The organism is Thermopolyspora flexuosa (genome assembly GCF_006716785.1).
GTDB lineage: Bacteria > Actinomycetota > Actinomycetes > Streptosporangiales > Streptosporangiaceae > Thermopolyspora > Thermopolyspora flexuosa.
Map to the genome: position 1 here is coordinate 3,215,686 of NZ_VFPQ01000001.1, position 57,671 is coordinate 3,273,356.

Annotated in this window: 47 protein-coding genes and 1 riboswitch (2 of these 48 only partly in view); of the genes, 9 read left to right on the plus strand and 38 right to left on the minus strand. The window is 74.3% G+C overall.

Annotated elements, in window-relative coordinates; all coding sequences use genetic code 11:
• From murG to mraZ, 10 genes are all read right to left on the minus strand, one after another.
• A protein-coding gene (gene murG / locus FHX40_RS13575; RefSeq protein WP_142259951.1) for an undecaprenyldiphospho-muramoylpentapeptide beta-N-acetylglucosaminyltransferase crosses the window boundary here: on the minus strand, window positions 1-248 show its start. The gene continues 838 nt to the left of window position 1, outside the view; 248 of the gene's 1,086 nt are visible here — the first part of the coding sequence; its start codon is at window positions 246-248; its stop codon lies beyond the left edge, outside the window.
• On the minus strand, window positions 245-1,621 hold the full coding sequence (ftsW, locus tag FHX40_RS13580) for a putative lipid II flippase FtsW (RefSeq protein WP_142259952.1): 1,377 nt from the start codon (window positions 1,619-1,621) through the stop codon (window positions 245-247). The genes murG and ftsW overlap by 4 nt, the downstream gene beginning before the upstream one ends.
• A complete protein-coding gene (gene murD / locus FHX40_RS13585) occupies window positions 1,618-3,084 on the minus strand; it encodes a UDP-N-acetylmuramoyl-L-alanine--D-glutamate ligase (RefSeq protein ID WP_142259953.1) in 1,467 nt (488 codons plus the stop codon). Before murD ends, ftsW begins: the two co-directional genes overlap by 4 nt.
• A gap of 186 nt (window positions 3,085-3,270) precedes the next feature.
• Window positions 3,271-4,329, minus strand: a complete 1,059-nt coding sequence (gene mraY / locus FHX40_RS13590; protein ID WP_142259954.1) for a phospho-N-acetylmuramoyl-pentapeptide-transferase — start codon at window positions 4,327-4,329, stop codon at window positions 3,271-3,273.
• Complete coding sequence (locus tag FHX40_RS13595; protein ID WP_142259955.1) at window positions 4,326-5,792, minus strand: UDP-N-acetylmuramoyl-tripeptide--D-alanyl-D-alanine ligase; 1,467 nt, start codon at window positions 5,790-5,792, stop codon at window positions 4,326-4,328. Before FHX40_RS13595 ends, mraY begins: the two co-directional genes overlap by 4 nt.
• A 35-nt stretch (window positions 5,793-5,827) precedes the next feature.
• The gene (locus FHX40_RS13600) at window positions 5,828-7,381 is read right to left on the minus strand and encodes a UDP-N-acetylmuramoyl-L-alanyl-D-glutamate--2,6-diaminopimelate ligase (protein ID WP_142261769.1); all 1,554 of its coding nucleotides are present in this window, start codon (window positions 7,379-7,381) and stop codon (window positions 5,828-5,830) included.
• 47 nt (window positions 7,382-7,428) lie between these two features.
• Entirely contained in the window at window positions 7,429-9,159 is a 1,731-nt protein-coding gene (locus FHX40_RS13605) for a peptidoglycan D,D-transpeptidase FtsI family protein (RefSeq protein WP_483409805.1), read from the minus strand.
• A 453-nt stretch (window positions 9,160-9,612) separates the two neighbouring features.
• Entirely contained in the window at window positions 9,613-10,230 is a 618-nt protein-coding gene (ftsL, locus tag FHX40_RS13610) for a cell division protein FtsL (protein ID WP_142259957.1), read from the minus strand.
• A complete protein-coding gene (rsmH, locus tag FHX40_RS13615) occupies window positions 10,227-11,192 on the minus strand; it encodes a 16S rRNA (cytosine(1402)-N(4))-methyltransferase RsmH (protein ID WP_142259958.1) in 966 nt (321 codons plus the stop codon). Before rsmH ends, ftsL begins: the two co-directional genes overlap by 4 nt.
• A gap of 329 nt (window positions 11,193-11,521) precedes the next feature.
• Window positions 11,522-11,953, minus strand: a complete 432-nt coding sequence (gene mraZ / locus FHX40_RS13620) for a division/cell wall cluster transcriptional repressor MraZ (protein ID WP_142259959.1) — start codon at window positions 11,951-11,953, stop codon at window positions 11,522-11,524.
• A gap of 633 nt (window positions 11,954-12,586) precedes the next feature.
• Here mraZ and FHX40_RS13625 point away from each other — a divergent pair.
• Genes FHX40_RS13625 through FHX40_RS13635 form a run of 3 tightly spaced genes read left to right on the plus strand, consistent with a single transcriptional unit; the run spans window position 12,587 to window position 17,351 of the window.
• Complete coding sequence (locus tag FHX40_RS13625; RefSeq protein WP_142259960.1) at window positions 12,587-13,573, plus strand: AAA family ATPase; 987 nt, start codon at window positions 12,587-12,589, stop codon at window positions 13,571-13,573.
• Entirely contained in the window at window positions 13,570-14,838 is a 1,269-nt protein-coding gene (locus FHX40_RS13630; RefSeq protein ID WP_142259961.1) for a DUF58 domain-containing protein, read from the plus strand. The genes FHX40_RS13625 and FHX40_RS13630 overlap by 4 nt, the downstream gene beginning before the upstream one ends.
• Window positions 14,835-17,351: a transglutaminase TgpA family protein gene (locus FHX40_RS13635; RefSeq protein ID WP_142259962.1), complete on the plus strand. Its 2,517-nt coding sequence runs from the start codon at window positions 14,835-14,837 to the stop codon at window positions 17,349-17,351. Before FHX40_RS13630 ends, FHX40_RS13635 begins: the two co-directional genes overlap by 4 nt.
• A gap of 342 nt (window positions 17,352-17,693) precedes the next feature.
• Here the strand turns inward: FHX40_RS13635 and FHX40_RS13640 are convergent, their stop codons facing one another.
• The 9 genes from FHX40_RS13640 to FHX40_RS13680 form a co-directional block, all read right to left on the minus strand.
• A complete protein-coding gene (locus FHX40_RS13640; RefSeq protein WP_142259963.1) occupies window positions 17,694-18,089 on the minus strand; it encodes a DUF3040 domain-containing protein in 396 nt (131 codons plus the stop codon).
• 250 nt (window positions 18,090-18,339) lie between these two features.
• Complete coding sequence (locus FHX40_RS13645) at window positions 18,340-19,593, minus strand: DNA polymerase IV (protein WP_142261770.1); 1,254 nt, start codon at window positions 19,591-19,593, stop codon at window positions 18,340-18,342.
• Window positions 19,594-19,661: 68 nt separating this feature from the next.
• Window positions 19,662-20,432 (minus strand): methyltransferase domain-containing protein, encoded by a 771-nt coding sequence (locus FHX40_RS13650; RefSeq protein ID WP_142259964.1) that lies wholly within the window; start codon window positions 20,430-20,432, stop codon window positions 19,662-19,664.
• Window positions 20,433-20,516: 84 nt separating this feature from the next.
• The gene (gene nusB, locus FHX40_RS13655) at window positions 20,517-20,927 is read right to left on the minus strand and encodes a transcription antitermination factor NusB (RefSeq protein WP_142259965.1); all 411 of its coding nucleotides are present in this window, start codon (window positions 20,925-20,927) and stop codon (window positions 20,517-20,519) included.
• A 2-nt stretch (window positions 20,928-20,929) separates the two neighbouring features.
• On the minus strand, window positions 20,930-21,490 hold the full coding sequence (efp, locus tag FHX40_RS13660) for an elongation factor P (protein WP_142259966.1): 561 nt from the start codon (window positions 21,488-21,490) through the stop codon (window positions 20,930-20,932).
• Between the two features lie 37 nt (window positions 21,491-21,527).
• Window positions 21,528-22,691: a M24 family metallopeptidase gene (locus FHX40_RS13665; protein ID WP_142259967.1), complete on the minus strand. Its 1,164-nt coding sequence runs from the start codon at window positions 22,689-22,691 to the stop codon at window positions 21,528-21,530.
• Window positions 22,692-22,915: 224 nt separating this feature from the next.
• Window positions 22,916-25,147: a catalase/peroxidase HPI gene (gene katG, locus FHX40_RS13670; RefSeq protein ID WP_142259968.1), complete on the minus strand. Its 2,232-nt coding sequence runs from the start codon at window positions 25,145-25,147 to the stop codon at window positions 22,916-22,918.
• A 31-nt stretch (window positions 25,148-25,178) separates the two neighbouring features.
• On the minus strand, window positions 25,179-25,628 hold the full coding sequence (locus FHX40_RS13675) for a Fur family transcriptional regulator (protein ID WP_142259969.1): 450 nt from the start codon (window positions 25,626-25,628) through the stop codon (window positions 25,179-25,181).
• 66 nt (window positions 25,629-25,694) lie between these two features.
• Window positions 25,695-27,257, minus strand: a complete 1,563-nt coding sequence (locus FHX40_RS13680; RefSeq protein ID WP_229788298.1) for an MDR family MFS transporter — start codon at window positions 27,255-27,257, stop codon at window positions 25,695-25,697.
• Between the two features lie 145 nt (window positions 27,258-27,402).
• Between FHX40_RS13680 and FHX40_RS13685 the strand changes: the two genes are divergently transcribed.
• Entirely contained in the window at window positions 27,403-27,990 is a 588-nt protein-coding gene (locus FHX40_RS13685; RefSeq protein WP_142259970.1) for a TetR/AcrR family transcriptional regulator, read from the plus strand.
• Window positions 27,991-28,030: 40 nt separating this feature from the next.
• Here FHX40_RS13685 and FHX40_RS13690 read toward each other — a convergent pair whose 3' ends face one another.
• The 9 genes from FHX40_RS13690 to FHX40_RS13730 form a co-directional block, all read right to left on the minus strand.
• Window positions 28,031-29,071, minus strand: a complete 1,041-nt coding sequence (locus tag FHX40_RS13690; protein ID WP_142259971.1) for an LLM class F420-dependent oxidoreductase — start codon at window positions 29,069-29,071, stop codon at window positions 28,031-28,033.
• Window positions 29,072-29,169: 98 nt separating this feature from the next.
• Entirely contained in the window at window positions 29,170-29,745 is a 576-nt protein-coding gene (locus FHX40_RS13695) for a nucleotidyltransferase family protein (RefSeq protein ID WP_142261772.1), read from the minus strand.
• Between the two features lie 31 nt (window positions 29,746-29,776).
• Window positions 29,777-30,904: an XdhC family protein gene (locus tag FHX40_RS13700; protein WP_142259972.1), complete on the minus strand. Its 1,128-nt coding sequence runs from the start codon at window positions 30,902-30,904 to the stop codon at window positions 29,777-29,779.
• A gap of 145 nt (window positions 30,905-31,049) precedes the next feature.
• Window positions 31,050-32,333 (minus strand): vWA domain-containing protein, encoded by a 1,284-nt coding sequence (locus FHX40_RS13705; protein ID WP_142259973.1) that lies wholly within the window; start codon window positions 32,331-32,333, stop codon window positions 31,050-31,052.
• Window positions 32,317-33,159 (minus strand): AAA family ATPase, encoded by an 843-nt coding sequence (locus FHX40_RS13710; protein ID WP_425329287.1) that lies wholly within the window; start codon window positions 33,157-33,159, stop codon window positions 32,317-32,319. The genes FHX40_RS13705 and FHX40_RS13710 overlap by 17 nt, the downstream gene beginning before the upstream one ends.
• Before the next feature lie 73 nt (window positions 33,160-33,232).
• Window positions 33,233-33,697, minus strand: coding sequence for a PH domain-containing protein (locus FHX40_RS13715; protein WP_142259975.1), 465 nt, complete (start codon window positions 33,695-33,697; stop codon window positions 33,233-33,235).
• On the minus strand, window positions 33,694-34,164 hold the full coding sequence (gene ribH / locus FHX40_RS13720; protein ID WP_142259976.1) for a 6,7-dimethyl-8-ribityllumazine synthase: 471 nt from the start codon (window positions 34,162-34,164) through the stop codon (window positions 33,694-33,696). The genes FHX40_RS13715 and ribH overlap by 4 nt, the downstream gene beginning before the upstream one ends.
• Window positions 34,161-35,456, minus strand: coding sequence for a bifunctional 3,4-dihydroxy-2-butanone-4-phosphate synthase/GTP cyclohydrolase II (locus FHX40_RS13725; protein ID WP_142259977.1), 1,296 nt, complete (start codon window positions 35,454-35,456; stop codon window positions 34,161-34,163). The genes ribH and FHX40_RS13725 overlap by 4 nt, the downstream gene beginning before the upstream one ends.
• A complete protein-coding gene (locus FHX40_RS13730; RefSeq protein ID WP_142259978.1) occupies window positions 35,453-36,073 on the minus strand; it encodes a riboflavin synthase in 621 nt (206 codons plus the stop codon). The genes FHX40_RS13725 and FHX40_RS13730 overlap by 4 nt, the downstream gene beginning before the upstream one ends.
• A gap of 186 nt (window positions 36,074-36,259) precedes the next feature.
• Window positions 36,260-36,390, minus strand: a riboswitch (FMN riboswitch).
• Window positions 36,391-36,830: 440 nt separating this feature from the next.
• Here FHX40_RS13730 and FHX40_RS13735 point away from each other — a divergent pair.
• The 5 genes from FHX40_RS13735 to FHX40_RS13755 all read left to right on the plus strand — a co-directional run bounded on the left by FHX40_RS13735 (window position 36,831) and on the right by FHX40_RS13755 (window position 42,903).
• A complete protein-coding gene (locus FHX40_RS13735; protein ID WP_142259979.1) occupies window positions 36,831-37,862 on the plus strand; it encodes an ABC transporter permease in 1,032 nt (343 codons plus the stop codon).
• 49 nt (window positions 37,863-37,911) lie between these two features.
• Window positions 37,912-39,702 carry an ABC transporter substrate-binding protein gene (locus FHX40_RS13740; RefSeq protein ID WP_142259980.1) on the plus strand — a complete coding sequence of 597 codons (1,791 nt, stop codon included), beginning with the start codon at window positions 37,912-37,914 and terminating at the stop codon, window positions 39,700-39,702.
• A gap of 78 nt (window positions 39,703-39,780) precedes the next feature.
• A complete protein-coding gene (locus FHX40_RS13745) occupies window positions 39,781-40,761 on the plus strand; it encodes an ABC transporter permease (RefSeq protein ID WP_142259981.1) in 981 nt (326 codons plus the stop codon).
• A gap of 22 nt (window positions 40,762-40,783) precedes the next feature.
• Complete coding sequence (locus tag FHX40_RS13750) at window positions 40,784-41,854, plus strand: ABC transporter ATP-binding protein (RefSeq protein WP_142259982.1); 1,071 nt, start codon at window positions 40,784-40,786, stop codon at window positions 41,852-41,854.
• Entirely contained in the window at window positions 41,851-42,903 is a 1,053-nt protein-coding gene (locus tag FHX40_RS13755; RefSeq protein ID WP_142259983.1) for an ABC transporter ATP-binding protein, read from the plus strand. The genes FHX40_RS13750 and FHX40_RS13755 overlap by 4 nt, the downstream gene beginning before the upstream one ends.
• A gap of 20 nt (window positions 42,904-42,923) precedes the next feature.
• Here FHX40_RS13755 and rpe read toward each other — a convergent pair whose 3' ends face one another.
• From rpe to FHX40_RS13805, 10 genes are all read right to left on the minus strand, one after another.
• Entirely contained in the window at window positions 42,924-43,598 is a 675-nt protein-coding gene (gene rpe, locus FHX40_RS13760; RefSeq protein WP_142259984.1) for a ribulose-phosphate 3-epimerase, read from the minus strand.
• Window positions 43,599-43,664: 66 nt separating this feature from the next.
• Window positions 43,665-45,065: an RsmB/NOP family class I SAM-dependent RNA methyltransferase gene (locus FHX40_RS13765; RefSeq protein WP_142259985.1), complete on the minus strand. Its 1,401-nt coding sequence runs from the start codon at window positions 45,063-45,065 to the stop codon at window positions 43,665-43,667.
• 16 nt (window positions 45,066-45,081) lie between these two features.
• Window positions 45,082-46,011, minus strand: coding sequence for a methionyl-tRNA formyltransferase (gene fmt / locus FHX40_RS13770; RefSeq protein WP_142259986.1), 930 nt, complete (start codon window positions 46,009-46,011; stop codon window positions 45,082-45,084).
• A 133-nt stretch (window positions 46,012-46,144) separates the two neighbouring features.
• The gene (gene def, locus FHX40_RS13775) at window positions 46,145-46,693 is read right to left on the minus strand and encodes a peptide deformylase (RefSeq protein WP_142259987.1); all 549 of its coding nucleotides are present in this window, start codon (window positions 46,691-46,693) and stop codon (window positions 46,145-46,147) included.
• 89 nt (window positions 46,694-46,782) lie between these two features.
• Complete coding sequence (locus FHX40_RS25100) at window positions 46,783-48,153, minus strand: hypothetical protein (protein WP_170198831.1); 1,371 nt, start codon at window positions 48,151-48,153, stop codon at window positions 46,783-46,785.
• Window positions 48,154-48,192: 39 nt separating this feature from the next.
• On the minus strand, window positions 48,193-49,278 hold the full coding sequence (locus tag FHX40_RS13785) for a hypothetical protein (protein ID WP_229788300.1): 1,086 nt from the start codon (window positions 49,276-49,278) through the stop codon (window positions 48,193-48,195).
• An 82-nt stretch (window positions 49,279-49,360) separates the two neighbouring features.
• A complete protein-coding gene (locus FHX40_RS13790) occupies window positions 49,361-51,472 on the minus strand; it encodes a primosomal protein N' (protein WP_142259988.1) in 2,112 nt (703 codons plus the stop codon).
• Window positions 51,473-51,825: 353 nt separating this feature from the next.
• A complete protein-coding gene (locus FHX40_RS13795; protein ID WP_142259989.1) occupies window positions 51,826-53,307 on the minus strand; it encodes an NADH-quinone oxidoreductase subunit NuoF family protein in 1,482 nt (493 codons plus the stop codon).
• Between the two features lie 433 nt (window positions 53,308-53,740).
• The gene (locus FHX40_RS13800) at window positions 53,741-55,228 is read right to left on the minus strand and encodes a helix-turn-helix transcriptional regulator (protein ID WP_142259990.1); all 1,488 of its coding nucleotides are present in this window, start codon (window positions 55,226-55,228) and stop codon (window positions 53,741-53,743) included.
• Window positions 55,229-55,402: 174 nt separating this feature from the next.
• Window positions 55,403-57,671 carry the 3' portion of an ATP-binding protein gene (locus FHX40_RS13805; RefSeq protein ID WP_142259991.1) on the minus strand. The gene runs 59 nt beyond the window's last position, so 2,269 of the gene's 2,328 nt are visible here — the last part of the coding sequence; the start codon falls outside the window, past its right edge; it ends in the stop codon at window positions 55,403-55,405.

The following is a 57,671-nucleotide window of genomic DNA, read 5'->3' on the forward strand; positions in this document are numbered from 1 at the left end:
GCGCCGACCGCCCCGGCGAGCCGGCCGGGCACGGTGAGCAGCTGGGGCGTGAGCGAGCGCGGCAACGGCACGGCGGGCACCAGCCGCAGCTCGTAGCCCCGCTCGGGCACCAGCCGTGTCTCCAGGCCCCGCTCGGTGCCCAGGCAGGTGATGCCGATGTCCGGATCAATCCGGCGCAGGGCGTCGGCGAGCGCAAGCGCCGGTTCGATATGGCCGGCCGTCCCGCCGCCGGCGAGGACCACCCTCATGTCGGTCCCTTCACTCCACGTGCTCGTCTTTCCGGATCGCGTCCGCGCGGGCGACGCGCTCTGGCCACCGCGCCGCTCAGGCCAAGCCAGCTTAGAGCCCTTGCCATCGGGCCGGGCCCGCGGGCGGCGAGGGCCTGCGCCGCGCCCGGCTCCGTTTTCGCGAACGACAACAACATGCCAAGCGCGGCGAGCGTCGGCAACAACGCGGATCCGCCATAGGACACCAAAGGCAGCGGAATCCCCGTGATCGGCAGCAAACCGATCACCGCGCCGATGTTGACGATCGCCTGCCCCACGATCCAGGCCACGGCGGCCGCGGAGGCCAGGCGGACGAACGGGTCACCCGCCCGGACCGCGATGCGCAGCCCGGCGTACCCCAGCAGGCCGAACAGGGCGACCACGACGAGGGTGCCCATGAGCCCGAGCTCCTCGCCGATGATGGAGAAGATGAAGTCGCTCTCGGCGTGCGGCACCCAGGCCCACTTCTGCCGGCTGCTGCCCAGGCCGAGGCCGAACCACCCGCCGGAGCCCATCGCGATGCGGCCCTGCATCGCCTGGTAGCCCGAGCCCTGGGCGTTCTGCTCCGGGTCGAGGAAGCCGAAGATGCGCTCCAGCCGGTACGGCTCGACCGCGATCATTATGCCGGTGGCGAGCGCGGCCACGCCCATCACCCCCGCGAACAGCCGTACCGGGACCCCGACCACCCACAGCAGGGCGAGGAAGATCAGCAGCAGCACGATCGTGGTGCCGAGGTCGCTGCCGAGCATGACGAGCAGCGCGAGGATCACGGTGCCGGGCAGCAGCGGGATGAGCAGGTTGCGCCACTCGATCATCCCGCGCCGCGCCTTGCGGGCGAGCAGGTCGGCCCCCCACAGCACCAGGCCGAGCTTGGCGGGCTCGGAGGGCTGCAGGTAGAACGGGCCGATGTCGATCCACCGCTGCGCGCCGAGCTGGGAGGTGCCGACGAACAGCACCATGAGCAGGCCCAGGATCGACAGCATCATCAGCGGGTAGCCGGCGAGCCGGAAGAACCGGGGCGGCAGCCGGGAGCACACCCACATGATCGGCACGCCGATCGCGGCCGAGATCGACTGCTTGAGGAACCAGTAGAACGGGGTCCCGGTCTCCTGGATCGCCTCGATGCTCGACGCCGACAGCACCATGAGCAGCCCGAGCGCGAGCAGCAGCATGCTGCACCCGAGCACCAGGTAGTACGACGTGAGCGGCCGGTTGAGCAGCTCGCGCAGCCCGGAGGCCGCCTGGCGGGTACGCGCACGGCCGCCCGCCGGCCCCGCGGGCGCGGGGTCGGCCACCGGTCGCCTCCGGGTCGCCTGCGCGGCGCCCCGGGCGCGCGGGGGCGGCTCCTCGGTCACCCGGCCCTGCCCCCTCCGGTGGTCTCGTGAGCGCCGTCGCCGGCCTCCTCGCCCGGTGCGTCCTCCCGGTACCCGGGCAGCCGCCGCACCGCCCGCGCGAACGCCTCGCCGCGCTCGATGTAGCTGGAGAACATGTCGAACGACGCCCCGGCGGGGGCGAGCAGCACGGTGTCGCCGGGCGCGGCGAGCCGGGCGGCCTCCGCCACGACACGGTCCATGACGTCAGTGTGGTCCGCGGAGACCTCGACCACGGGGACTTTCGGGGCGTGTCGCGCCAATGCGTCACGGATCACGGCCCGGTCGGCGCCGATCAGCACCGCGCCGCGCAGCCGCGGGGCGGCCCGCCGTACCAGGTCGTCGACGTCGGCGCCCTTGAGCAGGCCCCCGGCGATCCACACGATCGACGGGTACGCGGCGAGCGAGGCGGCCGCCGCGTGCGCCTGGGTGGCCTTGGAGTCGTCGACGTAGTCGACCCCGTCCACCGTGGCCACGTGCATGATCCGGTGCGGGTCGGGCTTGAAGTCGCGCAGCCCCTGCCGCACCGCCTCGGGCGGCACGCCGTACGCCCGGGCGAGCGCGGCCGCGGCGAGCGCGTTCGCCACGTTGTGCGGGGCGAACGGGCGCACGTCGGCGAGCTCGGCGAGCTCGGCGGCGTTGCGCACCGGGTCGTCGGTGAACGCCCGGTCGACGAGCAGGTCCTCCACCACGCCGAGCTGGCCGGGGCGGGGCACGTCGAGGGTGAAGCCGACCACGCGCCGGTCGGCCCGGTCCCGGTACGGCGCGGCGAGCCGGGTCGGCCACTCGTCGTCGGCGTTGTGCACGATCACCGGCGCCCGCTCGTACAGCGTGCCCTTGACCCGGACGTACTCCTCGAGCGAGCCGTGCCAGTCGAGGTGGTCGGGGGCGACGTTGAGGATCGCGGCGGCCCGCGGGGCGAGGCTGCGCGACCAGTGCAGCTGGAAGCTCGACAGCTCCACGGCGAGCACGTCGTACGGCCCGCGCACCGCCTCGACGATCGGGGCGCCGACGTTGCCCACCGCGATGGTCTTGCGCCCGGCCGCGGCGAGCATGGCGGCGAGCATGCGCACCGTCGTGGTCTTGCCGTCGGTGCCGGTCACCGCGAGCCAGGGCGCGGCGGCGGGGGGCCGCATCCGCCAGGCGAGCTCGACCTCGCCGATCACCTCGACGCCCGCGGCCGCGGCGGCGGTGAGGAACGGGTGGTCCGGCCGCCAGCCCGGTGAGGTGACCACGAGGCCGGTGCCCTCCGGCGGCCCGGACGGCTCGCCGAAGACGACCTCGATCCCGGCCGCGGCGAGCTCGGCGGCGAGCGCGCGCTGCCGCTCGCCGTCCCGCGCCTCCACGACCACCACGCGGTCGCCCTCGGCGGCGAGCGCGCGGGCGGCGGCGGCGCCCGACACCCCCAGCCCGGCGACGCACACCGTCCGCGCCGACTCACGTCCCACGTCTACGCCCCCCTGTCCGTTTCGCTGTGCGGATCCGTCCGCCGCAGCGCGTCCCACGTGCGGCCCTCCGGTCCGCACGGTGTACCACTGCGGCCCTCCGGTCCGCACGGTGTACCACTGCGGCCCTCCGGCCGCACGGTGTACCACTGCGGCCCTCCGGCCGAACGGTACCGCCCGCGCGCCCGATCACGCGTTCGGCATCCACTCGACGTAGAAGATGCCGAGGCCGAGGGCGACGCAGAGCGCGGAGATCAGCCAGAACCGGACCACGATCGTGGTCTCCGCCCAGCCCGACAGCTCGAAGTGGTGCTGCAGCGGCGCCATGCGGAACACCCGCCTGCCGGTCATCTTGAAGAACCCGACCTGGATGATCACCGAGAGGGTGATGAGCACGCACAGGCCGGCGAGGATGACGAGCAGCAGCTGGGTGCGGGTGGTCACCGCGAGCCCGGCGAGCACGCCGCCGAGCGCGAGCGAGCCGGTGTCACCCATGAAGATCTTCGCCGGCGGCGCGTTCCACCACAGGAAGCCGAGGAGCGCGCCGAGCACCGCCGCCGCGACGACGGCGAGGTCGAGCGGGTCGCGCACCCAGTAGCAGCCCTTGCCGAGCATGCTGGTGCAGCTGTTGCGCAGCTGCCAGTTGCCGATGATCACGTACGCCACGAGCACCAGGCAGGTGGCGCCCGAGGCGAGCCCGTCGAGGCCGTCGGTGAGGTTCACCGCGTTGGAGAAGCCCACGATCAGGAAGAGCACCCAGATCGTGAAGAACACGATCCCGATCGAGGGGCCGAAGTCGCGGAGGAACGACAGCCGCGGCACCGCGGGCGTCACGCCGTACCCGTTGGGGAAGCGGACCACGAGCACGGCGAAGATCGCGCCGACGATGAGCTGGCCGAGCGCCTTGGCGCCGCTGCGCAGGCCGAGGCTGCGCTGCTTGTAGATCTTGATGAAGTCGTCGACGAAGCCGACGACCGCGAGCCCGGCCATGAGCAGCAGCACGAGCACCGCGGACGCCGTCGGCGGCGTCCAGGTCGCGAGGTGGGCGGCGGCGAAGCCGAGGATCGCGGCGAGCACGAACACGGTGCCGCCCATCGTGGGGGTGCCGCGCTTGTCGTGGTGGCCGCTCGGCCCCTCCTCGCGGATGTTCTGGCCGATGCCGCGGCGGGAGAAGATGCGGATCGCGAGCGGCGTGCCGATGATCGACAGGATGAGCGCGACCGCGCCGGCGATGAGGATGTCCCTCAACGCGGGTCACCCCCACCCGGCCCTTCGGCATGGCCCTGGGCGAACCTCTCGGCGAGCACCAGCGCCTCGGCGACCCGCTCCAGACCTGCCGCGCGCGGCCCCTTGACGAGCACCACGTCGCCGGGCGCGAGCCGCCGCAGCACCTCCCGCGCCGCGGCGCCGGCGTCCGGTACGTGGAGCACCTCCCGGGTGGTGCCCGGTGGCCCGGCGTCGGGGGGCGCGACCACGGCGGTGCGGATGCCGCCCGCGCCGGAGAGCACCGGCTCGGCGTTCTCCCCCACCACGGCGAGCAGCTCCAGCCCGGCCTCGTTCGCGATGCGGCCGATCTCCTCGTTGAGCCGCGGCCCGTCGTCGCCGAGCTCGCGCAGCGCGGCGATCACGGCGAACCGGCGCCGGTGGCGCCCGATCACCGACAGCGTCTCGAAGGCGGCCCGCATCGAGTCCGGGTTGGCGTTGTACGCGTCGTTGATGATCGTGACCCCGTCGGCGCGGTCCTGCACCTCCATGCGCCAGCGGCTGCTCGGCTCGGCCGCGGACAGCTCCTCGGCGATCGTCGCCACCGGCAGCCCGAGCTCGTAGGCGACCGCGGCGGCGGCGAGCGCGTTGCTCACGGTGTGCCGGCCGTACAGGCGCAGCCGTACCGGGGCGGCGCCCGACGGGGTGCGCAGCGTGAAGGCGGCGCGGCCGCGCTCGTCGAGCGTCTCGTCCTCGGCGCGGATGTCGGCGGACGCCGAGCGGCCGAACCACAGCACCCGGGCCCGGGTACGGCCCGCCATCTCGCGCACCCGCGGGTCGTCGGCGTTGAGCACGGCGACGCCGTCCTCGCCGAGCGCCTCGACGAGCTCGCCCTTGGCCCGGGCGATCGCGTCCTTGCCGCCGAACACGCCGAGGTGGGCGGTGCCGACGTTGAGCACCACGCCGATGTGCGGCGGCGCGATCCGCGCCAGGTGGGCGATGTGGCCCACCTCGCGGGCGCTCAGCTCCAGCACGAGGAAGCGGGTGCTTGCGTCGGCCCGCAGCACGGTGAGCGGGTGGCCGATCTCGTTGTTGTACGAGCCCACCGGGGCGACCGTCGGGCCGATGCGGGCGGTGAGCCGGGCGAGCAGGTCCTTGGTGGTGGTCTTGCCCGCCGACCCGGTGACGCCGATCACGGTCGTCTCCTTCAGCTCGGCCACCACCGCCGCGGCGAGGGCGCCGAGCGCGGCGACCGGGTCACCGACGATCACGGCGGGCGCCTCGACCGGGCGGGCCGCGAGCACCGCGACGGCGCCCGCCTCGCAGGCCTGGGCGGCGAAGTCGTGCCCGTCCACCCTCTGGCCCTTGAGCGCCACGAACAACGACCCCGGCTCCGCCTCCCGTGAGTCGATCACCACGGGGCCGCGCACCTCGGCGTGGGGGTCGGCGATGCCCGTGAGCGCGCCGCCGGTGATCTCGGCGATCCGCCCCAACGGCAAGGGGATCATGAGTCTTCCCTACTCTCCATATGTCTGCTCCGGGCTCATCCGGCCGGAAGTGGCTCCGGACCGCGCCCCGTCCCGGCTTGGCGGCGCCGGGCGATCGCGGCGGCGACGGCCTCGCGATCGTCGAAGGGCAGGATCTCGCCGCCGACGTACTGGCCCTGCTCGTGGCCCTTGCCCGCCACCACGACCACGTCGCCGGGGCGGGCGCGTGCGATCGCCAGTTCGATGGCCTGCGCGCGGTCCGGCTCTATGATCACATGTGCGCGTTCCTGCCGGGGCACGCGCACGGCCCCGTCGAGCATCTCCGCGAGGATGCGCAGGGGGTCCTCGCTGCGCGGATTGTCGCTGGTGAAGATCGCGACATCGGCGAGCCGGGCGGCCGCCTCGCCCATCATCGGGCGTTTCGCCCGGTCGCGGTCGCCGCCGCAGCCGAGCACGACGGTGAGCCGGTTCGCGGTGACCTCGCGCAGCGAGCGGAGCACCGACTCCACCGCGGCGGGCTTGTGCGAGTAGTCGACGATCGCCTGGAAGTCGCCGTCGGTGGGGACGCGCTCCATGCGGCCGGGCACGCCGCGCAGCGTGGCCACGCCGTGCACCGCGGTCTGCAGCGGCAGCCCCGCCTCCACCAGCGCGACGATCGCCCCAAGGGCGTTGGCGACGTTGAACGGGCCGGGCAGCGCGACGGTCGCGTCCGCCTCCACCCCGCCCGGGCCGACCACCCGGAACGTGCTGCCGTCCGCGCCGAGCCGTACGTCGGCGGCGCGCCAGTCGGCCTCGGCCGCGCCCTGCGCGGAGAACGTGGTGAGCGGGATCTTGGCGATGCCGGTGAGCTCCCGGCCCCGGTCGTCGTCGACGTTGACCACCCCGACCCGGCTCATCTCGGGGGTGAACAGCCGGGCCTTGGTGGCGAAGTACTCGTCCATGTCGCGGTGGAAGTCGAGGTGGTCCTGCGACAGGTTGGTGAACAGCGCCACATCGTAGACCACCCCGCCGACCCGGCCGAGCGCGAGCGCGTGGCTGGAGACCTCCATCGCGGCGGCGGTGACGCCGCGCTCGCGCATGAGCGCGAACAGGCCGTGCAGGTCGCTCGCCTCGGGCGTGGTGAGCGAGGCCGCGAACCGCTCCTCGCCGACCCGGATCTCCACCCCGCCGACCAGGCCGGTGCGGTGCCCGGCGGCGCGCAGCGCGGCCTCCAGCAGGTAGGTGGTGGTGGTCTTGCCCGCGGTGCCGGTCACGCCGATCAGCAGCAGCGACCCGGCCGGGTCGCCGTACACCCACGCCGCGACCCGGCCGAGCACGGCCCGCGGGTCCGGCACCACGAGCACCGGCACGCCGGTGCGCGCGGCGGCCTCGCGGCCGTCCGGGTCGGTGAGGATGGCGACGGCGCCCGCGGCCACCGCCTGGCCGGAGAACCAGGCGCCGTGCGCGCTGCGGCCGGGCAGGCCGACGTACAGGTCGCCGGGCCGTACCCGGCGCGAGTCGATGCAGACGCCGGTCACGGCGGCGAGCGGCGCCCGGTCCGAGCCGGCGGGCGCACCGAGCAGGTTCGCCAGGCCCGACAGCGGCCGGGGCGGGTTCGTCGCGGGTCGCATCATGGTCGACGGGGGACGCACGGGCGAGAGCGTACCGCTCCGCGTCGTCATTCGGCGTGAAGGCGCATCGGAGGCGGCGTGGTTCCGGTCGGCGGGATCTTCTGGGTCTTCAGCGCGAACGTCATGACATTCTTGAACACCGGGGCGGCGATCTGGCCCCCGTGGTAGTTGTCCCGGTCCTTGGGGTCCTGTATGACGGCGAGCACCACCAGGCGCGGCGCGTCCGCGGGCGCGAACCCGACGAAGGTGGCCGTGTAGCCGCAGTAGCCCCGGCAGCTCTCGTCGTACCGCTGCGCGGTGCCGGTCTTGCCCGCCACGCGGTAGCCGTCGATGTGGGCGAGCTTACCGGTTCCGCCCTCGCCCACGGCGGCCTCGAGCATGAGCGCGAGGTCCTTGGCGGTGCGCTCGCTGATCACCCGGGTGCGCCTGCCGGGCGCGGCGGGCGTGAAGTCCTTGCCCTTGCCGGTGCCCGCGACGATCCGCGGGGTGACCCGCACGCCGCCGTTGGCGATCGTCTGGTACACGCTCGCCATCTGCAGCGCGGTCACCGCCAGGCCCTGGCCGAACGCGACCGTGCAGCGCTGGCTGCCCGACCAGGTGTCCCACTTCGGCAGCAGCCCGGCCTCCTCGCCGGGGAAGCCGCCGCCGGTCCTGGCGCCGAACCCGAACGCGCGCAGCGCGTCGTACAGGGCGCGGTCGCCGATCCGGTTCGCGACCATGATCGTGCCCACGTTGCTCGACCGGGCGAGCACCCCGGTGAAGGTGTACGGCCGGACCGGGTGGTGCTCGGCGTCCTCGATGACGCGGTCGGCGCAGCGGATGCGGTCGGCGACCCGCAGGACGGTCTCCGGGCGCACCGCCCCCGCCTCGAGCGCGGCCGCGGCGGTGATCACCTTGCCGGTGCTGCCCGGCTCGAACACCTCGCTCACCGCCCGGTTGACGTGGTTGCGGACGGGCTCGTCCCGCCAGCGGCTCAGGTTGAGCTCCGGGGCGTTCGCCATGGCGAGCACGTCGCCGGTGCGCACGTCCATCACGATCACGCTGCCGCTGCGGGCGCCGGTCGCGGCCACCTGGTCGGCGATCGCCTTCTGCGCCGCCCACTGGATGTCGTGGTCGATGGTGAGGCGGACGTCGCGCCCGTCCACCGGCGGCTGCTGCGAGCTGCGGGTGGTGGGGATGCGCAGGCCGTTCGCGCCGACCTCGACGCTCTGCCGGCCGTCCCGGCCGCGGAGCACCTCGTCGTAGGCGGCCTCGATGCCGGACAGGCCCTTGCCGTCGTCGCCGACGAAGCCCATGAGGCTGCCGGCGAGGTCGTCGCCCGGGTAGAGGCGGCTGTAGCGGGGCTTGGCGCCCACGCCCGCGAAGCCGCGGCCGAGGATGCGCTTGGCCACGTCGGGGGCGGCGTCGCGGGCGACGACGAGGTAGCGCCTGTCGGTCTGGGCGAGCTTGTCGTCGATCTCCTTGCGGGGTTTGCCGAGCTCCTTGGCGAGGGTCTCGGCGACCTCGGCGCGGCGGGCCGGGTCGACGGCGGCCGGGTCGACGTAGATCTCGCGGGCCTCGGTGGTCATGGCGAGCGGGCGCCCCTTGACGTCGGTGATCGTGCCGCGGCGGGCGGGCAGCCGCTCCGGCTGCACCCGCTGCTGGGCGGCCTTCGCCTCGTAGACCTTGGAGTCGAGGCCCTGGAGCTGGACGAGCCGCCCGGCGAACAGCGACAGCACGACCGCCATGCCGACCAGCCCGATGTTGATCCGGCGGGCGGGGTTGCCGAGCCGCACGATCGCCGGCGGGCGCGGCGGCGGGCCCTGCGGCGGCCGGGGCGCGCCGGGCCCTCCGTTCCCCCGGGGACGGCGCGGAGCGCCCGCGTCACGGGCGCCGTCACGCGGGTCGCGCCCGGGCCGCGGGGCACGCCGGGTCCGGTCGGCGCGCGGCGCGCCGGAGGCACCGTCGGGCCCGCCCGCGCGCGGCTCGCGCTGGGCCGCACCCCGGGTTCGGTCGCGGGGCACACGGGGCACGCCACGGCGCGCGCGGTCGTCGCCGCGCGGGCGGGCGGCGCCGTCCGGCCCGGCCGTACCGTCCGGGCGTCCCGGGACGCCGTCGGGGCGGCGCGGCCGCCGTACCGGGCCGTGCGGGTCACGCCGGCCCGCCCCGGGGCCGCCCGGGCCCCGGCGCCCGCCGGTGCCACGGCCGGGTCCCGCGCCACGGCCGTCGCCGTCTCTCACCGGGCAGGCCTCCTAGCGGGACGGCGCCGGGGTGATGAACTCGGGCGCCGAGTCGTCCGGGTACACCCCGTACCTGCGCGCCTCCCGGTCGAGGTTGGCCGCGCTCTCCAGCCGGGCGTTGGCGTTCCGCGTGCGCTCCTGCTGTTCCGCGATCCGGCGGTTCTCCTCGCGCAGCTCGCTCGCCCGGAACGACTCCTGCGCGAGCACGATGTTGAGCAGCAGCAGGCTGATCAGGCCGCCGCAGAGCAGGCCGACCAGCAGCAGCACGAACGGCGCGCGCGGCGGGCGGGTGCGGCCGACGGAGCGGGGCCGGTCGGGGCGTGCGGCCGCCGCGGGCGCGGCCGTGCCGCGACCGGGGCGCGGCGCCGGTGCGCGCCGCGGGCGGGCCTGGTCCGGGCGCGGCCGCGCCGGGGCCTCCCGTACGGCGCGCTCCCCCGCCCGGGTACGCGCCCGTGCGGCCGCGGCCGTGCTCCGTGCCGCCGCCTGGCGGGCACGCCGCGCCGCCGGGGCGCCGGTCGCCGTGGCGCGCCGGTCCCGGCGGGCCGCCTCGCCCGCGACCTGCGCGCCGCGCTCGAGCAGGGGCGTCCGCCGGGTGGCGGTGCCGCGCCTGACCTCGCTGTCCGTCTTCATCCTTGGCGGATCCTTTCTGCCGCCCGCAACCGGGCCGAGGCGGACCGCGGGTTGCGGGTCACCTCTTCGTCGGTGGGAAGCTCGGCCCCCCTGGTCAGGAGGCGGAACGTCGGCTGGTGTGCCGGCAGGGGGACCGGCAACCCTTCGGGGCTGGTGTCCTTGGTCCGTGCCGCGAGGATCCGCTTCACGAGCCGGTCCTCGAGTGAGTGGTAGGCGAGCACGACCACGCGCCCGCCCACGGCGAGCGCGTCGAGTGCGGCGGGGAGCGCGCGCTCCAGCGCGGCGAGCTCCCCGTTCACCTCGATGCGCAACGCCTGGAACGTCCTCTTGGCCGGATTGCCACCGGTTCGCCGGGTCGCCGCGGGGATCGCCTCGCGGACGATCTCGGCGAGACGCGACGTGGAGGTGATGGGACGCCGGGCGCGTTCCCGGGCGATCGCCTGGGCGATGCGCGCGGCGAACCGCTCCTCGCCGTAGTCGCGCAGCACCCGGGTGAGCTCGGCGACGGGGTAGGTGTTGACGACGTGCTCGGCGGTGAGCTCCTGCTCGGGATCCATGCGCATGTCGAGCGGGGCGTCGTAGGAGTAGGCGAAGCCGCGTTCGGGCTCGTCGAGCTGCGGGCTGGACACGCCGAGGTCGAACAGCGCCCCGTGGATCCGCTCGTGGCCGCTGCGGCGGAGCACGTCGGGAAGCTCGTCGGAGACCGCCCGCACGATCGTGACGCGATCCTCGTACGGGGCGAGGCGCGATGTGGCGCGGGCGATGGCGTCCGGATCGCGGTCGATGCCGATGAGGTGGAGCCGGGGGTGGGCGGCGAGCAGCGCCGCGGCGTGCCCGCCGAGGCCGAGGTTGGCGTCGACGATCACGGCGTCCGGCGCGGAGGCCACGGGCGCGAGCAGCTCGAGCACACGATCGAGCATGACCGGGACGTGCCCGCTCTGCTCGATGTGTCCGGAACGCATGCCGTAGCCCCCCTTTTCGCGTATCCGTGACTCGGTCCCCCCGTCGGCCCCCACCTGAAAACGTCGTTCAGCCAGCGCCGGGCGGGCCACACCCAAGCGGCCGCCGCAAGGCGGCCGGCGGCGGCGTCTCCCTCGCCAGGCGCGGCTTGCGCGCCCCGAATCGTCCGGCCAGGTCCCCATCCGCGTCCTCGCGCTCACGTCCGCCACCTGACACCGGGGAAGGTGCATCAGCTGACGGATCCGTCCCGTCGCTCCGGCGCGAGCCCGGAGGCCGAAGGAGCGGGTGGAGACCTCGCCGAACGACGTTTTCACCGACGGGTGACCGTGATCTACAGGACTCCGGGCAGCACCTCCTCCGACAGCTCGGCGAACGCCTGCTCCTGGTCGGCCAGGTACCTCTCCCAGGCCTGGGCGTCCCAGATCTCGAGCCGGGTGTTGGCGCCGATCACCGCGCAGTCCCGGCGCAGCCCGGCGTACTCGCGCAGATGCTGCGGGATCGTGATCCGCCCCTGCTTGTCGGGCACCTCGTCCGAGGCTCCGGCGAAGAACACGCGGCTGTAGTCGCGGACGGCCTTGGCGGTCACGGGCGCGGTGCGCAAAGCCTCGGTGATGCGCTGGAACTCCTCTATGGGAAACACATAGAGGCAACGCTCCTGGCCCTTGGTGATCACCAGACCCTCCGCCAGCTCCTCACGGTACTTCGCCGGCAGGAACAGCCGTCCCTTGTCGTCCAGACGCGGATGGTGAGTGCCGAGAAACATCGGCGCCACCTCCCGTGTCCGGTGGAGTACTCAGCGCTGCGGCACCGGCCCTCCACTGCGCACCACCTTACTCCACATCTCCCCACCGTCAACCGTTTCACACGCCTCACTCGCGCATTTTCCGCGACGTTTTCCCAGGTCAGCGGGGGTGGTGCGGAGTGGGGCGGGGCGCGGTGCCCGCCGCGCGCACGGCGTGTCGCACCGGCACGGCGAAAGCCGGCGTGCCGCCCGACTTGACAGTGCGCCCCGACAGGCCGCGGACGCTCCCCCGCGGCGGCGCCGGCCCGGCGTCGGCGACGGCGCGGGCCGCGCGTGAGCCGATCGCCGCCCGCCGGACGCCCGGCACGGCGCGCGCGGCCCGGCCCCACGGCGGCCGCGAACGTTTCTGCGGCTCCGGTCGTCTGACGAGGGCGACGGAAAACGGCCCCGCCAGGACGTACGGCACCGCCCGTGTGGCGCGCGAGAACCGGGGACCGTTCGCCTCACCTTCATCCGCAAACCACAGCAATGTGGATGAAGGTTCCATAAAGTCGTCTCGGGACCCGCCGAGACGTAGGGTCGGTACATGTAGATGGAAAAGGGTTCGCAAGGCGCCGTACCACACCGTCTTGCGGGATCTCACGGGGAGGCCCGGTGGCGATTACTCACGATGTCGGCGACCGGCTGGAGGAGCTCGCCTCCACCGCGAACCGGATCCGCGAGGCGATCGAGTCGGTGATCGAGGGCAAGGGCGCCGCCGTCCGGCTCACCCTCACCGTGCTGCTCGCCGAAGGCCACCTGCTCATCGAGGACGTGCCCGGCGTCGGCAAGACGATGCTCGCCAAGGCGCTCGCCCGCTCCATCGACTGCTCGGTGCGGCGGGTGCAGTTCACCCCGGACCTGCTGCCCAGCGACATCACCGGGGTGAGCGCCTACAACCAGCAGACCCGGGAGTTCGAGTTCAAGCCGGGCCCGGTGTTCGCGAACATCGTGGTCGGCGACGAGATCAACCGCGCCTCCCCCAAGACGCAGTCCGCGCTGCTGGAGTGCATGGAGGAGCGGCAGGTGACCGTGGACGGCCGCACCTACCACCTCGAGCCGCCGTTCATGGTGATCGCCACCCAGAACCCGATCGAGATGGAGGGCACCTACCCGCTCCCCGAGGCCCAGCGGGACCGGTTCACCGCGCGCATCGCCATGGGCTACCCGGAGCCCGCCGCCGAGCTGGAGATGCTCGACGTGCACGGCGGCACCTCGCCGCTGGACAAGCTGCAGCCGGTCGCCACCACCACCGAGGTGCGCGAGCTGATCGAGACCGTGCGCGCGGTCTACGTCGCCCCCGCGATCAAGCGGTACGCGATCGACCTGGTCACCGCCACCCGCACCACGCCGGAGCTGCGCCTGGGCGCCTCGCCCCGGGCCACCCTGCAGCTGGTGCGGGCCGCGCGGGCGCACGCCGCGCTGTCCGGGCGCGACTACGTCATCCCCGACGACCTGCAGGAGCTCGCCGTGCCCGTGCTCGCCCACCGGCTGCTGCCCAGCGTCGAGGCGCAGGGCCAGCGGCGGATGCCCGAACAGGTCCTCGCCGACCTGGTGCGCACGGTCCCGGTGCCGGAGATGCATCCGGGATCGCGGCGGTGACCACCGGGCTCCGCGCGCTGACGCCGCGGGGCAGGTCGTTCCTCGCCTCCGGCGTGGCCGCGCTGCTGTGCGCCTTCCTCTTCGGCGAGCACGACCTGCTGCGCGTGGCCGTGCTCATCATCGCGCTGCCGCTGCTCGCCGCCCTGGTGGTGGCGCGCACCCGGTACCGGCTGGGCTGCGCCCGGCGGCTGTCCCCCACCCGGGTCGCGGTGGGCAACGACGCCACGGTGACGCTGCGGCTGGAGAACGTCACCCGGCTGCCGACCGGGCTGCTGCTCATCGAGGACACCCTGCAGTACGCGCTCGGCGCGCGCCCCCGGTTCGTGCTCGACCGGGTGGAGCCGCGCGGCGTGCGCGAGATCGACTACAAGGTGCGCTCGGACCTGCGCGGCCGGTTCGCCATCGGCCCGCTGTCGGTCCGCATCACCGACCCGTTCGGGCTGGTCGAGCTCACCCGGTCGTTCACCATCACCGACACGCTCGTGGTCACCCCCGAGGTGACGGCCCTGCCGCGGGTGCCGCTGTCCGGCGAGTGGGCCGGCGGCGGCGAGAGCCGTACCCGCAGCGTGGCGGTGGCCGGGGATGACGACGTGGCGCCGCGCGAGTACCGGCACGGCGACGACCTGCGCCGGGTGCACTGGCGCTCCACCGCCCGGTACGGCGAGCTCATGGTGCGCCGCGAGGAGCAGCAGTGGCAGAGCCGCGGCGCGCTGCTGCTCGACACCCGCAGGTACGCCCACCGCGGCGAGGGACCCCGCTCCTCGTTCGAGACGGCGGTGTCGGCCGCGGCGTCGATCGGCGTGCACCTCGCCCGCGAGGGGCTCGGGCTGCGCCTCGTCACCGACCTCGGCCCGCAGCACCTCGCCGCCGACGGCGCCGGCCACGGGCTGCTCGACGCGCTCGCGGTGGTGCGGGAGAGCCCGGCGCGGTCGCTGGAGCTGGGCGTCGCGGCGCTGCGGCAGGGCGGCGGCGACGGGCTGATCGTGGCGGTGCTCGGCGCGCTCGACGAGACCGACGCCCGGGCCCTCGCCCGGCTGCGGCACGGCGGCATGACCGGCGTGGCCGTACTGCTCGACGTCGCCACCTGGCGGCCGGGCGGCCGCCCCGAGGACGAGGAGGCGGTCCGGGCGGCGGGCACGGTGCTCGCGTCGGCGGGCTGGCGGGTGGTCCGCCTGCCCGCGGGCGTGCCGCTCGCCGCGGTGTGGCCGCAGGCCGGCCGGTCCACCGTGCAGGCGCCGAGCCCGATCAGCGGAGGTGCGGCATGAGGCTTCCCCTCGCGTCCGGCCTCGCCACCGGCGCGGTCGCGCTCACCCTCTACCCGCTGTTCCAGGGCGGGGCGTGGTTCTGGTCCGGGCTGGCGGTGCTGATCGCGGTGACCGGCGTGGGCGTGCTCGCCTCCCGGTTCACCCTCGACCGGCGGCTCGTGCCGGTGCTGCAGCTCGTCGTGCTCGGGCTCATGCTCACCTGGATCTTCGCCGGGGACCACGCCTGGGGCGGGGTGGTGCCCACCCGCGACTCGGCGTACGCGCTGTGGCTGCTGCTCGTCGCCGGATTCGAGGACATCCAGCGGTACGCCGCGCCGGTTCCCCCCGCGGCCGGGATCACCCTGCTCACCGCGGGCGGCGTCGGGCTGATCGCGATCCTCGTCGACGTGTTCGCGGTACGGCTGCGCCGCGCGGCCCTCGCCGGGCTGCCGCTGCTCGCGCTGTTCAGCGTGCCCGCCGCGGTGATCAGCGACCCGATCGCGTGGCCGGTGGTGGTGATCGCCGCGCTCGGCTACATCGGCCTGCTGCTGTCGGACGGCCGGGAGCGCATCGGGCAGTGGGGGCGCGCGGTGCTGCTGCGCCGCGCGCACCGGCCGGCCGCCTCCGCCCCGCCCGGGGCGTACGCGGCGAACAGCGCGCCGTTCCGGCTGTCCGGCAAGCGCATCGGGTTCGCCGCGATCGCGCTCGCGATCCTGGTGCCCGCGCTCGTGCCGACGCTCGAGCCCGACCCGCTGTTCGGGTTCGGGGCCGGGGGCGGGCCCGGCGGGCGCGGCAACACGATCACCATCCCGAACCCGGTCGCGGGCATGCGCGGCCAGCTCACCCAGGACGAGAACGCCACCGTCCTCACCTACACCACCTCCGACGGCCGGCCCCGCTACCTGCGGCTGTGGTCGCTCGACCAGTTCGACGGCGAGGAGTGGGGCATGTCGAGCCCGCGCGGGCGGCCCGAGGACCGCGTCTCGGAGGGCCCGCTGCCCCGGCCGCCCGGCCTCGGCTCGACGGTGCGGACCGAGCGGGTGGAGACGCGGGTCACGATGAGCGAGGACATCTCGCGGCTGCACTTCCTGCCGCTGCCGTACCCGCCGACCCTGGTCGAGGTGGAGGGCGACTGGCGGGCCGACCAGACCACGCTCATGGTGTTCTCCACCCGTCAGGAGGCGCGCGGCCTCACCTACCGGGTGATCAGCGACGAGCCCCGGCCGACCCCCGAGCTGCTGGAGCGGGCCGGGCCGGCGCCCGCCGACGTCGTCGACCGGTACCTGCGGCTGCCCGCCGACCTGCCGCCCGAGATCGTCCGGCTGGCGCGCCGGGTGACCCAGGACGCGCCCACGCCGTACGCGAAGGCGGTCCGGCTGCAGGAGTGGTTCACCAAGGACGGCGACTTCACCTACAGCCTCGCCACCCGGGGGCAGAGCAACTCCGCGCTGGTCGACTTCCTCATCCGCAACCGGACCGGGTACTGCGAGCAGTTCGCCGCGGCGATGGCGGTGATGGCCCGGGTGCTCGACATCCCCTCGCGGGTCGCGATCGGCTACACCGGCGGCACCCGGGTGGGCCAGGGCTGGCAGGTCGGCACGCACGACGCGCACGCCTGGCCGGAGCTGTACTTCGAGGGGGTCGGCTGGCTGCGCTTCGAGCCCACCCCGGCGGGCGCGTTCGGCCAGGGCACCGCCGTGGCGCCCGACTACTCCGAGCCGTCCACGCCGGTCGGCGACGGTGAGCGGGACACCACCCCGTCCGACGAGCCGGCCGCCACGCCGGAGGAGAGCGAGCAGAGCGGCGAGTCCGGCCAGACGCAGCGCAACCCGCGCGAGCTCGACCAGGGGTTCGGCGCGCTGCCCGTCGAGGTGGACGAGGGCATGCCGCTCGCCGCGAGGATCGGCATCGGCGCGGCGGCGCTGCTGCTCGTCGCGCTGCTCCCGGCGGCCTGGCGCGTGCTCGTCCGGCTGCGCCGCCGCCGCGTCTGGACCACGCCGCCGGCCGTGGCGGGCGGCGGGACGGCCGACGCTGCCGGCGGCCGGGTGACGCACGCGGGGACCGGGTGGCGTGCGGGCGGCGGCGCCCGCCGGGCGGCGGTGCACGCCGCGTGGGCCGAGCTGTGTGACGTGCTGTACGACCTCGGCCTGGCGCGGCAGGCGAGCGAGAGCCCGCGGGCGCTCGCCCGGCGGCTCACCGAGCAGTACGACCTCGACGCGGAGGCGGCCGCCGCGGTGCACCGGATCGCGTACGCCGAGGAGCGGCTGCGCTACGCGCGCGACCCGGGCCGCGAAACCCCGCACCGGGACGACATCCGCCGGGTACGGCGCGCCCTCGCCGCCACGGTGTCGCGACGGCGGCGGCTGCGCGCGGTGCTCGCCCCGCCCTCGACGCTGCGGCGGCTGCGCGGCCTCGGCGAGGGCATCCTCGACGCGTTCGATCTGCTGGAGAACATCCGGCCGCGCCGCCGCGTCCCCGAATCGCGGGAGACGGCCGGCCGCTCCGGCCGGGTCCTCACCCGGACGGGCCGCTGACGGGCGTGCCCGGGGCGCGCCCTGCGGCGGCGCGTCCCGCGGGCGATCAGGACGCGGACGGCCGGGCGAGACGGATGCGGGCACGGCGAGGCCCGTCCGGTGGATGAGCGATCACCGGCCGGGGGTTCCTCCGGTCCGGCCGGTCCCGTGTCATGCCCGATCCGTGCCGTGCCGCGGGCAGGGTACGGTCACGCTCCCGCCGGCACCCTGCCCATGACGGGGCGGCGGACCGGTCCAACGGTCCGCCGCGACGCGAACGGTTCGGTCCGAGCGCACACTACGCGGGTCCGGGGGCCGGCCAAGGCCCGCGGGCCGCCGCCCGGTGGCCGTCTTGCGGGGCGCTCAGCGCTCCTCGTGACGGCGGCGCCAGCGCTCCTCCATGCGCTCCATGAAACCGGGGCGGCCGGCACGACGGCCCGGCCGGCCCGCCGGCCCGGCCGGGTCGGCGGCGAATCCGTTCATGCGCTTCCAACTGGACAGGCCCCACAGCGACGTGGCGAGCATGACCACGAAGCCGCCCACCCCCAGCGCGACACCGAGCGGGGTGAGCGGTGTCACCACGCCCACCATCAACAGCACGACACCGAGCACGAACCCGATCGAGGCCTTGATCAGACGGCGCTTGTAGTGGTTGCGCGGATCAGTGGTGCGAACGGCGTTGGCCCATTTCGGGTCCTCGGCGTAGAGGGCCTGCTCGATCTGGTCGAGCAAGCGCTGCTCGTGCTCAGAGAGCGGCACGGCGCCTCCCAAGGACGGCCCCAGTACGGGGAAGACGGCAACGGACGACACGGGGTGTCCGAACCTCGCGGTCGGTTATCCCCAGAATACGAGGCTGCAGACGCAGGCGAAAGAAAACGTCCAACCCAGACCAAACCGGTGGTGACGACACGAACCCATTCCACCAAACGGGCCCGGGTGCCCCGGCCGCGGGACCCGGTTCGCATGTCACCCCCTCCCGGCGCCTGCGCGACGTCATACCTCCATTCCATCAAACGATGCGACGATCCTGCTCGTTCACCTCCGCGTCGGCCTCGTCCGGAATCGGTCGCAGCAGCGAGGCGGGCCGGACCGCGCCGCTGCCGAACCGGCGCGCCACCGCGTCCATCGCCCGCTCCGCCTCGCGCCACCCGGTCTCCCGCTCGCCCAGGGTGAGCTGGTGCGTCGCGGTCTCGGCGGGGCGCAGGTTCTCCGCGCGGACGCCGACCAGGCGCAGCCGTACCCGCTCCAGGCCCGCGGCGGCGTACAGCTCGCGGGCGGTGGCGTAGATCTCCTGGCCGACGTCGGTGGGCTCGCGCAGGGTGCGGGAGCGGGTGATGGTGGTGAAGTCGGCGCGCCGCAGCTTCACGCTCACCGTGCGGGCCACCTGGCCGGCGGCGCGCAGCCGCGCCGCGACCCGCTCGGACAGGCGCAGCAGCTCGCGCCGGATCTCGTCCGGGTCGACGATGTCGTACGGGAAGGTCTCCTCGGCGCCGATGCTCCGGTCCGGCACGTGCGGCGTCACCCGCCGCTCGTCGCGGCCCCAGGCGAGCTCGGCGAGGTGCTCGCCGACCGCGCCGAACTCGCGCCGCAGCGTGGCCACCGGCACCTGGGCGAGGTCGCCGACGGTGCGGATGCCGAGCCGGGCCAGCGCCTGCTCGGTGCGCTCCCCCACGCCCCACAGCGCCGCCACCGGGAGCGGGTGGAGGAACTCCAGGACCCGGTCGACCGGGACCACGAGCATGCCGTCGGGCTTGCACTGGCGGGAGGCGAGCTTGGCGACGAGCTTCGTGCTCGCCACCCCGACCGAGCAGGTGATGCCGTGCCGCTCGGCCACCTGTTCGCGCAGCAGCGCCGCGATCCGCGCCGGGCAGCCGAGCCTGCGGCGGGCGCCCGCGACGTCGAGGAACGCCTCGTCGGTGGAGAGCGGCTCGACCAGCGGCGTGATCGACCGGAACAGCTCCATCACGCCCCGGGAGACCTCGGCGTACTTGCGGTGGTCCGGCGGGATGATCACCGCGTCGGGGCACAGCCGCCGGGCCCGGGTCATCGGCATCGCCGAGTGCACGCCGTACCGCCGGGCCTCGTAGGTGGCGCTGAGCACCACGCCCCGCGGTCCCGCCGCGCCGACGATGACCGGCCTGCCGCGGAGCTCGGGCCGCTCCAGCAGCTCGACGCTCGCGAAGAAGGCGTCCATGTCGACGTGGAGGATCGTGCAGCCGGTGTCGTCGGCCGCGGCCCCCCAGGGAACCGCCCGTGGCGGCATCACCTGCTTGCGCGACACGGCGCCATCCTACCCGAACAGCCGTTCGACCTGCGCGAACGGCCCGCGTGTCACCCCTCGGGCACGCGGGCGAGCAGGTGGAGCTGGGTGGCGATGTCGCGCAGCGCCGGGTGGGTGGCCGCCGCCTCCTCCAGCTCGATGAGGTGGTCGGCGCCCCCGGGCACGATGTCGACGAGGCGGCTCGGCACGAGGTCGGCGAACACGCGCACGCCGTGCGTCTCGATCACGGTGAACCCGGCCGCGGTGAGGAGCGCGGTGAGGGCGTCGCGGGTGAAGCGCCGGGGCACCGGGTCGCGGTCACCCCACCGCCCGGCCGGGTCGGTGAGCGCCCGCAGCGCCTCGTCGAACCGGCCGGCGACCGCGCGGTGCAGCACCGCGGCGACCGCGTTGGCGGCGAGCACGCTGATCAAGCCGCCGGGGCGCAGCAGCCGGGCCAGCGCGGCGAGCGCGGCGGCGGGGTCCTCGACGTACTCGAGCACACTGTGGCAGAGCACGAGGTCGGCGGTGCCCGCGGGGAGCAGCTCCGCCACGTCGGCCGCGTCGCCCTGCAGGCCCCGGACGGTCACCCCGGCCTCGGCCGCCCGCCGCTCCAGGGCGGCGAGGGAGTCGGGGCTGGGGTCGACGACGGTGACCGTGTGCCCCAGCTCGGCGAGCGGGACGGCGAAGTTGCCCGTGCCGCCGCCGGCGTCGACGATGTCGAGCCGCGCGCGGCCGGTCTCGGCCACGCGATCGGCGAGGACCGCGCGCAGCGCGCTCCACACCACGGCGGTCCGTGCCGCGGGTGACGTGGCCTGCTGCCGGGTCGCGCCCTCCGTGCGCACCTTCGGTTCGCCTCCCGGTCTGGTCGGAGCCTGGTTCGGCCGGTCACGGCCAGCCTACCGTCCTCGACCGGGAGGCGGGACGGCTCACAGCGCCAGCGACGGCTTGAGCTTCATGAAGCGCGCGAGCAGGCCGTTGACGAAGTGCGGCGAGTCGTCGGTGGACAGCTCGGCGGCGAGGTGCACCCACTCGCTGATCACCACGCCGCCGGGGACGTCGTCGGCCCACAGCAGCTCGTAGGTGCCGGCGCGCAACACGTTGCGGTCGACCGCGGGCATGCGGTCGAGGGTCCATCCCTGGGCGTAGGTGGAGATCAGCTCGTCGATCCGCTCCCGGTGCCGGCAGACGCCCTCGACCAGGAACACCGTGTACTCGTTGATCGGCGGCTGCGCCCGCTCCCGCCGCTCGGCGAGGACCTGCGCCGGGTCCTCGCCGCGCATCTCGGCCTCGAACAGGATGTCGAGCGCGCGGCGGCGGGCCTTTCCCCGTGCGGTCACCTTCAGGCCCGGCCGAGGTACTCGCCGGTACGGGTGTCGACCTTGACCCTCTCCCCGGTCGTGATGAACAGCGGGACCTTGATCTCCGCGCCGGTCTCCAGGGTCGCGGGCTTGGTGCCGCCGGTGGACCGGTCACCCTGCACGCCGGGCTCGGTGTGGGCGATGGTGAGCTCGACCGAGGCGGGCAGTTCGACGTACAGCGGCTCGCCCTCGCTGAACGCCACCGTGACGATCTGGTTCTCCAGCATGTAGTTCGCCGCGTCACCGACGGTGGCCCGGGGAACGTGGATCATGTCGTAGGTCTCGGTGTCCATGAAGACGAGGTCGTCGCCGTCGAGGTAGGAGTACTGCATCTCCCGCTTGTCGACGGTCGCCACGTCCACCTTGACACCGGCGTTGAACGTCTTGTCCACGACCTTGCCGGTCAGGACGTGCTTCAGCTTGGTACGGACGAACGCGCCACCCTTACCGGGCTTGACGTGCTGGAACTCCACGACGGACCACAGCTCGCCGCCGTCGAGCTTGAGTACCATGCCGTTTTTGAGGTCGTTCGTCGTCGCCACTAGTCATCTCCTGGTACCGCCGCGGGGCCCTCGCATGTCAGAGGACCAACAGCTCCTTGGTCGTGCGGGTGAGCAGTTCCGGCTTGTCGCCCCGCGTCACGAGAGTGTCCTCGATACGGACGCCACCTACGCCGGGGAGGTAGACTCCCGGCTCCACGGTGATCGGAACTCGATCCTTTAGTTTACAGCCCTCGCGGTCGCACTCACCGCGCCGATCCGTCACCGCCCCCGCACGGCCGGTCCCCGGCTCCCCGGCGGAGCCGTGCCGGTCGGGGGCGAGGAACGGCTCCTCGTGGATGGCGAGGCCGACGCCGTGCCCCAGCCCGTGCTCGAACCGCTCGGCGTGGCCCGCGGCGGCGATCACGTCCCGGGCGGCGGCGTCCACCCGGTGCACCACCGCCCCGGCCCGCACCGCCTCGCGGCCGGCCCGCTGGGCCTCGCGCACCAGCTCGTACAGCTCGCGCTGCCAGTCCGCCACGGTCCCGATCGCGACCGTGCGGGTCATGTCCGCGTGGTAGCCCGCGTAGCGCGCCCCGAAGTCCATGGTGAGCAGGTCGCCGCGGGCCACCGGCCGGTCGGTGGGCGAGTGGTGCGGGACGGACCCGTTCGGGCCGCTCGCCACGATCGAGTCGAACGCGGGCTTCTCCGCGCCGAGCTCGATCATCCGGAGCTCCAGCGCGCGGGCGATCTCGCGCTCGGTCATGCCGGGCCGGATCCGCTCGATCACGTCGGCGAACGCCTGGTCGGTGATCTCGCAGGCGGTGCGCAGCGCCGCGATCTCCGCCTCGTCCTTCACCTCCCGCACGGTCTCCACCAGCCCCTGGGTGGGCACCGGCCACTCCCCCAGCCGCCGGTAGGTCGCGACCGTCATGTGGTGCGCCTCGATGCCGACGCGCCCGCCGCGGGCGAGCTCGGCGAGGCGGCCCGCGGTGTCCCGGTGCTCGACGACCTCGACGTCCGGGCAGCGCCGCCGCGCCGCCTCGGCGTACCGGGCGTCGGTGGCGAGCACCGCGGAGCCGTCCGCGCGCACCAGCACCGCCGCGTTCGAGCTCACCAGCCCGGTGAGGTACCGCACGTTCACCGGGTCGGTGACGAGCAGCGCGTCCAGGCCGGGCCCCTCCGCGGACTCCTCGGGCGTCTCGGCGTATCCGGCGAGCAGTACGGCGAGCCGTGCCCGCCGCGCGGCGTGGTCGAACTCCATGTCCCCGACTGTACGGCCTCGCCGCGGTCACCCGGAGGCGAGGTGGCGCGAACCGGCGCGAGCTCTACGTGCTCGGCGGCCCGCGGCGGCGGTGTGCCCGGCCGTCGGCCGCGCACGGCCGTACAACGCGCACAGCCGTACGAAACGAAAGGTCCGGACCGGCCGGGCGGCCGATCCGGACCTCCGCCCGGCCGGGCCGCGCGGCCCGGCCGGTCAGGTCGTGATCAGGCGTGGACGTCGAACCGGTCGAGGTCCATCACCTTGTGCCACGCCTTGACGAAGTCGTGGACGAACTTCTCCTTGGCGTCGTCGCAGGCGTACACCTCGGCGATCGCGCGGAGCTCGGAGTTCGCGCCGAAGACGAGGTCGACGCGGGTGGCGGTCCACTTCACCTCGCCGGTGGCGCGGTCGCGGCCCTCGAAGAGGTTGTCGTCGCCGGACACCGGCTGCCACTCAACGCCCATGTCGAGCAGGTTGACGAAGAAGTCGTTGCTCAGCGTGCCGACCCGGTCGGTGAAGACGCCGTGCGGGGTCTGCTTGTGGTTCGCGCCGAGCACGCGCAGGCCGCCGACGAGGACCGTCATCTCCGGGGCGGAGAGGGTGAGCAGGTTCGCCCGGTCGACGAGCAGGTACTCGGCCGGGAGCCGGTTGCCCTTGCCGAGGTAGTTGCGGAACCCGTCGGCCTTCGGCTCCATCACCGTGAACGCCTCGACGTCGGTCTGCTCCTGCAGGGCGTCCACCCGGCCCGGGGTGAACGGCACCGTGACGTCGACGCCGGCCTGCTTCGCCGCCTGCTCCACCGCGGCGGTGCCGCCGAGCACGATCAGGTCGGCGAGCGAGACCTTCTTGCCGCCGGTCTGGGCGGCGTTGAACTCCTGCTGGATCTGCTCGAGGCCGCGCAGCACGACCGCGATCCGCTCGGGGTCGTTGACCTCCCAGGAGTTCTGCGGCTCGAGGCGGATGCGCGCGCCGTTGGCGCCGCCGCGCTTGTCGCTGCCGCGGAACGAGGCGGCCGACGCCCACGCGGTGAACACCAGGTCGGACGGCGACAGGCCGGAGTCGAGGATGCGGCGCTTGAGCTCGGCGACGTCCGCGTCGTCGATGAGCTCGTAGTCGCGCTCCGGCAGCGGGTCCTGCCAGATCTGCACCTCGCTCGGCACCTCGGGGCCGAGGTAGCGGGTGACCGGGCCCATGTCGCGGTGGGTGAGCTTGAACCACGCCCGGGCGAAGGCCTCCTGGAACTCGTCCGGGTTCTCCAGGAAGCGCCGCGCGATCGGCTCGTAGATCGGGTCGAACCGGAGGGCGAGGTCGGTGGTGAGCATGCCGGGCTGGTGCCGCTTGTTCGGGTCGTGCGCGTCGGGCACCAGGTCCTTGCCCGCGTCACCCTTCGGCTTCCACTGCCAGGCGCCCGCCGGGCTCTTGGTGAGCTCCCACTCGTACCCGAACAGGTTCCACAGGAAGCCGTTCGACCACTTGGTCGGCGAGGTGGTCCAGGTGACCTCCAGGCCGCTGGTGATCGTGTCCTTGCCCTTGCCGGTGCCGTAGCTGCTCTTCCAGCCCAGGCCCTGCTGCTCGATCGGGGCCGCCTCGGGCTCGGGGCCGACGTGCTCGGCCGGGCCCGCGCCGTGGGTCTTGCCGAAGGTGTGGCCGCCGGCGATCAGGGCCACGGTCTCCTCGTCGTTCATGCCCATCCGGCGGAAGGTCTCCCGGATGTCGCGCGCCGCGGCGAGCGGGTCCGGGTTGCCGTTCGGGCCCTCGGGGTTGACGTAGATGAGGCCCATCTGCACGGCGGCGAGGGGCTCCTCGAGCTCACGGTCGCCGCTGTAGCGCTCGTCGCCGAGCCAGGTCGCCTCCGGGCCCCAGTACACGTCGTCGTCGGGCTCCCAGGCGTCCACCCGGCCGCCGGCGAAGCCGAACGTCTTGACGCCCATCGTCTCGAGGGCGACGTTGCCGGCGAGGATGAGCAGGTCGGCCCAGGAGATCCTGCGGCCGTACTTCTTCTTCACCGGCCACAGCAGGCGGCGGGCCTTGTCCAGGTTGGCGTTGTCCGGCCAGCTGTTGAGCGGCGCGAAGCGCTGCTGGCCGGAGCCGGCGCCGCCGCGGCCGTCGTGGATCCGGTAGGTACCCGCGCTGTGCCAGGCCATACGGATGATGAACGGGCCGTAGTGGCCGAAGTCGGCGGGCCACCAGTCCTGCGACGTGGTGAGCACCTCGGCGATGTCCCGCTTCACCGCCGCCAGATCGAGCTTCTTGAACTCCTCGGCGTAGTCGAACTCCTCGCCGAGCGGGTTCGCCACCGCCGGGTTCTTGTGGAGGATCTTCAGGTTCAGTCGCTCGGGCCACCACATGCGGTTCGCGTCGCCCCGCGTCGGGTGCGGGAGACGCTTGTGGTCGACCGGGCAGCCCCCCTGCGCCGCGGTGGCGTCGGTGGCAGCTGCGTCAGTCTTCTCGGTCAATGGGGATCCCTCCGGACGGTGCGTCTCGAATTCAGGACGTGCTCTCCGGGCTGCGTGAGGTGGAACAGGCTGGGCACAGGCCCCAGTAGATGACCTCGGCCTCGTCGATCACGTAGCCGTGGTCCTCGGACGCGGTGAGGCAGGGCGCCGCCCCCGTCGCGCAGTCGACGTCGGCGACGGCGCCACAGGACCGGCAGGCGACGTGGTGGTGGTTGTCGCCCACGCGTCCCTCGTACCGGGCCGGGCTTCCGGCCGGCTCGATCTTGCGCACGAGCCCCGCCGCGGTGAGCGCGTTCAGGGCGTCGTACACGGCCTGCAGGGAAATGTGACCCACACGGTCACGCACCCGTTCGGCGATCGCCTCGACACCCAGGTGATCCCCGGCACGGACCACCTCGAGCAGTGCGACCCGGGCCGCGGTCACCCGCAGGCCCGCGCGGCGCAGCTCGTCGGCGGTGGTCGGAGTCGTCGGCGTCGCCATGGCTTGAACCTACCCCCATTAACCTGAACGATTCAAGTCTTTGATGTGTCAAATCTTGCGCACCGTTCAACCGGAGGGCGATGACGCCCCGGTACGCAACGGCAGCTCGCGCAGGCACGCGACGGCCACGGCGCCGAGCAGTGCCGTCGGGACGGCGACGAGGAAGACGGTGCTCATCGCGTCGGCGAAGGCGTGCACGACGACGTGCCGTACGGCGGGCGCGAGCCCACGGATCGCCTCGGGCGTGCCCAGATCGACGGTACCGGTGAGCTTCACGCGGCTCGCGGCCAGCAGCCGGGTCATCTCGTCGTGCACCCGGTTGGTGAGGATCGCGCCGAACGCGGCGACGCCGACCGCGCCGCCCAGGCTGCGGAAGAAGCCGACGCCCGAGGTGGCGACCGCCATGTCCCGGTGCTCCACGGCGTTCTGCGCGGCGAGCAGCAGGATGGGCATGCTCATCCCGAACCCGGTGCCGACCACCGCGGCGTCCAGCCCGATGGCCACCTCGCTCGAGCCCACCTCGAGGCGGGACAGCAGCGCCAGCCCGGCCGCCACGAGCAGCAGCCCGACGACCGGGTAGACCTTCCACCGCCCGTACCGGCTGACCAGGCGGCCGCAGACGAGCGAGGACAGCACGTGGGACAGCACCATCGGGAGGGTCATCAGCCCCGAGGCCATCGGCGTCATGCCCTTGACGATCTGCAGGTACTGCGGGAGGTAGATCATCATCGCGAACAGCGCGATGCCGAGCAGGTGCGAGGCGACGCTGGTGAGCACGAAGGTGCGGTCGCGGAACAGCCGCGGAGGCAGGATCGGGTCGGCGGCCCGGCGCTCGGCGAGCACGGCGGCGACGGCGAGCACCGCGCTCAGCGCGAACAGGCCGAAGGTCCACGGGGAGTCCCAGGCGAACTCGTGCCCGCCGAGGGAGAGCACGAGCATGAGGCTCGCGGCCGCGCCGGTGATGGTGAACGCGCCCCACCAGTCGATCCGGGCGTCCCGCCTGACGTACGGCAGGCGCAGCTTGCGCTGCACCACGAGGAACGCGGCGACCGCGAACGGCACGGCGAGGTAGAAGCACCACCGCCAGCCGAGCCCCTGGGTGTCGACGAGCACGCCGCCGAGCAGCGGCCCGGCGATCGTGGAGACGCCGAACACCGAGCCGACGTACCCGTTGTAGCGGCCGCGCTCCCGCGGCTCGACCACGTCGCCGAGGATCACCTGGACCAGCGCCATGATCCCGCCGCCGCCCACCCCCTGCACGGCACGGGCCGCGATCAGCATGCCCATGCTCTGCGACATGCCGGCGGCGACCGAGGAGAGGGCGAACAGCACGAGGGCGAGCTGGAACATGCGCTTGCGCCCGAACAGGTCCGACAGCTTGCCCCACAGCGGCACCGACACCGTCATGGTGAGCAGGTTCGCCGCGGCCACCCAGGAGAGCTGCTCCTGCCCGCCGAGCTCACCGACGATGGTGGGGAGCGCGGTGCCCACCACCGACGTGGACAGCATGGAGGTGAGCATCGCGACCAGGAGTCCCGAGAGGATCTGCATGATCTCCCGGTGGGTGTAGCCGCGCCGCTGCGGGCTCGGGGTCTGCGGGACGTCCGATCGGATGCCAGTCTCAGTCACCAAGCGCCCCTTTTGTGTGCACCGTACAGCTTTTGGCTAGTATACGGTTGTTTACTTCGCTGCCAGGGGGCCGGGGCGCACTACAGTGCTCAGGGAAACGATCAGGACATCCGGCGAGCGCCGGGTGTGAGGGGACGACGGCCACATGGACACCCAGCCCACCACGGCCCGCACCGCGAACCGGCCGTGCCGGGACCGCGAGGCGACCACGCGCCGCATCCTCGAGGCGGCCACCCGGCTGTTCGCCGAGCACGGCTACGACCACGTCACGGTGCGCATGATCGCCAACGAGGCGGGCGCGAACGTGGCCCTGGTCAACCGCTACTTCGGCAGCAAGGCGAACCTGTTCGCCGAGGTGATCGCCGCGCGCTCCCAGCTCGAGTCGGTGATCGAGGGCGACGTGGAGGGCCTGCCCGCCCGGCTCGCGGCGTTCGTGGCGCGCCGGATCGCCGCGGAGACCACCGACCCGGTGGCGCGGATGATCGACCGGGCCGGCGGCAGCCCGGAGATCCGCTCGGTGCTGCGCCGCCGGGTGGAGAGCGCGATCCTCGGGCCGGTCACCGAGAAGCTGGACGGCCCGCACGCGCGGGAGCGCGCCGCGCTCGCCACCGCGATCTTCCTCGGCGGCGGGTCGCTGCGCCGTACCCTCGGGCAGGAGACGGCCCGGGAGCTCGACCTGGCCGAGCTGGAGCGCCGCCTCACCGCCCTGTACACCCAGTGCCTCGCCCCCTGACCCGACCCGGCGGGCCAGAGGGCGTGACGCGGGTCCGGGCTCAGGAGGCGAGCTCGCGCACCCGCTCGATGAGGCGCACCCGCTCGGCGTGGGTGTTCGCCATCGGGGTGACGTTGAGCACGGTGACGCCCGCCTCGCGCATCGCGGCGATGCGCTCGCGCACCAGCCCCTCCGGGCCGACGAGCGAGGTCAGCTCGAGCAGCTCGCGGGGCACGAGCGCGGCCGCCTCGTCCTTCCTCCCGGCCAGGTAGAGGTCCTGGATCCGCTCGGCCTCCTTCTCGTAGCCGTACCGGCGGGCGAGGTCGTTGTAGAAGTTCCTGCCCTTCGCGCCCATGCCGCCGATGTAGAGGGCGAGCATGGGCCGGGCGAGCTCCACCATGTCGCCGACGTCGTCGCCGATCGCGAGCATCGCCTGCACCACGATGTCGAGCTCGCCGAGCGCGGGGTCGCGCCTGGCCCTGCCCGCGGCGAGGGCGTCGCCCCACACCTCGCGGGACTTCTCCGGCACGAAGAAGATCGGGATCCAGCCCTCGGCGATCTCCGCGGCGAGCTCGACGTTCTTCGGGCCGATCGCGGCGATGAAGATCGGGATGCGGTCGCGCACCGGGTGGTTGATGAGCTTGAGCGGCTTGCCCAGCCCGGTGCCCTGGTCCGGCGGCAGCGGCAGGGTGTAGTACCGGCCCTCGTGCACCAGCCGCTCGCGCCGCCACACCTTGCGGCAGATCTCCACCACCTCACGGGTACGGCCCAGCGGCGCGGTGTACGGCACGCCGTGGAAGCCCTCGATCACCTGCGGCCCGGAGGCGCCGATGCCGAGCACGAACCGGCCGTCCGAGACGTAGTCGAGCCCGGCCGCGGTCATCGCGAGCAGCGCCGGGGTGCGCGAGTAGATGGGCAGGATGCCCGAGGCGATCTGCATGCGCTCGGTCTTGGCGGCGATGTAGCCGAGCTGGCTGACCGCGTCGAAGCTGTACAGCTCGGCCACGAACACGATCTCCAGGCCCGCCTTCTCGAAGTCGGCGAGCTCCGCCACGGTCTGCTTGAAGCCGCCCGTGTAGTTCAGGGTCATCCCGATGCGCATGCGCCCGCACTCCTCCCGGCCCAGCTACGGAACAAAGTTCTACTCGGGACAGCGTAACGGCTCGCGCGCCGGGCACCAAGCCGCGGGCCATGCCGGGCTCAGGCGCCGGGCGCGGTCCGCCCGGCGAGGCGGGCGAGGTCCTCGGCGGTGTCGATGTCGGCCGGGTCGGCGACGTCGTCGCAGGGCACCTCGGTCACCAGGGCGGCGTGCCGGCGCAGGAACGGCCGCGCGCCCACGTCCCCCACGGCGAGTTCGGCGACCTCGGCGAAGTGCTCGCGGGCGATCAGCACCGGGTTGCGCCGCCGCCCGCCGTACGTGGCGACGGCGACCGTGGCCCCGGACCGCCGGGCCGCGACCAGGCGGCGCACCGCCTCGGGCCCGACCAGTGGCTGGTCGGCGAGGGCGACCACCACGGCCTCGGCCCGCGCGGGCAGCGCGGCGAGCCCGGCCCGCAGCGACGAGCCCATGCCGGTGGCCCAGTCCGGGTTGTGCACGGTGAGCGCGCCGGGCACCGGCACGTCGGCCGCGCCGAGCACGACCACCACCGGGTCGCACCCGCCCTCGCGCAGCGTGCGCGCGCCGCGCACGGCGAGCGGCTCGCCGTCGAGCTCGAGCAGCGCCTTGGGCGTGCCCAGCCGGCTGCCCGAGCCCGCGGCGAGCAGCAGTCCCGCCACCGCCGGCACCGCGCCGCCCGCGGCGGGCCCGTCAGCGCGCACCGGCGCCGTGCCCCGGCGTCGGGTCGTCCTTGTGGATGCGCCCCTCGGTGAAGGTGAGCGGCCGGCCCGAGCCGCCCCAGCGCATCTGGATCAGCTCGGCCGCGATCGACACCGCGGTCTCCTCGGGGGTGCGGGCGCCGAGGTCGAGGCCGATCGGGGAGCGCAGCCGGGAGAGCTCCTCCTCCGACAGGCCCGCCTCGCGCAGCCGGGCCATGCGGTCCTCGTGGGTGCGCCGCGACCCCATCGCGCCCACGTACCCGGCGTCGGTGCGCAGCGCCACCTCCAGCAGCGGCACGTCGAACTTGGGGTCGTGGGTGAGCACGCAGATCACGGTGCGCTCGTCCACGTGGGTCTCCACGAGGTAGTCGTGCGGCCACTTCACGATCACCTCGTCGGCCTCGGGGAAGCGCTTCTTGGTGGCGAACACCGGCCGGGCGTCGCAGACCACGACGTGGTAGCCGAGGAACTTGCCGATCCGCGCCACGGCCGCGGCGAAGTCGATCGCGCCGAACACGAGCATGCGCGGCGGCGGGGCGAACGAGTGCACGAACACCTCGAGCTCGTCGAGGCGGCGCTCCCCCGCCGCGCCGTACCGGCGGGTGCCGGTCAGGCCCTGGGCGAGCATGCCGCGCACGTCGTCGTCGACGGCCTGGTCGAGCCGCGCGGAGCCGAGCGACCCGGACGAGCGGTCCGGCCACACCACCCGGCGCGCGCCCACCCGGCCCCTGCCGGACACGATGGTGGCGATCGCCACCGGCTCGTGCTTGGCGATCGACGCGTTGATCTCGCCCAGCTCGGGGAAGCTCTCCCGGTCGACGCGCTCCACGAAGATGTCGATGATGCCGCCGCAGGTGAGGCCGACGGCGAAGGCGTCGTCGTCGGACACCCCGTACCGCTGGAGCACCGGCTCGCCCGAGGCGGCGACCTGCTGGGCGAGCTCGTAGACCGCCCCCTCCACGCAGCCGCCGGAGACGCTGCCCACGGCCTCGTCCCCGAGCACCGCCATGGCCGCGCCGGGCTGCCGGGGCGCGCTGCGGAAGGTGTTGACCACGGTGGCCAGGCCGAACGTCTCCCCAGCCTCCCACCAGCGGGTGATCTGCGAAAGCACGTCACGCATGGGACCCTCCAGTCGTACTGCGTCACCGCTGACTCACCGCTGGGTCACCGTCGGGTCGCCACGGGGGCCCGCGGTCCGCCGGTCACGCTATGTGTCGCACAGGTGGCCAGGGCGAATAAATCAAGAGTAGGCGAGCTTGTGGCGATTAGCGCGTTTTGCCGGATTGCTTCCCGGCGAGCAGCGCGGCGAGATCCTCGAACGCGGCGAGGCTGTGCCCGGCGACGAAGTCGTCGATGTACGGCAGGGCCGCCTGCATGCCGCCGGTGAGCGGCTGGTAGCCCTCGCTGCCCTTGTGGGGGTTGACCCACACCACCCGGTGGGCGAGCCGGGACAGGCGGGCCATCTGCGATCCGAGCAGCGACGGGTCGCCGCGCTCCCACCCGTCCGAGGCGATCACGGCGATCGCGCCGCGGGCGTACGAGCCATGGCGGGCGAGGAACTCCTTCAGCTCCTCGCCGAGCCGGGTGCCGCCGCTCCAGTCGGGGATCGCCGCGGACACCTCGCGCATCGCGGTGGCGGGGTCGCGGTGCCGCAGCTCCTCGGTGATCCGGGTGAGCCGGGTGCCCACGCTGAACACCTCGGTGGCGCGCGGCTCGCGGCGGACCAGCGCGTGGGCGAACCGCAGCAGCGTGTCGGCGTACGGCGCCATCGAGCCGCTCACGTCGACGAGCAGCACCACCCGGCGCGGCCGGGTGCGGTGGGTGCGCCGCCGCAGCCGCGCGGGCTCGCCGCCGCGCCGCAGGGTGTCGCGGACGGTGCGGCGGGGGTCGATGCGGCCGCGCTGCGCCGGGGTGAACCGGCGCGAGCGGCGGCGCTGCCGGGCCGCCTCGAGCAGCGCGAGCATGCGGTGGATCTCGTCGCGCTCGGCCGCGGTCATCCGGGCCACGTCGCGGTGCCGGAGGATCTCCACGCGGCTCGCGGTCATCGGGACCACGTCGCCGTCGCCCTCCTGCCCGCCCTCCCCGTCGTCGCCGAGGCTCACCACGTGGCGGGTGACGGTGACCACGGCGGGCTGCCGGACGGGCAGCGCCCGCTCCCCGCCGAAGTAGGCGGCGAAGCAGCGGTCGTACCGGGGGATGTCGTCGGGGCCGGAGCACAGGGTGAACCGGCCGGCCCAGTAGACGTCCATCGGCCGGGTGACGTCGAGCCGGGCGAGCGCCTCGACCATGTTCTGGGTGCGCTCGCGGTCGGCGGCGACCCCGGCGGCGCGCAGCGTGCGGGCGAAGCCGGTGATCGTCGCGTACAGGCGCTCGTCGACCGGACGGTCGTCCGCCTCCGCACGCCCCCGCTCGTCCGGCGGCGTGGGCGGCGGGGTGTCCGCCGGCGGGTGGGACGCGGCGTGCGAGGAGACGCCCGCCAGGATCCGGTCGAGGGCGGCGCGGGCGGCGGCCGCCGGATCGGGGTACCCGTGCTCAGGCCGGCCGGACATCGTCGAGCAGCCCGTTGCGCAGCACCGTCTCCTGGTCCTCCCGGTACTTCAGCAGCGCGCCGAGGGAGGCGGCGGCGAGGGCGGGGTCGAGGTCCCGGGCGCCGAGGGTGAGCAGGGCCTCGGTCCAGTCGAGGGTCTCCGCGATGCCGGGCGGCTTGACCAGGTCGGCCTCGCGCAGCCGCGCGGTGGCGCGGGCGACCTGGGCGGCGAGCGTCTCGCCGCACTCGGGCAGCCGCTTGCGCAGGATCGCCACCTCGCGCTCGAAGGACGGGTGCTCGAGCCAGTGGTAGAGGCAGCGGCGCTTGAGCGCGTCGTGCACCTCCCGGGTGCGGTTGGAGGTGATCACCACGACCGGGGGGCGCTCGGCGCGCACGGTGCCGAGCTCGGGGATGGAGATCTGGAAGTCGCTCAGCACCTCCAGGAGGAACGCCTCGAACTCGTCGTCGGCGCGGTCCACCTCGTCGACGAGCAGCACGCTCGGCCAGGTCTCCAGGGCGCGCAGCAGCGGCCGGGCGATCAGGTAGCGGCGGTCGTACAGCTCGCCCTCGAGCCGCTCGGCGTCGTGCACGCCGGCGGCCTCGGCCGCCTTGAGGTGGAGGAGCTGGCGGGGGAAGTCCCAGTCGTACAGCGCCTGCGCGGCGTCCAGGCCCTCGTAGCACTGCAGGCGGATGAGCGGCGCGTCGAGCACGGTCGCGAGCGTCTTGGCGAGCTCGGTCTTCCCCACGCCCGCCTCGCCCTCGAGGAACAGGGGGCGGCCCATGCGCAGTGCCAGGAAGCACGCGGTCGCCAGGCCCTCGTCGGCCAGGTAACCGTGCTTCTCAAGCACATTCGCCAACATTTCGGGCGATTCAGGTTCAAACATCGTTTCCTGCCGCAACACGCCTAAAAGGGTACGCAGCCTACCGAGGCTCCGGCGCCTCGCCGTACTGCCTGATCAACGCGCGGAGCTCGGCGACCGCCCGGTAGGCGCGTTCCTTCTCCGAGCCCTGGATGCCCATGACCCCGATGCTGGAGCCGTCGGCGAGGTCGAGCCGGGGCCAGGGATCGCCCACCTCCATCGACACGCCGATCAGCTGGGCCCACTCGTACCGGCGCACCCGGAAGGCGTTCACCAGCGTCACGCCCCGCTCGTCGGCCTCGACCCGGGTACGGCCCAGCATGTGCAGCAGCCAGGCGAGCCCGCAGGCGAACGCGACCACGCCGATCCGGTCCGGGATCTTGAAGCGTTCGGGCAGCACGATCGCGAAGGCCACGGCGCCCGCCACGAGCAGCGCCGCGACCGTGTAGGCGACCGCGCGGGACCGGCGCGGCACCCAGGTGACCGGCAGCGGCGGGGCCGCCGCCTCGGACGGCCCCCCGCTCATCGGGCCAGACTCCGCAGCAGCAGCGCGGCCTCCAGGGCGGCGAGGGTCGCCTCGTACCCCTTGTCCTCGCGGCTGCCGGGCAGCCCTGCGCGGTCGATCGCCTGGTCGAGGGTGTCGCAGGTGAGCACCCCGTTGCCCACCGGCGTCGACTCGTCGAGGGCGACCCGGGTGAGGCCCGAGGTCACCGACTCGCACACGTAGTCGAAGTGCGCGGTCTCGCCGCGGATCACCACGCCGAGCGCGACCACCGCGTCGAACCGCCGGGCGAGGGCCTGGGCCACCACCGGGATCTCCAGCGAGCCCGCCACGCGCACGGTCACCGCGCGCGCCCCGCAGTCCGCCGCCGCCTGCTCCGCCCTGGCCACGAGCTGGTCGGTGACCTTCTCGTGCCAGCGGGCACCGACGATGCCCAGGCTCAGGCCACGCGCGTCCACCGTGCCGATCTCCGGCCTGCCGATGCCGCTCACCGAGCGCCCTCCACGTCCACCGTCTCCCGAATTCCGTGCCGGGCCTCCGGCACCGCGCCCAGCCCGGCCGGGATGTCGTGGCCGAGCCGATCACGCTTGGCGGCAAGATAGCGCAGGTTGTACGGGTTGGCCGCCACCGGCATGGCCTCCCGGCCGAGCACCTTGACCCCGTACCCGTCCAGGCCGCGCGCCTTCGCCGGGTTGTTGGTGAGCAGCCGCACCGAGCGGATGCCCAGATCGGCGAGGATCTGCCCGGCGTTGGAGAACTCCCGCGCGTCCACCGGCAGGCCGAGCTCGACGTTCGCGTCCACGGTGTCGCTGCCGTTGTCCTGCAGCGCGTAGGCGCGCAGCTTCGCGGTCAGGCCGATGCCCCGGCCCTCGTGGCCGCGCAGGTAGACGATGACGCCGCGGCCCTCGGCGGCGATCGCCCGCATCGCGTTGTCGAGCTGCACCCCGCAGTCGCAGCGCAGCGAGCCGAGCACGTCGCCGGTGAGGCACTCGGAGTGCACCCGGACCAGCACGTTCTCCGCGCCGGTGCCGACCACGTCGTCGCCGTAGACGAGCGCCACGTGCTCGCCGTCGTCGAGCGCGCTCACGTACCCGTAGGCCCGCCACATGCCGTACTTGTTCGGCAGCCGGGTCTCCGCGGCCCTGGTGACCAGCCGCTCGGCGCGGCGGCGGTAGTCGATGAGCTGCTCGATCGAGACGAGCGCGAGGTCGTGCTCGTCGGCGAACTCGCGCAGCCGCGGCAGCCGGGCCATGGTGCCGTCGTCGTTCACCACCTCGGCGAGCACCCCGGCGGGGGTGAGGCCGGCGAGGCGGGCGAGGTCGACCGCGGCCTCGGTGTGGCCGGGCCGTACCAGCACGCCGCCCTCCCGGTAGCGCAGCGGGAAGATGTGGCCGGGGCGCACCAGCTCGTCCGGCTCGGTGTCCGGGTCGGCGAGCAGCCGGATGGTCCGCGCCCGGTCGGCGGCGGAGATGCCGGTGGTGACGCCGTCCCGGGCGTCCACGCTGATCGTGTAGGCGGTGCGCATGCGGTCCTGGTTCTGCCGGACCATGAGCGGCAGCTCCAGCCGGTCGAGGTCCGCGCCGAGCATCGGCACGCAGATCACGCCGCTGGTGTGGCGGATGGTGAAGGCCAGCAGCTCGGGCGTGGCCTTCTCCGCGGCGAAGATGATGTCGCCCTCGTTCTCCCGGTTCTCGTCGTCGACCACGACCACCGGGCGGCCCTCGCGGATGTCGGCGATCGCCCGGTCGATCGGGTCGAGGGTGATGGTCCCGTTCCGGCTCATCGCCCGGCCTCCCTCGCGTGCGCCCCTGCGTAGGCGGCCACCTGCTTCTCGACGTACTTGGCGATGACGTCGACCTCGAGGTTGACCGGGTCGCCCGGGCGCCTGGCGCCGAGCGTGGTGAGCTCGAGCGTGGCCGGGATGAGGGCCACGGTGAAGGATTCGGCGTCGACCGCCGCCACGGTGAGGCTCACCCCGTCCACCGCGATCGAGCCCTTCTCCACCACGTAGCGGGCGAGCGCGGGCGGCAGCGAGAACCGCATGCGCTCCCCGTGGTCGCCCGGTGTGCGGTCGAGCACGGCCGCGGTGCCGTCCACGTGTCCCTGCACGATGTGCCCGCCGAGCCGCTGGTCGGCGCGGACCGCGCGCTCCAGGTTGACCCGCGCGCCGGCGTCCTTGCCGCCGAGCGTGCTGCGGGCGAGGGTCTCGGCGACGACGTCCACGGTGAACACCTCGCCGTCGAGGCCGACCACGGTGAGGCAGACCCCGTCGACCGCGATCGAGTCGCCGTGCCGGGTGCCTTCGGTGACGGTCTTGCCGCGGATCTCGAGCCGCGCCCCGTCACCGGCGGGCTCGACACGCACGATCTCGCCGATCTCCTCGACGATTCCGGTGAACATCCCGGTCAGTCCTCTCGCCGGGCGCCGGGGAAACGCCGGGCGCGGGGGGAACGCGACCGGGGGGAAGATGGGGAACCGATCACCGGGGGCCTCCTACTCGCCAGAACCGCTCTGCCACGGCGAGCCCCGGGGACCGGGCGGCGCAGGACGCGCACCGATCATGTTCGACGGGACGCCCGTCCCGCCGTGCGCGCTACCTCCCATCCGGACTTTTACCGTCGGTCCCGGAGTTCCACCGGGTCAACCGGCCGATGGCTTCGGCCGGGTCGCGGACTTTCACCGCCGGTTCGGAGTTCCACCGACCCCGGAGCACGCAGTGTCGCCCTTGTAGTGTGCCATGTCCGGGGGCGTGACGCGCAGAGTGGCCCCTCCGGGGTGCCGCAGGTCGGAACCCCGGCCGCCGGGATCGTCCCCGTCGCGGCGCCGTCACCGGCCGCGCCCGTCAATTACGGTTTATCGCCCGGGCGGTCACTTAGGATGAGGATTGCCGCCGCCGGGAACCTTATTGTCCCGATCACGTCGGGATTGTGTCACAAAACCGTGAACAACCAGGGAACAGGCTATTCACATTTTTGCGGAGTTGTCTTCCCTGGTCAACGGGTTATCCGGACACAAGCTGGTTGACTTTGAACAACGAAGTGACGAAGAAACCGGGTTCGCCTTCGATGTGGTTGACCCGCGGAAAATAAGTTGTCAGGGTGCCAGCAGGTCGGACTTTTGGCCGATCTTTCACGTAACACCCGGGAGCCCCTGCACGATGACGTTCCCCACTCCGGCCACCTCGGCCGGCCCGGCGGACCCGGTGGATCCGGTGGATCCGGCCACGACGCCACGCGACCCGGACCGGGACGTGGCGGGGCTTTCCCCCGGCCGGCTCATGTGGCGGCGCTTCCGCCGTGACCGGACCGGCGTGGTCGCCGCGATCATCGTCGCCTGTTACCTGCTCGTGGCCGCGGCCGCCCCACTTATATCGCTTTTGTACGGTAAAGACCCATATACGACGTATGGGCTTGACCGACCGGGTCTGCTCAACGAGTACGGCTTCCCGATCCTCCCCAACGGCGGGATCAGCCCGGAATTCTGGTTCGGCATAGAACCTGGCCTCGGCCGCGACGTGTTCATGCAGCTGGTGTACGGTATCCGCACCTCGCTGGCGATCGCGCTCGCGGCGACGCTCGGCTCCACGCTGATCGGCATCGTGATCGGCGTCGTGGCGGGCTACTTCGGCGGGCGCACGGACTACTTCCTCGGCCGGGTGATCGACGTGACCCTGTCGTTCCCGTCGACGCTGTTCATCATCGCGTTCACCCCGGTGGTGGAGAACCTCTTCGTCGGCCCCGACGAGGAGACCCCGGTCTGGCTACGCGCGCTCACGCTGATCATCGTGCTCACCGCGTTCAGCTGGGCGGCGATCGCCCGGCTGCTGCGCGGCCAGGTGCTCTCGCTGCGCGAGCGGGAGTTCGTCGAGGCCGCGCGGGTCACCGGCGCCTCGCCCGCGCGGATCATCTTCAAGGAGCTGCTCCCCAACCTGTGGACCCCGATCCTCGTCCAGGCCACGCTCATGCTCCCCGCCCTGGTCACCGCCGAGGCCGCCCTCTCCTTCCTGGGCGTCGGCATGATCGAGCCCGTCCCGGACTGGGGCCGCATGTTCCTGCGCGGGACCGAGGTCTACCAGGACGACATCACATACCTGATGTTCCCCGGCGTGGCGTTGCTGATCTTCGTCATCGCGTTCAACCTGCTCGGTGACTCGGTCAGGGACGCCTTCGACCCCAGAATCCGGCGCTGACGGCGCCCTCGGCACGGCTACGCCCCACCAGGTGGAGATAGGAGTACCAATGACAGGACGGAGACGGTCGTTCACCGCGGTCGCGGCGATCGGCGTGCTGGCGTTCGCCGTGGCGTGCGCTCCGGGGAACGCGGGCGGCGGCGGCAGCACACCCGCCTCCTCCGCGCCGGCCCCCGCGTCCGACACCGAGACGTTCACCCCGCCGAAGGTGACGATCGGCACCGCCGAGGACTCCAAGGGCCCGGCCCCGGCGCCCGAGGGCGTGGTGCGCGGCGGCACGGTCACCATGCTCGACCGCGACGACTTCGCCCACCTCGACCCGGGCCAGATCTACCTCAACACCGAGAGCAACATGGCCCTGCTGTACGCCCGCGGCCTCACCGGGTACAAGCGGGTCGGCCCGAACGAGTACAAGCTCGTCGGCGACCTCGCCACCGACCCCGGCACACCCTCCGACGGCGGGCGGACCTGGACCTTCACCCTCAAGGACGGGGTGAAGTGGCAGGACGGCAGCCCGATCACGTCCGAGGACGTGAAGTGGACGATGGAACGGCTGTTCGCCCCGCACATCACCTACGGGCCCGCCTACATCCAGCAGTGGCTCACCGGCGAGGAGGACTACAAGAAGGCCTACGGCGGCCCGTACGGCGGCAAGCGGCTCGACAGCATCGAGACGCCGGACGAGAAGACCGTCGTGTTCCGCTTCAAGGAGCCGCACGCCGACGCCAACTTCGCCCTCGCCATGACCGGCTACGCGATCGTGCCGAAGGCGAAGGACACCAAGGAGAAGTACGACAAGGAACCCTTCTCCAGCGGGCCGTACATGATCACGTCGCACACGCCGGACAAGTCCATGGAGCTGGAGCGCAACCCGCACTGGGACCCGGCGACCGACCCGATCCGCGGCGGCTACCCGGACAAGTGGCGCTTCGAGTTCGGCCAGGAGCGGCTGCAGATCACCGACCGGTTCATCGCGGACGCCGGTGAGGACAAGACCGCGCTGTCGTTCTACGCGTGGGTCGCGCCGGAGCGGCTGCAGCAGGTGCTCAAGGACGAGAACCTGAAGTCCCGGATGCTGCGCCAGCCGTCGCCGTACGGCAACTACTACTACTTCAACCTCGACCGGGTGAAGGACATCAAGCACCGGCAGGCGATCAACATCGCCTGGCCGACCCGGCAGCTCCAGCAGCTCGAGGGCGGCCCGGCGGCGAACGTGATCTCCACCACGATCCTCAACCCGGTGGTGGCCGGCTGGCAGGACTACGACGTGTTCGGCATGAAGGCGAAGCCCGAGGGCGACATCGAGCGGGCCAAGCAGCTCATGGCCGAGTCGAGCGACCCCAACCCCACGATCGTCTACGCCTACAACCAGACCCCGATCGAGGAGCGCAAGACGGTCGTGATCAAGAACCAGCTCGCCAAGATCGGGATCAACGTGGTGCCGAAGCCGCTGGCCCGCAAGACCTACTACGACCAGATCAGCAAGGTGGACAACGGCTTCGACCTGTACTGGGGCGGCTGGGGCCAGGACTGGCCGTCGGGCTCGACCGTGCTGCCGGTCATCTTCGGCCCGGTGCGTGACGGCGGCTACAACCTCTCCCACCTGCGCGACCCGGAGATCGACGCGGAGATGAAGCGCATCCTCGAGATGGCGGACGCCAACGAGGCGAACGCCGCGTGGGCCGCGCTCGACAAGCGGATCATGGAGACGATCACCCCGATCGTGCCCGACACCAACGACATCGGCACGATGCTGTACGGCTCGCGCATCGGCGGCGCCGAGATCGACCCGCAGCTGTGGACCGTGTCGCCCAACCTGATCTACGTCAAGCCGCAGTGACGCCGCGCGCTCCGGGGCGGGCGCTCCCGCCCGCCCCGGGGCCCGCCCGCCGACGTCGTTCCGGAGTGTTCGCCGACCATGCTCGCCTTCCTCACCCGCCGCACCATCGGCGCGGTGGTCACCCTGCTGATCATCGCGGCGGTCACGTTCTTCCTGTTCTTCGCCGTGCCCGCCGACCCGGCCCGGCTCGCCTGCGGCAAGGTCTGCCCGCCCGAGCTGCTCGAGCAGGCCCGGCGCAACCTCGGCCTGGACGCGCCGGTGTGGCAGCAGTTCGTCGCCTGGCTGGCCGGCCTGGTGGTCGGCCGCGACTACGAGGGCCTGGGCCACTGCCCCGCGCCCTGCCTGGGCTACTCGTTCGTCAACCGGGAGCCGGTGCTGGAGACGATCCTCGACCGGCTGCCGCTGACGCTCTCCCTCACCTTCGGCGCCGCGGTGCTGTTCCTGCTGTTCGGGGTGGGCACCGGCGTGGTCGCGGCGCTGCGCCGCGGCAGACCCCTGGACAAGATCGCGAGCGTGGCGTCGCTGATCGGCGCCTCGGTGCAGATCTACTTCGTCGGCACGCTCGCCATGTACTTCCTCGTCTACCAGTGGCAGATCCTCGACCAGCCGCGGTACGTGCCGCTCACCGAGGACCCGATCGGCTGGGCGTACGGCCTGCTGCTGCCGTGGGTCGTGCTGTCGCTGATCTTCACCGCGAACTACACGCGGATCACCCGCTCGACCATGGTGGAGCAGCTCACCGAGGACTACGTGCGCACCGCCGTGGCCAAGGGGCTGCCGCGCCGTACCGTGGTGGGGCGGTTCGCGCTGCGCGGCACCCTCATCCCGGTGGTCACGATCTTCGGCGTCGACCTGGGGCACCTCATCGGCGGGGCGATCATCACCGAGACCACGTTCGGCCTGCAGGGCATCGGGCGGCTCGCGGTGCGCGCGGTCACCGACTCCGACCTGCCGATGCTCATGGCGACCGTGCTGCTCGCCGCGACCGCGATCGTGGTGTTCAGCATCATCGTGGACGTCCTCTACGCGGTCATCGACCCGCGGGTACGGCTGAGCTGACGCCAGAGACGGAGAAACAGGAGTGAGCACCGCCACCTGGACCACCGAGTCCCCCGTGCGCCGCGGCCCCGGGCCGTTCCTCGCCGTCCGCGACCTCGCCGTGCAATTCACCACCGAGGAGGGCGTGGTGCACGCGGTCGACGGCCTCTCCTTCGACCTGGAGAAGGGCACCACGCTCGGCATCGTGGGCGAGTCCGGCTCCGGCAAGTCGGTGACGAGCCTGTCCATCCTCGGCCTGCACGACCCGGCGACCACCACGGTCACCGGCGAGATCTGGCTGGAGGACCGGGAGCTGGTCTCCGCGGACCGGGCCACCATGGAGCGGCTGCGCGGCGACCGCGTCGCCATGGTCTTCCAGGACCCGCTCAGCGCGCTGTCGCCGTACCACACCGTGGGGCGGCAGATCGCCGAGACCTACCGCAGGCACAAGGGCGGCAGCCGGCGCGAGGCCCGCGAGCGGGCGATCGAGATGCTGCGCCGGGTCGGCATCCCGCAGCCGCACCTGCGCGTCGACGACTACCCGCACCACTTCTCCGGCGGCATGCGGCAGCGCGCGATGATCGCCATGGCCCTCGTCTGCGACCCGGACCTGCTCATCGCCGACGAGCCCACCACCGCGCTCGACGTGACCGTGCAGGCGCAGATCCTCGACCTGCTCAAGGACCTGCAGCAGCAGACCGGCATGGCGATCATCCTCATCACCCACGACCTGGGGGTGGTGGCGAACACCGCGCACGAGGTGCTCGTCATGTACGCCGGGCGGGCGGTGGAGCGGGGCACCGTGCGCGAGGTGCTGCGCGAGCCCCGCCACCCGTACACCTGGGGCCTGCTCGCGTCGATGCCGAGCCTGCGCTCCCCGCTCGACGTCCCGCTGCGGCCGGTGCGCGGCACGCCGCCGAGCCTGCTCGCGCCGCCGCCGGGCTGCCCGTTCCACCCCCGGTGCGACTTCGTCGACCTCGCCGGGCGGGAGCTGTGCACCCGTGAGCGGCCCGCGCTCGTCCCCGAGCACGGGCACGCCGACGCCTGTCACCTGGCGCCCGAGGACAAGCGGCGCCTCACGGACGCCCGAGACGACCGGAAGGAGCGGGCATGACCGAGCCGCTGCTGGAGCTGTCCGGCGTCACCAAGCACTTCCCGGTGACGGGCGGATTCCTGATCAAGCGCCGGATCGGGTCGGTGCACGCGGTGGACGACGTCGACCTCACCGTCGCCCCCGGGGAGACGGTCGGCCTCGTCGGCGAGTCCGGCTGCGGCAAGTCGACCACCGGCCGGCTCGTGGCGCGGCTGCTCGAGCCGGATCGCGGGACGATCCGGTTCGACGGGCGGGACATCACCCACGCGAGCCGCCGGGAGCTCAAGCCGATCCGCCCGCAGATCCAGATGATCTTCCAGGACCCGTACTCGTCGCTCAACCCGCGGCACACCGTGGGGTCGATCATCCGCGGGCCGATGGAGATCAACGGCATCGACCCGCCCGGGGGCCGGGAGAGGCGGGTGCGCGAGCTGCTGGAGACGGTCGGGCTCAACCCCGAGCACTACAACCGCTACCCGCACGAGTTCTCCGGCGGGCAGCGCCAGCGCATCGGGATCGCGCGGGCGCTCGCCCTGCAGCCCAGGCTGATCGTGGCCGACGAGCCGGTGTCCGCGCTCGACGTGTCGATCCAGGCCCAGGTGATCAACCTGCTGCAGCGGCTGCAGCGGGAGTTCGGGATCGCGTTCCTGTTCATCGCCCACGACCTTGCGGTGGTGCGGCACTTCTCCCACCGGGTCGCGGTGATGTACCTGGGCCGGATCGTGGAGATCGCCGACCGCGCCTCGCTCTACGAGCGGCCCCGCCACCCGTACACGCACGCGCTGCTGTCCGCGGTGCCGGAGATCGACCCGGAGCCGGGCCGCGAGCGCATCCGGCTCACCGGCGACCTCCCCTCCCCCGTCGACCCGCCGTCCGGGTGCCGGTTCCGCACCCGGTGCTGGAAGGCGACGGAGAAGTGCGCGCAGGAGACCCCGCCGCTGGTCCGGCTCGACGGCAACGCCGAGGGGCACCTGGTGGCCTGCCACCACCCGATGGACCCGCCGCCGCCGGCGGAGCCGGCCGCGCACGGGGCGCTCGCCCAGGGGTCCGCGGAGAACCGGCCCGGCTGAGCCGCGGTACGGCCGGCCGGTCAGCCGCGCCGCTTCCAGGCCGACTCGGCGAGGTCGCGCAGCTCCTGGACGGCCTTCGCGGCGTCCTCGGCGCCGTACACCGCGCTGCCCGCGACGAACACGTCCGCGCCCGCCTCGGCGCAGCGCTCGATCGTGGCCGCGGACACGCCGCCGTCCACCTGGAGCCAGACCTCGCCGCCGTGCCGGTCGATGAGCTCGCGGGCCCGGCGCACCTTCGGCAGCACCACGTCGAGGAACGGCTGGCCGCCGAAGCCCGGCTCCACGGTCATCACGAGCAGCATGTCGATCTCGCCGAACAGGTCCGCGTACGGCTCCACCGGGGTGGCCGGGTTGAGCGCGAAGCCCGCCCGCGCGCCCGCCCGGCGGATCTGCCGCAGCGTGCGCACCGGCGCCTTGGCCGCCTCGGCGTGGATGGTGACGCTGCCCGCGCCCGCCTCGGCGTACTGCACCGCCCACCGGTCCGGGTCCTCGATCATCAGATGGCAGTCGAGCGGCAGCGGCGTGGCCTTGAGCAGCGACTCGACCACCGGCAGGCCGAGGGTGAGGTTGGGCACGAAGTGGTTGTCCATGACGTCGACGTGGAGCCAGTCGGCGACGTCGCCGACCCGGGCCGCCTCGTCGGCGAGCCGCGCGAAGTCCGCGGACAGGATGCTGGGCGAGATCTGTACAGCCATGATGGGGCGAGTCTATTGGGCCCGCCGCCGTGACCTGTGCCGGGACCGCTCCCTCGCCGCGTCCGATCAGGACGCGGTGCGCCGCAGCAGGGCGAGGAACATCGCGTCGGTGCCGTGCCGGTGCGGCCAGAACCGCGCGTACGGCCCGTCGCCGAGCCCGTCGGCCTCGGGCAGGTACTCGCGGGCGTCGAGCGTCTCCAGGTCGCCGCGGCGGCCCGCGACGTCCTCGACCACGACGACGGTCTCGGCGAGGTGCGGCGAGCAGGTGACGTAGGCGACCACGCCGCCGGGCCGTACCGCGTCGGCGGCGGCCTCCAGCAGGCGGCGCTGCAGCGCGGTGAGCTCGGGCAGCGACTCCGGGCCGCGCCGCCACCGGGCCTCCGGGCGGCGGCGCAGCGCGCCCAGGCCGGTGCACGGGGCGTCGAGCATGACCCGGTCGAACGCGGCCTCGCGCCAGGCGGGGGCGGTGCCGTCGGCGACGACCACGGCGGCGTCGCGGACCGCCTGCCGTACCAGGGCGGCCCGGTGGGGCTGCACGTCGGAGGCGAGCAGCCGGGCGCCGCGCTGGGCGGCGACCGCGTCGAGCAGGCCGGCCTTGCCGCCGGGGCCCGCGGCGAGGTCGAGCCACCGGGCGTCGGGCCCGGTCACCGGCACCCGGGTGAGCGCGAGCGCGACGAGCTGGCTCGCCTCGTCCTGCACCCCGGCCCGCCCCTCGGCGACCGCGGGGATCGCGGCCGGGTCGCCCTCGGGCAGGTAGGCCGCGTACGGCGAGCGGCGGGCGCGCTCGGCGCCGGCCGCGACCAGCTCGTCGACCGTGGCCCGGCCGGGCCGGGCGACGAGGGTGACGAGGGGACGCTCGTTGTCCGCGGCGAGCAGCGCCTCGGCCTCGGCCCGGTCGCCGCCGAGCGCGTCGAGCAGCGCGGTGACGATCCACCGGGGGTGGCTGTGGGTGACCGCGAGGTGGCCGACGAGGTCCTCCTCGGCCGCGGGGGCGACGATCGGCAGCCACTCCTCCAGGCTGCGGTGCGCGACGCGGCGCAGCACCGCGTTGGCGTACCGGGACGGTCCCTCGCCCACCCGGCGGCGCACCAGGGCGACGGTGGCGCTCACCGCGGCGTGCGGCGGGATGCGGGTGGCGAGCAGCTGGTGCACGCCGAGGCGCAGCGCGTCGAGCAGCGGCGGGTCCAGCCTCTCCGGCGCCCGGTCGCTGCACGCGGCGATGATCCGGTCGTAGGTGAGCAGGCCGCGCAGCGTGCCGTAGCCGAGCTCGGTGGCGAGCGCGGCGTCCCGGCCGGTCAGGCCGCGTTCCCGCAGCATGCGCGGGAGCAGCAGGTTGGCGTAGGCGTCCCGCTCGCGCACCGCGCGCAGCAGGTCGAAGGCCGCGTTCCGCGCCTCGTCCCGCACCGGCCGCCGCGGCTCGGCCTGGCGGGGCGGCCGCGCCCGGCCCCGTCGCCGTTGTCCGGTCACGTCGCTCCTCGCTCGCTCAGGTCAGGGCGTCGCCCGCGGTGAGGCGGGCGCCGCGGGCCCACTCGGCGGCGGTCATCGCGCGCTTGCCCTCGGGGCGCACCTCGCCGAGCCGTACCGGGACGGTGCCGGTGCCGGCGAGCACCTCCTCCTTGGTGGCGTGCAGCGCGCCGGGCGGCAGCGCGGGCGCGTCCGGGACCGGCCGGACCGGGCCGAGCTTGAGCCGGCCGCCGCGGAACTCGGTCCACGCCCCCGGGGCCGGGGTGCAGGCGCGGATCAGCCGGTCGACGCGCAGCGCGGGCGCGGCCCAGTCGACGCGGGCGTCCGCCACCTCGATCTTGGGGGCGAACGAGACGCCCTCGGCGGGCTGCGGGCGCGCCTCGAGCGTGCCGTCCTCGATGCCGTCGAGCGTGGCGGCGAGCAGCCGCGCGCCGGACTCGGCGAGCCGGGCGAGCAGGTCGCCGCTGGTGTCCTCGGGCCGCACCGCCTCGGTGACCACGCCGAACACCGGGCCGGCGTCGAGCTCCTTGACGATGCGGAACGTGGTCGCGCCGGTGATCTCGTCGCCGTGCAGGATCGCGTGCTGCACCGGGGCCGCGCCGCGCCACGCGGGCAGCAGCGAGAAGTGCAGGTTCACCCAGCCGTGCCGGGGGATCTCGAGCGCGGTCTCCGGCAGCAGCGCGCCGTACGCCACGACCGGGCAGCAGTCGGGCGCGATCTCGCGCAGCCGGGCCAGGAACTCCGGGTCGCCCGCGCGGGCGGGCTTGAGCACCTCCACGCCCGCCTCGGCGGCGAGCTCGGCCACCGGGCTGGGATGCACTTTCCGCCCCCGCCCCGACCGGGCGTCGGGCCGGGTCACCACGGCCACGACCTCGTGCCGCGGCGACCGAAGCAGCAGCCGCAGCGACGGCAGCGCCGTCTCCGGCGTTCCGGCGAAGACCAAACGCAAGGTTCCCCCAACGCCTCTCTCGAACCGGCCCCCGGTCACCCGCACACGAGGGGCCCGATCACGGTGCGCGCGGCGTCCCGGTCGCGCGGCGCACCACCGTCCCGCCCGGCCGTACGGCGGGCCTCGGATGGCCTCAGATCGCCTTGCCGTAGGTGGCGTGCGGCGAGTACTTCACCACCGGCGGCTTGAGGCCGCTCCACTCGGCCTCCCGGATCGCCTTCATGGCGAGCTTGCGCTGCTCGGGATCCATGCGGTCGATGAACAGCACGCCGTCCAGGTGGTCGGTCTCGTGCTGGAGGCAGCGGGCCATCAGGTCCGTGCCCTCGATCACGACCGGCTCGCCGTACATGTTGAAGCCCTTGGCCACCGCGCGCACCGCGCGGGGGGTCGGGAAGGACAGGCCCGGGAAGGAAAGGCAGCCCTCCTCCCCCTCCTCGTCCATCTCGTCGGACAGGTCGAGGTCGGGGTTGACCAGGTGCCCCAGCCGGCCCTCGATGTGGTAGGTGAACACCCGGAGGCTCACCCCGATCTGGGGCGCGGCCAGGCCCGCTCCGGGCGCGTCCAGCATCGTGTCGGTGAGGTCCTTGACGAGCTTGCGCAGCTCCTTGTCGAAGTCCGTCACCGGCTCCGCCGGAGTGCGCAGCACCGGGTCACCGAACAGGCGGATGGGCTTAACGGCCACGAAACGGCTCCGTTCCTTGCCTTCACTAACCGGGAGATCCCCAGTCTACGCGCCCGGCCGGGCCCCGGCGTCCGCGGCGGTCGCCGCGCTCACCGGGAGCGGACCTTCATCACCGCCTTGCGCGCCGCCTTGCCCACCGCCGGGTCGGGGTGGTGCTCGGCGAGCAGCTCGAGCACGGCGAGCGTGTCGGGGTGGTCGCAGGCCGCCATGTCGTCGACGAGCCGCAGCAGCTCCTCGCCGCTCTCCAGGGAGTCGAACTCGCCGAGCGCCTCGGACACGTCGCCGAGGTGGAGCAGCGTGGCGAGGGTGTCCACGGCGAGCCAGACGTTGTCGGCGTCGGTGAGCGACGGGGCGTCGAGGTCCCGCACGCCGAGCCACACCGCGGCGTGCCGCCACATCATCGGCTCGGCGAGCGCCTCGCGCACCGCGGGCTCGGCCTCGGGCCCCAGCTCCTCGAGGATCGTGCCGATCACGCCGCGGTGGCCGGCGGTCCCGCCGGCCGCCACCTTGATCAGCTCGCGGGCGGCGTCCTCGGGGGTCCGGCGCTCCACCCACACCCCGGCGGCGCTCGCGGGCGCCTCGCCGCTCAGCATCGCCTCGATCAGCTCGGCGGCGGTGAGCTCGGCGAAGTGGGCGACGTCCGCGAGCAGCGGGGCGTCGTGGCCCTCGCGCAGCAGGTCCTGGCGCACCGCCCAGACGCCGAGCGGGGTGAGCCGTACCGCGTCGACCGTGCCGTCGCCGCCGTGCCGCTCGAACAGGCCGCAGTACTCCAGCAGCTCGACGGCGGCGGCGAGGTCGCCGGGCAGCCGCTCGCGCAGCTCGCGCATCTCCTCCGGGCCGGCGCCGCAGCCGATCTCGTGGGCCTGGAGCATGCCCTCGGCGAGCGCCGGGACGGTGATGCCGTCGGTCATCGCGTACATGGTCGCGAGCATCTCGGCGAGGTGCTCGTCGACGACCGGGGAGCCGGTGAGCTCGTCCTCGGCGCGGTCGAGCACGTCCATGATCACGCCGTCCCAGAACTCCAGCGTCTCGTCCGGGAGGCCCCGGCCGGGCGCCGCCCCGTCCCGGGTGATCTGCACCAGGCCGGTGTTCACCGCGACGACCCACAGCAGGCGCACCCGGTCGGGGGCGATGCCGAGGTCGGCCGCGGCCTGATCGACGTCGGCCTGCTCCAGCAGCCCCTCGACGGTGAGGCTGCGGGTGCCGGTCCACTCCGCCAGGCGCCGTACGTCGCGCACGAGCGGCACCTGCGGCACCATCGCGGCGAGCCGGTCGTCGGGCAGCAGCTCGACCGGCGGGAAACTCAACACGTCACCGCCACAGTCGGAGCACTCACACCCGTCATGGTCGTCGGCCGCCTCCTCGACCTGGTCGAGAAGCTCGTTGTCGGACATCGCCCCGGCCGACCCGCGCAGCGTGCGCAGGTCGATGACGTTTCCCGTCTTCCCACTCTTGGCCATTCCCGCAACTTACTCCACACCGGCACCGGGAGAGTACGGCTATCCGATGCCTCGGGATCGCGCCTTGAACGCGGCCTTGCGCGCGGCCTTCGCCGCCGAGGGATCGGGCAGGGTACGTCCCAGCAGCTCCAGCACCTCGACCACGTCCGCGTGGTCCACCCGCCACATCTCCTCGATCATATGGGCGGGCGGGCCGGAGGCGGCGAGGTTCTGCGCGAAGTTCTCCGGGTCCTCCATCGCGCCGGGCAGCGCGAGGGCGAGCATGTCCACGCTCACCCAGAGCACCTCCTCGTGGGTGAGCGCGGGGGCGGGCAGGTCGCGGGCGGAGAGCCAGTGGATCAGGTGCGGGCGCAGCTCCGGGTCGTCGAGCCGGGCGCGCACCGCCTCCTCGGCGTCCACGCCGAGCCGGTCGACGATCGAGATCGCGATGCCGCGCACCACCGCGGGCGCCCCGGTGACCGCGGCGAGCAGCTCGGCGGCGGCCTCCGCGGGGCCGCGGCGCTCCAGCCACCCGGTGATCGCCCGCTCGGCCTCCTCCTCCGGGGGACCGCCCATCAGCCAGGCGATCAGGCCTCCCGCGCTCGCCTCCGCCGGGTCGCCGTCCGGCTCGAGGTGGTCGTCGGCGGCGGCCCAGGCGCCGGACGCGCCGGAGGCGCCGCCCGCGCGCCCGGCGGGCGCGGCGTCGGACAGCGAGATCGTCAGGTTGGTGCCCTTCTCCAGGGAGTCCGCGTCGATCGCGCTGAACATGCTCTTGGCCATGCCGTACCGGCTGGTGTCGGCGAGCGCGGCGGGCATCTCCGGCTCGATCTCGTCGAGCCGGGCCCGCATCGCCGCCGCCCGCTCGGCGTCGACCTCCCCGGCCTCCTCGAGGAAGTCCACCAACGCACGTGCCGCCGCGATGGTCTCGCCCGCGCTCTCCGGCGGGGTGATGACCTTGCGCGGGTAGATGTCGAGCAGCAACCGCTCGAACGTCTCGGGGGCGAAGTCGCCCAGCGTCGTGACCTCAAGGTAGTCACTGGCGTAGTCGCACAGCAGCCGCATCTCGCCGATGTCGACTTCGATGCCGCGCGACCGGGCCCAGTCGCGCATGCGCTCGACGGCCTGGTTCACCCATTCGATCGACACACGCAGAAACTAACGGCTCACCGTGCAGCACCGCGAATCGGCGTGGCGCGAACCGGTCTCTTTGCCCAGGTGAGCGGGTGGTTCAGGCCAGCTCGAGGGGATCGATGCGGACCTGCACCGGATCGGGGGACCTGCGTGCCGCGCGCACCGCGGAGGCGGCCTTGAGCGCCCGGGCCAGTTCGGCCCCGCGGGCGCCCGGCACGCGCACCATGAGCCGCTCCCGGGGCCGGTCGTCGGCCGCGCCGGCGTCGGGCTCGCCGGGGCGCGGGCGGGGCGGGTCGACGGGGACCGGGCCGAGGATCTGCGCGCCGGGCGGCAGGTCGAGGGCGGCGGTCATCTCCTGCACCGCCGCGGCCACGCCGGTGAGCGTGGCGACCCGCACCGCGGGCGGGAAGCCGAGCTCGGCGCGCTCGGCGAGCTCCCGCTCGGAGAAGGTGACCGGGTCCCAGCGCACCAGCGCCTGCGTCGGCGCGAGCGCGGCCTCCGCGGCCACCACGAGCTCGGCGTGCGGGCGCAGCAGGGCGGCGGCGTTCATCCAGCGGCGCAGCGTCTCCTCCGCGGCCCGCAGGTCGGGGCGGCCGAGCAGGGCCCAGCCGTCGAGCAGCACGGCGGCCGCGTACCCGCCCGCGGCGACCGGCTCGGCGCCCGGGGTGGCGACCACGAGGGCGGGCTCGGGCCCGACCGCGGCGAGCACCCCGTCGCGGCCCGAGGTGCGCACCGGGACCGCGGGGAACGCCCGGCCGAGCTCCTCGGCGGTACGGCGGGCGCCGACGACGACCGCGCGCACCCCGGCGTCGCCACAGGCCGGGCAGCGCCAGGCGCCGGCGACGCGGCCGCACCAGCGGCAGTACGGCATGGCGTGGCCGCTGCGCAGCGCGAGCGGGCCGCCGCAGCTCGGCCCGGACGGCCGCGCTCCCCCGGCGGCGGCCGGGCTGTGGCCGCACCGCGCCGGGGCCCGGCAGGACCGGCAGGCGAGCGCGGGCAGGTAGCCGCGCCGCGGCACCTGGACCAGCACCGGCCCGTCGGCCAGGCCGCGCTTCAGCGTGCGCCAGGCGAGGTTGGGCAGCCGGGCGGCGCGCGCCGCCTCGTCGCGGGCGAGCTCGGCGTCGTCGCCGGAGGGGCGCACCCGGGGGGCGGCGGCGCGCAGCGCCGTGCGGTCCGGGGTGATCGGCCGTGCCCAACCGGTGGCCACCAGGCGGGTCGCCTCGGCGGTGCGCGCGTACCCGCCGACGAGCAGCGCGGCGCCGGTCTGGTGGGCGCGCAGCGCGAGCACCTCCCGGGCGTGCGGGTAGGGGGCGCGCGGCTCGGCGTGCAGGTCGTCCCCGTCGTCCCAGATCACCGCGAGGCCGAGGTCGTGCACCGGCGCGAACATCGCCGCGCGGGTGCCGACCACGGCGCGTACCCCGCCGCGCAGCACCCGCAGCCAGCGCCGGTACCGCTCGGCCGGGCCGAGGTCGGCGGTGAGGGCGACGTGCGGCATGTCGCCGAGCGCCCGGTGCACGAGGTCGACGTCCTTGCCGTCGGGCACCACCACGAGCGCCCCGCGCCCGGCGGCGAGCGCGACCCGCACCGCGGCGGCGACGCAGCGCGGCCAGCGCGGGCCGTCCGGGCCGGTGCCCGGGATCGCGTTCCACACCGCCCGCGGCGCCCGCCCGTCGGCGAGCGCGGCGAGGAAGAAGCCTCCGGCCGGGTAGTCCGCCCACTCGCGGGCGGCCCGCTCGAGCGTCTCGCGGTCCGGGTCGGTACGGCCGGGCGGCTGCGGGGCCGGGTCCGCGGTCTCGGCCTCCACCCGGGCGTGCCGCGGCGGGATGGCGAGCCGGAGCACGTCGGGGAGGGTGCCCGCGTACCGGTCGGCGACCGCCCGGGCGAGGCGGGCGATCTCGGGGGTGAGCACGGGCTCGGGCGAGACCACCCGCTCCAGCCAGGCGAGCCGGCCGCGGTGCTCGCTGGAGTCGGCGCGGTCCAGCAGGTAGCCGTCGACGAGCTTGCCCGCGAACCGGACCCGCACCCGGCAGCCGGGCACGGCCTGCTCGTCGAGCGTGGCCGGGACCAGGTAGTCGAAGGGCCGGTCGAGGTGCGGCAGCGGGGTGTCGACCACGACCCGCGCCACCGGCGCCGAGGCGGCGGCCGCCCGTCCGCCGGGCCCGGGGGCCACCGCGCCGGACCGGGGTGCCGCACCGGGGTCGACAGTCACGCCCCTTGTCCTACCAGATCCCGCCCACCGGTTCCGGGCGCCGGGCCGCGCCTGTGGACACCGGGGCGGTGCCGGGCCCGCGCACCGGCGCCCGGCGGCGCCGCGCCGCGCCGCCGTCGGCGGATGCGCGACCTCGCGCTCCCCCGCCCGGACGCGGACGCGACGGCGGCGGCCAGGTCACCGCGCGTGCCTGCGGCGAGACCGCGCCCACGGGCCTGCGGCGCGAGCACGCCGCGCGGCGCGCTCCGGGTGCGGGCGGCACCCGTCCCGACTGGGGCACGCTCCCGGCATCGGCGGCGGGCGACGTAGCCATGCGGCCGCCGTACCCCTCCGGGCGATGGCCGGTACGCCGCTCAGTGGCCGCCGTTGCGCTCCAGGCGCAGGGCGAGGGCCGGGCACATGGCGATCGCCTTCTCCGCGTCCTTCTCCAGGCGGGCCGGGAGGGGGCTGTTGGGGATCACCGGGAAGCCGTGGATGTCGAGCGTGATGTACCCGGAGAGCACGCCCGCGCACAGGCCGTGGCCGTCGCAGCGGCTCCAGTCGACGACGAGGCGGCCGACGGTCGGCTGGCTCGGCTCCTCCATCGGCACCGGCAGCCTGCCCAGCACCTTGCGCCCGCAGGAGCCGTTGAGCACGTGCTGGTTGACGTCCTCCTTGAACGCCTCGAGCGCCGACAGCACGAACCGGGACAGGCCGTCGGGGTGCGAGCACGCGCCGCGGCCCTTCACCGCGCCCGCGGCCCGCCGTACCGTCTCGAGGGTGACCGAGCCGCCCCGGCCCTCGGCGAGCGCCTCCATCGCCTCGGCGAGCACGGGCAGGCCGAGCGCGCACGGGCCGCACTGGCCCGCCGACTCCCCGGCCATGTACCGGGCGACGCGGGCCGCCTCGCCGAGCGGGCAGGTGTCCGGGCCGAGCGGCAGGATGATGCCGGCGCCGAGCTGGGTGCCGACCGGCTTGAGCCCGGCGCGGGACAGCTCGGCGCGCATCGCGGCCTCGCCGGAGATGAACTTGCCGTGGTAGCCGCCGATCACCACGCCGTCGCCGGGGTCGGCGTCGCACAGCTCCAGCACCACGCGCAGCGGGATGCCCGCGGGCGCCTCGACCACGGCGGGCGACTTCGCCGAGCCGAGCACGGTGAGCAGGATCGTGCCGGGCTCCTCGGCGGTGCCCGCCATGCGGTAGCCGTCGGCGCCGAGCGAGGCGAGCATGGCGAGCTGGGAGTAGGTCTCCGCGTTCGACAGCAGCGTGGGCAGGCCCGCCACGCCGCTCTCGCTCGCCCGGACCTTGCGGCCGGGCGGGATGGGCTTGAGCCCGTTGATGCCGCGCACCAGCGCGCCGCCCTCGCCGGTGACGAACCGCTCGGGGAACCGCACCACCCGGGCGAGGCCGGTGAGCCCGCGCTCGGCGATCGCGCTCTCCACCGAGACCTGGGCCTCGGGGTCGGTGACGCCGACGATCACCTCGCGGGCGCGCAGCGCGGTCGCGGCGAGCACCGCGCCGTCGAGCATGAGGTGGGGGGCGCGGGTGAGCAGCACCTTGTCCTTGTAGCTGCCCGGCTCGCCCTCGGTGCCGTTGACGACGACCACGACCTCGCTGCGCTTCTGGTTCGCCGACTCGGCGACGGCCATGACCTTGCGGGCGAAGGGGAAGCCGGCGCCGCCGCGGCCGCGCAGGTTGCCGGCCTCGGCGAGCATGATCAGCTCACCGAGCGACAACAAGGGGGTCTCGCCGTGCAACGCGCGATGGGTGGGCCAGTCGATCCGTCGTACCCGGTCCAGCCCGGCGGTCAGCCAGGCCGGCCCGATGTTGCGCACCTCGGGAAGGCCGGAGTTCATGCCGAACGCACCCCTCGACCGGAGTCAACGGACGCCCCGTCGGCTCTCCTGCGCAATCGCATCACCTGGTTTCCTTGGTCCGCGGTCCCCGCAATGCCGTTGGAGCGGTACGAAACCCGGACGCCGCCGAAGCCGCGCTCCGGGCGTGTATCGTCCAAAAGGTAACCCCTCCTCCTTCCTCATGAGTAACTTTTGCCGCAAATACGCACGGAGACCACGGAGGGGTTTGGCGAGAGGGAAAGACCGATCGGCCGGTGAGCGCGCCGGGCGGCCACGCAGTCCCGGCGCGCGGCGGGCGAGGACCCCTCTCGCCCGCCCGCGACGGGTGCGTCCCGTCGCTCACCGGCCACCCCCAGTGTTCAGGCGGATTCGGCGGGAGACATCCGTAGAAGTGCCTATGCCCAGTGCCGGAATTCGCCCTGTTTAATCCTTTTCATGCCGTCTTCTGGCTTTCCGGATCCGACGCAGGCGGGTATTCGGCGGCGAGCCAAGTGGCCACCTGGGCGCGGGAGGTGAGGCCCGCCTTGGCGAGGATGTTGCGCACGTGCGCGTCGACCGTGCGCCGCGCGATCGCCAGCCGCTCGGCGATCATCGGGTTGGACAGGCCCTCGCTGATCAGCCGGGCCACCTGGAGCTGCCGCTCGCTCAGCGTGCCGATGGCCGGGGGCGCGAGCCGCGCCGGGTCCGCGAGCTGGTCGGACGGCGGCTCGGCCCCCGAGGGTAAGGACGGCGCCAGGTCCGGCGCCGCGGCCGGTACCGGGCCCGCGCGACCGGCCTCCCCGAGCTCGCGCAGCCGCAGCGCGCCGTACCGGCGGAAGGTCTCGAGCATGCGGTGGCGCGTGCCGGAGCGGACCACGATCGAGGCGGCCACGAGCCCGGCGAGGGCGGGCGCGACGGCCTCGCGGGGCAGCCCGCCGCCCGCGCAGGCGCGCTCCGCGTCCGCCACGGTGAACACGCCGGACAGCACCGACAGCCGGGCCCACAGCAGCCGCTGGCGGGGGTCGCACAGCTCGTGGCTCCAGTCGAGCGCCGCGCGCAGCCCCTGGTGGCGGGCGAGCGGGGTACGGATCACCCCGGCGAGCAGCTCGAACCGGTCGTCGAGCCGGGCGAGCAGCTCGCGGACGGTGAGCGAGCGGAGCCGGGCGGCGGCGAGCTCGATGGCGAGCGGCAGCCCGTCCAGGCGGCGGCACAGCTCCCGTGCGGCGGGCAGCGTGCGCGTGGTGAGCGTGAAGCCCGGGTCGGCCGCCTGCCCGCGCTCGCGCAGCAGCTCGACGGCCTCGTCGAGGGGCAGCGGCGCCACCGCGAGCACCCGCTCCCCAGGGAGCCCGAGCGGGCGGCGGGAGGTCGCCACGACCCGCAGCCGGGGCGCCGCGCGCAGCAGGGCGACCACCAGTGCCCCGGCGGCCTCCCCCAGGTGCTCGCAGGTGTCGAGCAGGACCAGCGCCCGCGCGTCGCCGATCGCGTCCGCGACCGCCTCGGCGAGCGGCCCGGTCACCTCCCCGGCGACCTCGCCCGCCCACTCCGGGAACGCCGGCAGCGGGCCGTCGGGCGGCACGTCGGCGGGACGATCGGCGGGGCCGTCCGCGGCACCCGGCGCCCGTATCCCCGGGCGGTCGCCGCCGGGCCCCCGCAGCGCCGCCGCCACCGCATGGGCGGCCGCGCGCAGCGCCGCCCTCGGGTCGGCCGCGGCCGGGTCGCCCGGGGGCGCCGCCTCGGACAGCTCGGCGTACCAGGCGCCGCCCGGCAGGCGGCGCCGCGACGACTCGGCGATCCGGATCGCGACGCGGCTCTTGCCCACGCCGGCCGGGCCGGTGACGGTGACCAGCCGCGCGTGGGCCAGCAGCCGCAGGCCGGCGCGCACCTCGGGCCCGCGGCCGACCAGCCCGCTCACCTCGACCGGAAGGTTTCCCACGTCAGCCATCTGGTCGATCTAAACACGGCGCGGCCCGGCCGCGCCGATCAAACACCGCGCGGCCCGGCCGCGCCGATCAAACACCGCGCGGCCCGGCCGCGCCGATCAAACACCGCGCGGGCCGCCCGTCCCGGCTCCGGCTCTGCGCGGGCCGCCACGGCGCGGGGGTGCCGGGCCGGTGGGTCAGCCGTCCCCGAGCCTGCGGCGGGCGCTCCACGCGGCGATCTGCGCCCGCGCGGCGAAGCCGAGCTTGGCGAGGATGTTGCCCACGTGCGTGTCGACGGTACGGGCGGTGACCATGAGGCGGTCGGCGATCTCGCGGTTGGTGAGCCCGGCGGCGAGCAGCGCGGCCACGTCCCGTTCCCGGGGGGTGAGCGGCGCCCAGGCGTCGTCCTCCTCGGACTGCGGGGACCCGTCCTCGCCGAGGGCGTAGCCGACGATCTCGTCGAGCGACATCGAGCCGCCCTCGCGCCGGGCGAGCTCCCGCTCCCGGGCGGTGAGCGCGCGCCGGATCGCCCGCTCGCAGCGGGCGTGCTCGGCGAGGAACAGCGGCGAGCCGAGCAGGGCGAGGTCCTGCTCGCGCAGGAGCCGCCGCACCGCGTAAAGCAGCCGGGCGGCCCGCGGGAAGTCGGCCTGCTCGGCGGCGAGCCAGGCGAGCACCTCCAGGCACTGGAGCATGCCGAGCACGTCGGGCGGCACCCGTTTCACCCGCAGCGCGGCCCGCAGCAGCCCGGTGGCCGTGGCCACGTCCCCGTCGGCCCGCGCCACCAGGCCGAGGCCGTAGTCGGCGTAGGACCCCACCCACGCGTCGCCGAGCCGTTCGCACAGCTCCCGGCACTCGGTGAGGGTCGCCCGGGCGCCCTCGACGTCCCCCCGCCACATCCGGCTCAGCCCGAGCTCGGCGAGCGCGGCGGTGAGCACCTCGGGCAGCAGGTGGTCGCGCAGCCGCGCGGTCACGTCCGCCAGCAGGCGCTCGGCCTCGGCGAACCGGCCCTCCAGGCAGGCGAGGGTGCCGCGCAGCTTCCGCAGGCAGGCGTGCGGCCGCGGATCACCGCCCGGCGGCAGCTCGTGCGCGCAGCGGTCGAGCGCGGCGCGGGCGGCCGGATGGTCGCCCTGGGCCAGCGCCACGTAGGCGAGCACGAGCAGCGCCCACGGCCGCTCGGGGTCGGGCGGCCGCACCAGGGCGAGGAAGCCCTCCAGCTCGTGCCGCCCCTGCCGGGCCATGCCGCAGGCGGTCCACAGGAACCACGCGCGCGCGGTGAGCGCCAGCCCGGCCGCGGCCTCGGCCGGGTCCGCGGCGCACCGGTCGAGCGCGGCACGCACGTCCGGCCAGCACCGCCGTACCTCCCGCCAGCGCCGCAGCAGCCCGCCGCGCTCCCCCGGTACGGCACCGCCGCCCTCGCCCGCGGCCCCGATGCGGCCCGCGGCGAGCACGAGACCGAAGAAGTGGTCGCGGTGCCGCCGCAGCAGCCGCCGGTGCTCCCCGGACTCGGCCAGGCGGGCCCGGCCGTACTCCCGGATCGTGTCGAGCATGCGGTAGGACATGCCGTCCTCGCACCGGCAGGCGCTGAGGATCGACTTGTCCACCAGCCCGGCGACCGCCGGATAGACGCGGCCGGCGGGGAGCGCCTCGTCGACGCAGACCGCCTCGACGGCGGGCAGGTCGAAGGCGCCGTGGAACACCGACAGCCGCGCCCAGGCGAGCCGCTCCTCGGCGGTGCACAGGTCGTGGCTCCACCGGATCGTGTCGCCGACGCTGCGGTGCCGGGACGGTCCGGGGCCGCCGAGCGACAGCCGGTCCTCCAGCGTCTCGGCGAGCTGCGCCACGCCGAGCGCGGGCACGCGGGCGGCGGCGAGCTCGATCGCCAGCGGGATGCCGTCGAGCCGCACGCACAACTCCGCGATCGCGGCCGAGTTCTCCCGGGTGAGCCGGAATCCGGGCACCGCGGTGGCGACCCGGTCGACGAACAGCGCGACCGACTCACAGCCGGCGAGCGCGGCCGGGTCCGGGGTACGGCCCGGCACCGGCTCCGGCACCCGCATCGGCGGCACCGGGACGATGCGCTCCCCCGGGATGCCGAGCGGCTGGCGGCTGGTGGCGAGCACCCGCAGCCGGGAGCCGGCGGCGAGCAGCGTCCGCACCAGCAGCGCCACCGGATCCACCAGGTGCTCGCAGGTGTCGAGGATGAGCAGGGCGCGCAGGTCGGCCACCCGGACGGCGAGCGCCGCCGCGGACCCGGCCGGGTCGGCGGCGTCGAACGCCTGCGCCACCGCCTGCTCGACCTGTCCGGGGTCGGTCACCCCGGACAGCTCGACGAACCACACGCCGTCGGGGAAGGCGCGGCGCGCGCCCGCCGCCACGCGCAGCGCGACGCGCGTCTTGCCCACCCCGCCCACGCCGGTGACGGTGACGAGGCGGAAGCGCTTGAGCGCGGACGCGACCGCGCCCACC

Coding starts and splice junctions, on each gene's coding strand:
- FHX40_RS13755 (WP_142259983.1), top strand. CDS start 41,851: ATGACCGAGCCGCTGCTGGAGCTGTCCGGCGTCACCAAGCACTTCCCG.
- rsmH (WP_142259958.1), bottom strand. CDS start 11,192: ATGCGTTCCGGACACATCGAGCAGAGCGGGCACGTCCCGGTCATGCTC.
- FHX40_RS13600 (WP_142261769.1), bottom strand. CDS start 7,381: ATGCGACCCGCGACGAACCCGCCCCGGCCGCTGTCGGGCCTGGCGAAC.
- mraZ (WP_142259959.1), bottom strand. CDS start 11,953: ATGTTTCTCGGCACTCACCATCCGCGTCTGGACGACAAGGGACGGCTG.
- FHX40_RS13690 (WP_142259971.1), bottom strand. CDS start 29,071: ATGCGCATCGGGATGACCCTGAACTACACGGGCGGCTTCAAGCAGACC.
- FHX40_RS13715 (WP_142259975.1), bottom strand. CDS start 33,697: ATGAGCGGGGGGCCGTCCGAGGCGGCGGCCCCGCCGCTGCCGGTCACC.
- FHX40_RS13595 (WP_142259955.1), bottom strand. CDS start 5,792: ATGATCCCCTTGCCGTTGGGGCGGATCGCCGAGATCACCGGCGGCGCG.
- FHX40_RS13735 (WP_142259979.1), top strand. CDS start 36,831: ATGACGTTCCCCACTCCGGCCACCTCGGCCGGCCCGGCGGACCCGGTG.
- FHX40_RS13705 (WP_142259973.1), bottom strand. CDS start 32,333: ATGTCCGGCCGGCCTGAGCACGGGTACCCCGATCCGGCGGCCGCCGCC.
- FHX40_RS13745 (WP_142259981.1), top strand. CDS start 39,781: ATGCTCGCCTTCCTCACCCGCCGCACCATCGGCGCGGTGGTCACCCTG.
- FHX40_RS13795 (WP_142259989.1), bottom strand. CDS start 53,307: ATGAACTCCGGCCTTCCCGAGGTGCGCAACATCGGGCCGGCCTGGCTG.
- FHX40_RS25100 (WP_170198831.1), bottom strand. CDS start 48,153: ATGGCCAAGAGTGGGAAGACGGGAAACGTCATCGACCTGCGCACGCTG.
- FHX40_RS13675 (WP_142259969.1), bottom strand. CDS start 25,628: ATGGCGACGCCGACGACTCCGACCACCGCCGACGAGCTGCGCCGCGCG.
- FHX40_RS13685 (WP_142259970.1), top strand. CDS start 27,403: ATGGACACCCAGCCCACCACGGCCCGCACCGCGAACCGGCCGTGCCGG.
- FHX40_RS13730 (WP_142259978.1), bottom strand. CDS start 36,073: ATGTTCACCGGAATCGTCGAGGAGATCGGCGAGATCGTGCGTGTCGAG.
- FHX40_RS13665 (WP_142259967.1), bottom strand. CDS start 22,691: ATGGAGTTCGACCACGCCGCGCGGCGGGCACGGCTCGCCGTACTGCTC.
- FHX40_RS13635 (WP_142259962.1), top strand. CDS start 14,835: ATGAGGCTTCCCCTCGCGTCCGGCCTCGCCACCGGCGCGGTCGCGCTC.
- FHX40_RS13740 (WP_142259980.1), top strand. CDS start 37,912: ATGACAGGACGGAGACGGTCGTTCACCGCGGTCGCGGCGATCGGCGTG.
- FHX40_RS13725 (WP_142259977.1), bottom strand. CDS start 35,456: ATGAGCCGGAACGGGACCATCACCCTCGACCCGATCGACCGGGCGATC.
- FHX40_RS13645 (WP_142261770.1), bottom strand. CDS start 19,593: ATGCCGCCACGGGCGGTTCCCTGGGGGGCCGCGGCCGACGACACCGGC.
- rpe (WP_142259984.1), bottom strand. CDS start 43,598: ATGGCTGTACAGATCTCGCCCAGCATCCTGTCCGCGGACTTCGCGCGG.
- FHX40_RS13800 (WP_142259990.1), bottom strand. CDS start 55,228: ATGGCTGACGTGGGAAACCTTCCGGTCGAGGTGAGCGGGCTGGTCGGC.
- FHX40_RS13700 (WP_142259972.1), bottom strand. CDS start 30,904: ATGCGTGACGTGCTTTCGCAGATCACCCGCTGGTGGGAGGCTGGGGAG.
- ftsL (WP_142259957.1), bottom strand. CDS start 10,230: ATGAAGACGGACAGCGAGGTCAGGCGCGGCACCGCCACCCGGCGGACG.